This is a genomic window from uncultured Schumannella sp., assembly GCF_905479755.1.
Classification (GTDB): domain Bacteria; phylum Actinomycetota; class Actinomycetes; order Actinomycetales; family Microbacteriaceae; genus DCRR01.
On the sequence record NZ_CAJQNT010000007.1, the window covers coordinates 1 to 57,671 of the forward strand.

The 57,671-nt window shown below is 69.8% G+C and carries 50 protein-coding genes, 2 tRNA genes, 1 pseudogene and 1 other annotated feature (1 of these 54 running past the window's edge); of the genes and pseudogenes, 28 read left to right on the forward strand and 25 right to left on the reverse strand.

Annotation, left to right across the window (positions count from 1 at the left end):
* Positions 1 to 48 precede the first annotated feature (48 nt).
* Together QZ258_RS02095 and QZ258_RS02100 are read right to left on the reverse strand one after the other, a co-directional pair.
* The gene (locus QZ258_RS02095; protein ID WP_294178710.1) at positions 49 to 2,736 is read right to left on the reverse strand and encodes a molybdopterin-dependent oxidoreductase; all 2,688 of its coding nucleotides are present in this window, start codon (positions 2,734 to 2,736) and stop codon (positions 49 to 51) included.
* A 2-nt stretch (positions 2,737 to 2,738) separates the two neighbouring features.
* Complete coding sequence (locus QZ258_RS02100; protein ID WP_294178580.1) at positions 2,739 to 3,581, reverse strand: FAD binding domain-containing protein; 843 nt, start codon at positions 3,579 to 3,581, stop codon at positions 2,739 to 2,741.
* A 56-nt stretch (positions 3,582 to 3,637) separates the two neighbouring features.
* Here QZ258_RS02100 and QZ258_RS02105 point away from each other — a divergent pair, with 56 nt between their 5' ends.
* Positions 3,638 to 4,162 carry a hypothetical protein gene (locus tag QZ258_RS02105; RefSeq protein ID WP_294178582.1) on the forward strand — a complete coding sequence of 175 codons (525 nt, stop codon included), beginning with the start codon at positions 3,638 to 3,640 and terminating at the stop codon, positions 4,160 to 4,162.
* Positions 4,159 to 4,461: a hypothetical protein gene (locus QZ258_RS02110; RefSeq protein ID WP_294178584.1), complete on the forward strand. Its 303-nt coding sequence runs from the start codon at positions 4,159 to 4,161 to the stop codon at positions 4,459 to 4,461. The genes QZ258_RS02105 and QZ258_RS02110 overlap by 4 nt, the downstream gene beginning before the upstream one ends.
* On the opposite strand, the gene QZ258_RS02115 is transcribed toward QZ258_RS02110, so the two are convergent.
* On the reverse strand, positions 4,458 to 7,265 hold the full coding sequence (locus tag QZ258_RS02115; protein ID WP_294178586.1) for an FAD-binding and (Fe-S)-binding domain-containing protein: 2,808 nt from the start codon (positions 7,263 to 7,265) through the stop codon (positions 4,458 to 4,460). The two genes, QZ258_RS02110 and QZ258_RS02115, sit on opposite strands and share 4 nt — an antisense overlap.
* A gap of 49 nt (positions 7,266 to 7,314) precedes the next feature.
* Between QZ258_RS02115 and QZ258_RS02120 the strand changes: the two genes are divergently transcribed.
* From QZ258_RS02120 to QZ258_RS02155, 8 genes are all read left to right on the forward strand, one after another.
* A complete protein-coding gene (locus QZ258_RS02120) occupies positions 7,315 to 7,965 on the forward strand; it encodes a GntR family transcriptional regulator (RefSeq protein ID WP_294178588.1) in 651 nt (216 codons plus the stop codon).
* 76 nt (positions 7,966 to 8,041) lie between these two features.
* A complete protein-coding gene (locus QZ258_RS02125; RefSeq protein WP_294178590.1) occupies positions 8,042 to 9,313 on the forward strand; it encodes a RuBisCO large subunit C-terminal-like domain-containing protein in 1,272 nt (423 codons plus the stop codon).
* On the forward strand, positions 9,313 to 10,548 hold the full coding sequence (locus QZ258_RS02130; RefSeq protein WP_294178592.1) for a four-carbon acid sugar kinase family protein: 1,236 nt from the start codon (positions 9,313 to 9,315) through the stop codon (positions 10,546 to 10,548). The genes QZ258_RS02125 and QZ258_RS02130 overlap by 1 nt, the downstream gene beginning before the upstream one ends.
* 13 nt (positions 10,549 to 10,561) lie before the next feature.
* On the forward strand, positions 10,562 to 12,556 hold the full coding sequence (locus QZ258_RS02135; RefSeq protein ID WP_294178593.1) for a glycoside hydrolase family 127 protein: 1,995 nt from the start codon (positions 10,562 to 10,564) through the stop codon (positions 12,554 to 12,556).
* Positions 12,557 to 12,586: 30 nt separating this feature from the next.
* A complete protein-coding gene (locus tag QZ258_RS02140) occupies positions 12,587 to 13,237 on the forward strand; it encodes an aspartate/glutamate racemase family protein (protein ID WP_294178595.1) in 651 nt (216 codons plus the stop codon).
* 8 nt (positions 13,238 to 13,245) lie between these two features.
* Positions 13,246 to 14,214: a sugar-binding transcriptional regulator gene (locus QZ258_RS02145; protein ID WP_294178597.1), complete on the forward strand. Its 969-nt coding sequence runs from the start codon at positions 13,246 to 13,248 to the stop codon at positions 14,212 to 14,214.
* A 117-nt stretch (positions 14,215 to 14,331) separates the two neighbouring features.
* Positions 14,332 to 15,924 carry a phosphoglycerate dehydrogenase gene (gene serA / locus QZ258_RS02150; protein ID WP_294178599.1) on the forward strand — a complete coding sequence of 531 codons (1,593 nt, stop codon included), beginning with the start codon at positions 14,332 to 14,334 and terminating at the stop codon, positions 15,922 to 15,924.
* Positions 15,925 to 16,086: 162 nt separating this feature from the next.
* Positions 16,087 to 17,106 (forward strand): hypothetical protein, encoded by a 1,020-nt coding sequence (locus QZ258_RS02155; RefSeq protein ID WP_294178601.1) that lies wholly within the window; start codon positions 16,087 to 16,089, stop codon positions 17,104 to 17,106.
* Positions 17,107 to 17,129: 23 nt separating this feature from the next.
* On the opposite strand, the gene QZ258_RS02160 is transcribed toward QZ258_RS02155, so the two are convergent.
* Positions 17,130 to 17,354: a DUF6458 family protein gene (locus QZ258_RS02160; protein ID WP_294178603.1), complete on the reverse strand. Its 225-nt coding sequence runs from the start codon at positions 17,352 to 17,354 to the stop codon at positions 17,130 to 17,132.
* 214 nt (positions 17,355 to 17,568) lie between these two features.
* On the opposite strand from QZ258_RS02160, the gene QZ258_RS02165 reads away from it, so the two are divergent.
* Genes QZ258_RS02165 through gltX form a run of 5 tightly spaced genes read left to right on the forward strand, consistent with a single transcriptional unit; the run spans position 17,569 to position 23,370 of the window.
* Positions 17,569 to 18,621: a 3-isopropylmalate dehydrogenase gene (locus tag QZ258_RS02165; RefSeq protein WP_294178605.1), complete on the forward strand. Its 1,053-nt coding sequence runs from the start codon at positions 17,569 to 17,571 to the stop codon at positions 18,619 to 18,621.
* Between the two features lie 55 nt (positions 18,622 to 18,676).
* Complete coding sequence (locus tag QZ258_RS02170) at positions 18,677 to 19,795, forward strand: branched-chain amino acid aminotransferase (protein WP_294178607.1); 1,119 nt, start codon at positions 18,677 to 18,679, stop codon at positions 19,793 to 19,795.
* Between the two features lie 7 nt (positions 19,796 to 19,802).
* Positions 19,803 to 20,591: a fumarylacetoacetate hydrolase family protein gene (locus QZ258_RS02175; protein ID WP_294178609.1), complete on the forward strand. Its 789-nt coding sequence runs from the start codon at positions 19,803 to 19,805 to the stop codon at positions 20,589 to 20,591.
* On the forward strand, positions 20,588 to 21,844 hold the full coding sequence (locus QZ258_RS02180) for an MFS transporter (protein WP_294178613.1): 1,257 nt from the start codon (positions 20,588 to 20,590) through the stop codon (positions 21,842 to 21,844). The genes QZ258_RS02175 and QZ258_RS02180 overlap by 4 nt, the downstream gene beginning before the upstream one ends.
* 11 nt (positions 21,845 to 21,855) lie before the next feature.
* Positions 21,856 to 23,370: a glutamate--tRNA ligase gene (gltX, locus tag QZ258_RS02185; RefSeq protein WP_294178615.1), complete on the forward strand. Its 1,515-nt coding sequence runs from the start codon at positions 21,856 to 21,858 to the stop codon at positions 23,368 to 23,370.
* A gap of 7 nt (positions 23,371 to 23,377) precedes the next feature.
* Here gltX and QZ258_RS02190 read toward each other — a convergent pair whose 3' ends face one another.
* From QZ258_RS02190 to QZ258_RS02210, 5 genes are all read right to left on the reverse strand, one after another.
* A complete protein-coding gene (locus QZ258_RS02190) occupies positions 23,378 to 24,286 on the reverse strand; it encodes a cytochrome b/b6 domain-containing protein (RefSeq protein ID WP_294178617.1) in 909 nt (302 codons plus the stop codon).
* Positions 24,287 to 24,315: 29 nt separating this feature from the next.
* Complete coding sequence (locus QZ258_RS02195) at positions 24,316 to 24,735, reverse strand: pyridoxamine 5'-phosphate oxidase family protein (protein ID WP_294178619.1); 420 nt, start codon at positions 24,733 to 24,735, stop codon at positions 24,316 to 24,318.
* Positions 24,732 to 25,190: a BON domain-containing protein gene (locus tag QZ258_RS02200; protein WP_294178623.1), complete on the reverse strand. Its 459-nt coding sequence runs from the start codon at positions 25,188 to 25,190 to the stop codon at positions 24,732 to 24,734. The genes QZ258_RS02195 and QZ258_RS02200 overlap by 4 nt, the downstream gene beginning before the upstream one ends.
* A 66-nt stretch (positions 25,191 to 25,256) precedes the next feature.
* Complete coding sequence (locus QZ258_RS02205) at positions 25,257 to 25,886, reverse strand: response regulator transcription factor (RefSeq protein WP_294178625.1); 630 nt, start codon at positions 25,884 to 25,886, stop codon at positions 25,257 to 25,259.
* Complete coding sequence (locus QZ258_RS02210) at positions 25,883 to 27,622, reverse strand: GAF domain-containing protein (protein ID WP_294178627.1); 1,740 nt, start codon at positions 27,620 to 27,622, stop codon at positions 25,883 to 25,885. The genes QZ258_RS02205 and QZ258_RS02210 overlap by 4 nt, the downstream gene beginning before the upstream one ends.
* 94 nt (positions 27,623 to 27,716) lie before the next feature.
* Between QZ258_RS02210 and QZ258_RS02215 the strand changes: the two genes are divergently transcribed.
* On the forward strand, positions 27,717 to 28,607 hold the full coding sequence (locus QZ258_RS02215; protein ID WP_294178628.1) for a universal stress protein: 891 nt from the start codon (positions 27,717 to 27,719) through the stop codon (positions 28,605 to 28,607).
* Entirely contained in the window at positions 28,604 to 28,801 is a 198-nt protein-coding gene (locus tag QZ258_RS02220) for a hypothetical protein (RefSeq protein WP_294178630.1), read from the forward strand. The genes QZ258_RS02215 and QZ258_RS02220 overlap by 4 nt, the downstream gene beginning before the upstream one ends.
* 794 nt (positions 28,802 to 29,595) lie before the next feature.
* Here QZ258_RS02220 and QZ258_RS02225 read toward each other — a convergent pair.
* From QZ258_RS02225 to QZ258_RS02255, 7 genes are all read right to left on the reverse strand, one after another.
* Positions 29,596 to 30,717 carry an acetate/propionate family kinase gene (locus QZ258_RS02225; RefSeq protein WP_294178631.1) on the reverse strand — a complete coding sequence of 374 codons (1,122 nt, stop codon included), beginning with the start codon at positions 30,715 to 30,717 and terminating at the stop codon, positions 29,596 to 29,598.
* Entirely contained in the window at positions 30,714 to 32,819 is a 2,106-nt protein-coding gene (gene pta / locus QZ258_RS02230) for a phosphate acetyltransferase (RefSeq protein ID WP_294178632.1), read from the reverse strand. Before pta ends, QZ258_RS02225 begins: the two co-directional genes overlap by 4 nt.
* Positions 32,820 to 32,837: 18 nt before the next feature.
* Positions 32,838 to 35,354, reverse strand: coding sequence for an FAD-dependent oxidoreductase (locus QZ258_RS02235; RefSeq protein WP_294178634.1), 2,517 nt, complete (start codon positions 35,352 to 35,354; stop codon positions 32,838 to 32,840).
* Between the two features lie 133 nt (positions 35,355 to 35,487).
* Positions 35,488 to 36,204, reverse strand: a complete 717-nt coding sequence (locus QZ258_RS02240; RefSeq protein ID WP_294178636.1) for a CAP domain-containing protein — start codon at positions 36,202 to 36,204, stop codon at positions 35,488 to 35,490.
* Positions 36,205 to 36,268: 64 nt separating this feature from the next.
* A complete protein-coding gene (locus tag QZ258_RS02245) occupies positions 36,269 to 37,225 on the reverse strand; it encodes an IS481 family transposase (protein ID WP_294178637.1) in 957 nt (318 codons plus the stop codon).
* A 94-nt stretch (positions 37,226 to 37,319) separates the two neighbouring features.
* The gene (locus tag QZ258_RS02250; protein WP_294178639.1) at positions 37,320 to 38,087 is read right to left on the reverse strand and encodes a M56 family metallopeptidase; all 768 of its coding nucleotides are present in this window, start codon (positions 38,085 to 38,087) and stop codon (positions 37,320 to 37,322) included.
* 5 nt (positions 38,088 to 38,092) lie between these two features.
* Complete coding sequence (locus QZ258_RS02255) at positions 38,093 to 38,455, reverse strand: BlaI/MecI/CopY family transcriptional regulator (RefSeq protein ID WP_294178642.1); 363 nt, start codon at positions 38,453 to 38,455, stop codon at positions 38,093 to 38,095.
* Between the two features lie 169 nt (positions 38,456 to 38,624).
* Here QZ258_RS02255 and QZ258_RS02260 point away from each other — a divergent pair, with 169 nt between their 5' ends.
* From QZ258_RS02260 to QZ258_RS02280, 5 genes are all read left to right on the forward strand, one after another.
* Positions 38,625 to 40,199, forward strand: a complete 1,575-nt coding sequence (locus QZ258_RS02260) for a cytochrome ubiquinol oxidase subunit I (RefSeq protein WP_294178644.1) — start codon at positions 38,625 to 38,627, stop codon at positions 40,197 to 40,199.
* 22 nt (positions 40,200 to 40,221) lie between these two features.
* On the forward strand, positions 40,222 to 41,268 hold the full coding sequence (gene cydB, locus QZ258_RS02265; protein ID WP_294178646.1) for a cytochrome d ubiquinol oxidase subunit II: 1,047 nt from the start codon (positions 40,222 to 40,224) through the stop codon (positions 41,266 to 41,268).
* A 5-nt stretch (positions 41,269 to 41,273) separates the two neighbouring features.
* Positions 41,274 to 44,732, forward strand: a complete 3,459-nt coding sequence (gene cydC, locus QZ258_RS02270) for a thiol reductant ABC exporter subunit CydC (RefSeq protein ID WP_294178712.1) — start codon at positions 41,274 to 41,276, stop codon at positions 44,730 to 44,732.
* Positions 44,733 to 44,765: 33 nt separating this feature from the next.
* A tRNA-Gln gene (locus QZ258_RS02275) sits at positions 44,766 to 44,837 on the forward strand.
* A 141-nt stretch (positions 44,838 to 44,978) separates the two neighbouring features.
* Positions 44,979 to 45,815: a sulfite exporter TauE/SafE family protein gene (locus QZ258_RS02280; RefSeq protein ID WP_294178648.1), complete on the forward strand. Its 837-nt coding sequence runs from the start codon at positions 44,979 to 44,981 to the stop codon at positions 45,813 to 45,815.
* A 21-nt stretch (positions 45,816 to 45,836) separates the two neighbouring features.
* On the opposite strand, the gene QZ258_RS02285 is transcribed toward QZ258_RS02280, so the two are convergent.
* Complete coding sequence (locus tag QZ258_RS02285; RefSeq protein WP_294178650.1) at positions 45,837 to 46,469, reverse strand: MBL fold metallo-hydrolase; 633 nt, start codon at positions 46,467 to 46,469, stop codon at positions 45,837 to 45,839.
* A gap of 34 nt (positions 46,470 to 46,503) precedes the next feature.
* On the opposite strand from QZ258_RS02285, the gene QZ258_RS02290 reads away from it, so the two are divergent.
* From QZ258_RS02290 to QZ258_RS02310, 5 genes are all read left to right on the forward strand, one after another.
* Entirely contained in the window at positions 46,504 to 47,472 is a 969-nt protein-coding gene (locus tag QZ258_RS02290) for an acetylxylan esterase (RefSeq protein WP_294178652.1), read from the forward strand.
* 54 nt (positions 47,473 to 47,526) lie between these two features.
* Positions 47,527 to 47,808: a metal-sensitive transcriptional regulator gene (locus QZ258_RS02295; RefSeq protein WP_294178654.1), complete on the forward strand. Its 282-nt coding sequence runs from the start codon at positions 47,527 to 47,529 to the stop codon at positions 47,806 to 47,808.
* 133 nt (positions 47,809 to 47,941) lie between these two features.
* Positions 47,942 to 49,981: a heavy metal translocating P-type ATPase gene (locus tag QZ258_RS02300; RefSeq protein ID WP_294178656.1), complete on the forward strand. Its 2,040-nt coding sequence runs from the start codon at positions 47,942 to 47,944 to the stop codon at positions 49,979 to 49,981.
* A 157-nt stretch (positions 49,982 to 50,138) separates the two neighbouring features.
* On the forward strand, positions 50,139 to 51,062 hold the full coding sequence (locus tag QZ258_RS02305) for a diacylglycerol kinase family protein (protein ID WP_294178658.1): 924 nt from the start codon (positions 50,139 to 50,141) through the stop codon (positions 51,060 to 51,062).
* A gap of 52 nt (positions 51,063 to 51,114) precedes the next feature.
* Positions 51,115 to 51,190, forward strand: a tRNA-Glu gene (locus tag QZ258_RS02310).
* 204 nt (positions 51,191 to 51,394) lie between these two features.
* Here QZ258_RS02310 and QZ258_RS02315 read toward each other — a convergent pair.
* The 3 genes and pseudogenes from QZ258_RS02315 to QZ258_RS12375 all read right to left on the reverse strand — a co-directional run.
* Positions 51,395 to 51,973, reverse strand: a complete 579-nt coding sequence (locus tag QZ258_RS02315; protein WP_294178660.1) for a site-specific integrase — start codon at positions 51,971 to 51,973, stop codon at positions 51,395 to 51,397.
* On the reverse strand, positions 51,937 to 52,206 hold the full coding sequence (locus tag QZ258_RS02320; RefSeq protein ID WP_294178661.1) for a hypothetical protein: 270 nt from the start codon (positions 52,204 to 52,206) through the stop codon (positions 51,937 to 51,939). The genes QZ258_RS02315 and QZ258_RS02320 overlap by 37 nt, the downstream gene beginning before the upstream one ends.
* A 33-nt stretch (positions 52,207 to 52,239) precedes the next feature.
* Positions 52,240 to 52,314, reverse strand: a pseudogene (locus QZ258_RS12375) (hypothetical protein); the annotation flags it as partial.
* 66 nt (positions 52,315 to 52,380) lie between these two features.
* On the opposite strand from QZ258_RS12375, the gene QZ258_RS02325 reads away from it, so the two are divergent.
* A protein-coding gene (locus QZ258_RS02325; RefSeq protein ID WP_294178715.1) for an IS3 family transposase occupies positions 52,381 to 53,618 on the forward strand; the annotation gives its coding sequence in 2 pieces (ribosomal slippage) (positions 52,381 to 52,666 and positions 52,666 to 53,618; 1,239 coding nt in all).
* Positions 52,653 to 52,756: a sequence feature (AL1L pseudoknot), on the forward strand. (Overlaps the previous gene by 104 nt.)
* Before the next feature lie 65 nt (positions 53,619 to 53,683).
* Here the strand turns inward: QZ258_RS02325 and QZ258_RS02330 are convergent.
* The 5 genes in view from QZ258_RS02330 to QZ258_RS02350 are tightly spaced (at most 36 nt apart) and all read right to left on the reverse strand, a layout consistent with a single transcriptional unit that may run on beyond the window.
* On the reverse strand, positions 53,684 to 54,406 hold the full coding sequence (locus QZ258_RS02330) for a cytochrome c biogenesis CcdA family protein (protein ID WP_294178663.1): 723 nt from the start codon (positions 54,404 to 54,406) through the stop codon (positions 53,684 to 53,686).
* A 24-nt stretch (positions 54,407 to 54,430) separates the two neighbouring features.
* Positions 54,431 to 55,090, reverse strand: a complete 660-nt coding sequence (locus QZ258_RS02335; RefSeq protein WP_294178665.1) for a DUF3105 domain-containing protein — start codon at positions 55,088 to 55,090, stop codon at positions 54,431 to 54,433.
* Complete coding sequence (locus QZ258_RS02340; RefSeq protein ID WP_294178667.1) at positions 55,087 to 55,356, reverse strand: hypothetical protein; 270 nt, start codon at positions 55,354 to 55,356, stop codon at positions 55,087 to 55,089. The genes QZ258_RS02335 and QZ258_RS02340 overlap by 4 nt, the downstream gene beginning before the upstream one ends.
* A 36-nt stretch (positions 55,357 to 55,392) precedes the next feature.
* Complete coding sequence (gene ccsB, locus QZ258_RS02345) at positions 55,393 to 56,337, reverse strand: c-type cytochrome biogenesis protein CcsB (protein ID WP_294178669.1); 945 nt, start codon at positions 56,335 to 56,337, stop codon at positions 55,393 to 55,395.
* A protein-coding gene (locus tag QZ258_RS02350; RefSeq protein WP_294178671.1) for a cytochrome c biogenesis protein ResB crosses the window boundary here: on the reverse strand, positions 56,334 to 57,671 show its 3' portion. Its footprint extends 315 nt past the window's final position; 1,338 of the gene's 1,653 nt are visible here — the last part of the coding sequence; its start codon lies beyond the right edge, outside the window; it ends in the stop codon at positions 56,334 to 56,336. The genes ccsB and QZ258_RS02350 overlap by 4 nt, the downstream gene beginning before the upstream one ends.

Genomic DNA, 57,671 nt, shown 5'->3' on the forward strand with positions numbered 1-57,671 from the left:
GGCGCGGGGGCGCGCGGCCGCGGGCGGGGCGCGCGGGCTCGCCGCGCGCTACGCGCCACCCGCGGAGAGCCGCCAGACGCGGTCGCGCGACATCGGGATCTCGTGCGGGCGCACGCCGAGCGCATCCCGGATCGCGTTGGCGACGGCGGGGGCGACCGGGTTGTACGGCGCCTCCGACATCGACTTGGCGCCGAGCGGCCCGAGCTCGGAGTGCGTGTCGGCGAACAGCACCTCGGTGTGCGGCAGGTCGGCGAACTGCGGGATGTGGTAGTTCCGGAACACGTCGGTCGTGATCCGTCCTTCCTCCAGCATGACCTCCTCGTACAGCGCCGAACCGTAGGCCTGCGCGGCCCCGCCCTCGATCTGTCCGCGCAGCTGCTCGGGGTTCAGCACGGTGCCGGCATCCGCGGCCTGAACGGAGCGCAGGATGCGCACCTCGCCACTCGCCGGGTCGACCGCCACGCGCACGCCGTGCACGTTGAACGCCACGGTGCGCGGCGTGCCGTCGTGGGTCGCGGTGGCGACGCGCTCCCCGCCCGCGGCGAGCTGCTCCGCCAGCGCGGTCGCGGCCGCGAACACGGCCTTGCCGGCGACGACGACCCCGGTGGAGCCGTACGCCCCGGTGTCGTGTCGCGCGCCCGGTGTCGCCGTGTCGGACTGCCGGATGCGCACCTGCTCGGGCCGCGCACCGAGCGCCGTGGCGGCAAGTTGCGCATGCACGGTGGTGGTGCCGTTGCCGAACTCGGCGGTGCCGACCTCGACCTCGAAGAGCGCACCGTCGGGTTGTTCGCCGTCGAGCGCGCGCACGGTCGCCTCGGCGAAGTGTCCGCGCGGGGGGATGGTGGCGATCATGGCGAGGGCGACGCCGTTGCCGATCCGCCAGTCGCGTCCGGGCTCGAGCGCGCGCATGCCGCGGCCGAGTTGGCCAAGCGCCGGCCCGTCCTGATCGAGCGCCGCCTCCACGAGGTCGAGGCACTGGCGAAGCCCATCGGCGCCGTCGTAGGCGACATCGCCCGCGTCTTCTTCGATGGTGCGGATCGGATCACCGGGGCGCACCCCGTTGATGCGGCGCAGGTCGAACGGCGACATGCCGAGCTGGTGCGCGAGCTCGTCCATCGCCGACTCGATGGCGAAGATCACCTGGCCGAGGCCGTAGCCGCGGAAGGCGCCCGACGGCGGGTTGTTGGTGTACACGGAGTGGGCATCCACCCGCACGTTGTCGCAGCGGTAGGTCGCCACCGATTCGTGCACCGAGTGGAACATGACGCCGACGCCGTGGTTGCCGTACGCGCCGGTGTCCATGACCTGGTCGATGGCGAGGGCGGTGAGCGTGCCGTCGCGGCGTGCGCCGAGGGTGACGCCGACGCGCATCGGATGCCGCCCCGGCGCGATCCGGAACTCGTCGGTGCGCGTGAACTCGTATTGCACCGCGCGGCCGGTCTTCAGCACGGCGAGGGTGACGAGGTCTTCGGTGATGAGCTCCTGCTTGCCGCCGAATCCGCCGCCGACGCGGGTGGCGAACACACGCACCTTGTCACGGTCGAGGTCGAAGATGCGGGCGACTTCGTCGCGCACGAGGAATGGCACCTGGGTGGATGTGCGCAGCACGAGCGTTCCGGTGCGGTCTAGCCAGCCGCGCGTCGCGTGCGTTTCGAGCGCGGCGTGCGACACGCGCGAGGTGGTGAAGCGGTCGGAGACGGTGACGTCGGCCTCGGCGAGGGCGGCCGCGACGTCGCCGCGCTCGCCGTGCACTTCCGCGACGGTGTTGCGGGCGGAGTCGGCGATCCGGGAGGAGGCGGGCTTGTCGGCGTGCAGCAGCGGGGCGCCGGGCGAACGGGCGAGCTCCGGGTCGAAGACGGCGGGCAGCAGTTCGTAGCCGACGTCGACCAGGTCGAGCGCGCGCGTCGCGATGGCCACCGTGTCGGCGACGACGGCCGCGACCCGCTGGCCGTAGTGGCGCACGACGGGGTCGAGCAGGAGCGTGTCGTCGGGGTCGTCGGTGCGCGCCTCGTGGCGGCCGGTCGAGAACAGCACGCCGGGGGAGTCCTCGTGGGTGAGCACGGCGTGCACTCCGTCGAGGGCGAGCGCGCGACTCGCGTCGATCGACACGATGCGCGCGTGCGCGTGCGGCGAACCGAGCACCGCGAGGTGGAGCAGTCCGGTGGTCGTGGTGGAGTGATCCGCCGGGTCGGCGGTCTCGCCGATCGGCGAGTCGAGCGTGTACGCCTCGCGACCGTTGACGACGCGGCGCGCGGCGGGCGGCGAGACGGAGCGCCCCGCGGCGGACCCGCTGACGACGGTCTCGGTGTTGGCGGTGCCGCAGATGGCGTCTTCGATCGCGCGGTAGCCGGTGCAACGGCACAAGTTTCCCTTGAGCGCGTTCGGCAGATCGGCCCGCTGCTCCTCGGTGAGCGCGGAGGCGGTGACAACGAGCCCCGCGGTGCAGAACCCGCACTGGAACCCGCCGGCGGCGACGAAGGCCTCCTGAACGGGATGCGGGTGCTCGGGGGTGCCGAGTCCGGCCGCGGTGGTGACGGTCTTGCCATCAACCCGATGCGCCGGGGTGATGCACGAGTGCACGGGCGTGCCGTCGACGAGCACGCTGCACGCGCCGCAGTCGCCCGCGTCGCAGCCTTTCTTGACGGCGAAGACTTCGGCCTCGCGCAACAGGGTGCGCAGCACCTGCCCGGGCTGCGGCTCCAACTCGCGCTCGTGGCCATCGACGACGACACGGATGCTCACGGCTGCTCCTCCGTCGCCAGCTCCAGGCGCAACTCTTCCGCCATCGCCAGGGTGCGGGCGCGCCGCCAGTCGGGTGCGCCGTGCGCGTCGTCGTACCAGCCGTCGCCCGCCGCGACGCTCGCCTCGATCGCCGCACGCAGTTCGTCGGCGGTGGGCAGCGCGGCGAACCACACGCGGTGCGGGCGGGTGGTGGCGGCGGTGACGGTGGCGACGAAGCTGCCGGCGGCATCCCGCCTCGCGATCACGATCGCGCCGGAGCGTCCGAGCGGGGCGAGCGCGGCGCGGCGGAAGCCGACCCGAGCGCGGAGCGCGTGCGCGGGCAGGTCGATGCGGCGCAGCACCTCGCCCGAGCCGAGCGCGGTCGTGCGCACGCCGGTGACGAGCTCACTGACCGGCAGGCGGCGCTCGCCGCCGTCGGCCTGCCAGATGAGCGCCTCACCGTCGAGCGCGGCGGTCAGGCTCGTCATGGCGCCCGCGGGGAGTGCCATGCAGACGTTGCCGCCGACGGTGGCGGCGTTCCAGATTTTCCACGAGGCAACGAGCGACTCGGCGGCCCGGCGAAACAGCGACGCCACCCCGGGGCCCCACACGGGGTCGGTCGGATGCGCGAGCAGCTGGGCGATCGTGCAGGTGGCAGCGATCTGCAGTCCGCCCGACGCGTCGGCCTCGAGCGGGGTCCAGCCGAGCGTCATCAGGTCGATGAGTTCTTCGAGGCCGGGCTGCGGTTCCGAGTACAGCCAGGTGCCGCCCGCGAGCGGGCGAACGTGCTCGTTCACGCGCACATCGTCGCGCGTGCGGGCGGCGCGCAGCGCGCGCACCTCGATCAGGTCCATGTTCATACAGTCAACATCACGTGTGTGTCGGATATGTAACGCGGGACCGTGACAATGGGACGGTGAGCACACGCGATTCGGCCCCCGGCGAGGGCCCCGACAATCCGGACGACGAGGCCCTCAGCTGGGCGGGCGACGAGGACCGCGGCGGGGTTGCCCCACGCCGTGCCCGCGCCGGCGCCGCGGATCTCGCTCGCGACGACGCCTCGGCGAGTCCGACGGGGGAGGTGACGGCGGATGCCGACGCCGAGAGCGCGGCGCTCGCCGTTTCCGAGGTGCCCACCCCCGGCTCCGCGGCGCGCACGGCGGCGACCGCCGTGTTCGCGGTGCTCTATCTCGCCATCGTGCTCGGCTGGGTGCTCTCGGTGCAGTCCACGTCATCCGGTTCGACCGAGCTGTTCGTCGATGTGACGTGGCAGTTCGGGGAGTTCTTGGCCTTGGCCTCGGGCATGCTCTGGTTCGGGGCGGTGCTGACGCTCACCCGAACCCGCCCCACCTTCGTGCGTGTCGGGTGGTGGGCGCTCGGGACGGCGATCCTGGTGCCGTGGCCGCTCGTGCTCGTCGTGATCGCGGAGGCCTCCGCATGATCGCGATCGTCCTGATTTTCGCCGCCCTGTTCGGGCTCGCCGAGTTCGCCGCGATCTCGAACCTGCTGGTGCTTCCGGCCTACTACGACCTGCTGGGCATCGGCGAGGCGACGCCGTGGCCGCTGCTCGTCGGGGGCGTGATCATTCCACCGCTGTTCTTCGGCGGAGCGTTCGTGCTGGGGCGGCACTGCGTGCTGTTCGACCGCGCGCTGATCCTCGCCGTGGCGCTCGCGGCGACCCACGCGCTCGCGCTGAGTTCCGTCGCCGTCGCGAACGCGATCCAGCCCGCGATCGGCTAGGGGCGCGTCACCTGCTCGACGAGTTCCAGCACGTGACGGTAGGTCCGTCCGGTCGCGCGCGTCATGCCGACCTCGCAGGTGCGGTTTGCCGAGACGTGCGCATCCGCGTCCACGGTGCGCACTTCGGCGGCTTCGCGCTCGGTGGCGGAGGCGGTGAGCTCGGGATGCAGCATGCCGCGGTCTCCCGCGAACGCGCAGCATCCCCAGTCGAGTGGCTGGATCACGTCGTCGGCGGCGAAGGCGGCGAGAGCTTCGAGGTCGCCGTCGGCGCCGAGAGCAGCAGTCGAACACGTGCGGTGCACGACCACGCGGCCCACGCGCCGCGGTTCGGGCAGCCGGTCGAGCAACTGACGCGCGAACGTGGTCGCATCGATGAAGCGCAGCGGAGTGCCGAGCTCACCTGCCGCGCGGCGGAGGGTCTCGAGGCCTTCGGTGCAGCTGGCGGCGTCGCAGACGATCGGCAGGCGCCCGCGGTCGCTCGCGGCGAGCAGCGCCGGAATCGCACGGTCGGCCATCGCATGATGGCCGTCGACGAATCCCTTCGACTTCCACGGCGTGCCGCAGCACAGCGAGGCGAGCCCGTCGGGAATCGTCAGGCCGACGTGGGCGCGCCTGGCGAGGCGGATAAGGGCGTCGGTCGCCCCGATTCCGTCGCCTTCGGGGCCGAACATCTCGCCGACGCAGGCCGCGAAGAACACCGCCTCCGGCTCGCCCGGGGTCGCCTCGAGCCGCCGACGCGCGGGACCGCCCTGGGGCAGACCGCCGTCGTAGGCGGGTACGACGTCGTGGCCGAGTAGCGCGCGACCAGCCGAGGTGGCCACCGAGACCAATGGTGCGGGCAGAGACTTGGCGAGGGACAGCGCGGTCGATCCCACGCGGGTGGTCAGGGCCCATCCGCGCTCCGCCGCGGACCAGCCGGCGTTCAGCAGGGGGGAGCGCGACTCAGCGCGGAGGCGGCGCACGAGGTCGCCCGTGTTGATGTCGACCGGGCAGGCGATCGCGCAGAGCCCGTCGACGGCGCAGGTGTCGACGCCGTCGTACTCGTAGTCGTCCGTGAGCTCAGCGACCAGCGTGTGATCGCCCGCGGCCTCGGCGGTCGCGATGTCGCGCCGCAACGCGATGCGCTGACGTGGGGTGAGTGTGAGGTCTTTGCTCGGACAGGTCGGTTCGCAATAGCCACACTCGACGCAGCGATCGACTTCCGCTTCGACCGTGGGAACGAGTTTGAGGTTGTCGAGGTAGGAGCGCGGCTCGTCGGAGAGCACCACCCCGGGGTTGAGCACGCCGGTGGGATCGAAGAGCCGCTTGATCTCGCGCATGATCGCGTAGAGCTCGTCGCCGTACTGTCGACGCACGAAGGGGGCCATGATGCGACCGGTGCCGTGCTCCGCCTTGAGGGAGCCGCCGTGTCCGAGCACGAGTTCGACCATGTCTTCGGTGAAGCGTTCGTAGCGCGCCAGTGACGCGGCGTCGTCGAAACGTTCGTTGAGAAGGAAGTGGATGTTGCCGTCTTTCGCGTGGCCGAAGATGACCGAGCCTTCATAGCCGTGCAGCTCGAACAGCTCGATGAGGCGCTCGCAGGTCGGCAGCAGTCGCTCGACGGGCACCACGATGTCCTCCAGCAGGGCGGTGGTTCCCGAGGGTCGGGCGCCCGCGACCGCGGTGTAGAGCCCTTTTCGAACGTGCCAGAGCGCGGCGCGCTCAGTGGGATCGGACGTGAGTGCGGGTTCCGCGGCGAGGGGGAGCGAGGCAAGCAGCGGCGCGGCGGCGGCGACCGCCTCGTCGAGCGACTCGCGGGTGGCGGCGTGGAACTCGACCAGGAGAGCAGCGTGATTCTCGAGAACGAGGTCCGCGATCGCGGCCGGGGCGTCGGATGCGTGTTGGGCGACGCGAAGTGACGCGGCATCCATCAGCTCGATCGTCGCCATGCCCGCCCGCACGAGCGCCGGGAGCGCCGCGGTGGCGTCGTGGAGGGTGGGGAAGACAAGCAGGCCCGTGGCGATCTGGGGCTGCGTCTCGATCGTGTCGAACACGGCCTCGGCGACGAATCCGAGTGTGCCTTCGCTGCCCACGATCAGGTGGCTCAGGATGTCGAGCGGCTCGTCGAAGTCGAGCAGGGCGTTGACGCTGTAGCCCATCGTGTTCTTCATCGAGAAGAGATGGCGCACGCGCTCGACGTCGACGGGGGAGCGTCGTAGCCGGTCTCGCAGCGTCCGCAGGCCGTCGTGTAGCTCGGGTTCGGTGTTTCGCAGCACCTCGCGCGCGTTCGGATCGGCGGTGTCGAGCACGGTTCCGCTCGGCAGCACGACGGTCATCGAGCGAAGCGTCTGGTAGGTGTTCTGGGTGACTCCGCAGGCCATACCGCTCGAATTGTTGGCGATCACCCCGCCGATCGTGCACGCAATCTCGCTCGCGGGATCCGGGCCGAGGCGGTAGCCGTGGCGGCTGAGGTGCGCGTTGACCTGCCGCACGGTGGCGCCGGGCTCGACCCGGACTCGGCGACCACCGTCTTCGACCTGGATGCGTCGGAACGCGTTTCGGGTGTCGACGAGCACGCTGTCGGTGACTCCTTGGCCGGAGAGGCTGGTTCCGCCGGAGCGGAAGGTGACGGTGTGACCGGTGTGCTGTGCGGCGGCGAGGACATGCGCGACTCCGGCGGCGTCGGATGGCACGACGACGGTGCGCGGAACGAGCAGGTAGTGCGAGGCATCGTGCGCACGCGCATAGCGGTCGATCGCACGCTCGGCCACCGCGATGTCGGTTCCGAGCCATTCGGAGGTCTGGGCGCTGGCAGGCGATGACATGGCACTCCTTCGGGCACGGTCCAAATTGTCAGACAAGTATACTGAGTGCATGTCCACGCGCGTGCAGGTGACCGGGATCGTCGACGCCGTTGCGGCCGAATTGCGCGCGCTGGTTCTGGCGGGGGAGCTCGTGCCCGGTCGTGCCGTGACCGAGGCGATCGTCGCGGAGCGCTTCTCGGTGGCGAGGCCGAGCGCCAAGGCGGCGATCGAGAAGCTTGTCGCGGAGGGGCTGCTCGAGCGCTCGGCGCATCGCAGTGCTCGGGTGCCGAAGCTCGACGCCGAGGCGGTCCTTGACGTGTATGCGACCCGACGGCGCATCGAGAGCAGTGCGCTGCGCGAGTTGGCGACGCGTCGGCTCGCGCCCACGGCGGCGCGGGCGGCCAACGCCGAGATCGCCGCCCTGGCAACCCGCGCTCCCGAGCTGATCGTCGATCCCGACATGCGTTTTCACGCCGCGATCGTCGACGCACTGGCGAGCCCGCGCACCAGCCGGGCCTACTCCTCGCTGCTCGGTGAGGTGCGGTTGTGCATGGCGCAGGTCCAGGGGCAGCGGCTGATCTCGGTCGAGCTGATCCACCGTGAGCATGCCGAGGTGCTCGACGCCCTGGAGGCGGGAGACGAGAATCGAGCGATCGAGGTGCTCTCGGCGCATCTGGGGCGGGCCAGCGAGCGATTGGCCGAGGCGGCCCGCATCCGGTAATGTGCATGTACATGCGCTGATGCATGAATACCCAGATTGGGTTGGGCCTCGAAAACGCCCGCGCGAAAGGACTCCGGTGAACGAGAACGTTCGGGCCGTCTACGAGATCGAGACGGCGCTGCCTCTGGAACAGGTGGCGGCCGTGATGGCATCCGAGCAGTCCTCGGGAACCTTCGTCGCGATCGCGCGCGAAACCGCCGAGCTGAAGGCCCGTCATGCGGCCCAGGTGGCCGAGGTCGTCGAGCTGCCGCCGTCTGGTCGCCCGCCGCTGCCGGGAGCGTCCGGCGATTGGAGCGCCGCGCGCCGCGCGCGTGTCACGATCGACTTCCCGCTGCGCAACTTCGGCCCCTCCATCCCGAACCTGCTGGCGGCCGTTGCCGGCAACCTCTACGAGATCCGCGAGGCGGGTGCGCTCAAGCTCATCGACCTCGAGCTACCCGACGCGTTCGCCCAGGCCTACCCGGGGCCCGCCTTCGGCGTCGCCGGCACGCGCCGTCTCGCCCAGCGCGCCACCGGACCGGTGATCGGGACCATCGTCAAGCCGAGCGTGGGGCTCAGCGGCGAGCAGCTCGCCCAGTTGGTCACTGAGCTCGCCGAGGCGGGCATTGACTTCATCAAAGACGACGAGCTGCAGGGAGACCCCGAGCATCTGCCCTTCGCCGAGAGGGTGCACGTCGTCATGGATGCGCTGCACCGCGTCGCCGACCGCACCGGCAAGCTCCCGATGTACGCCTTCAACCTGACCGGTGAGATCGACGATCTCAAGCGTCGCCACGACCTGGTGCGCGACGCGGGCGGCACCTGCGTGATGGCGGTGATTCCGTCCATCGGACTCGCCGGGCTTGCCCACCTGCGACGACACAGCGAGCTCCCGATTCACGGCCATCGCGCGGGCTTCGGCGGCTACTCCCGCTCGCCGCAAACCGGCATCGGCTTCCGTGCCTTTCAGGCTCTCGCCCGGCTCGCGGGGGCGGACCACCTGCACACTAATGGGGTGGCGAATAAGTTCTACGAGTCCGACAGCGAGGTCCTCGACTCCATCCGCGCGGTCCGCGCGCCGCTGCTCGGCGGCTACGAGATGCTGCCGGTGCTCTCGTCCGGCCAGTCGGCGGGGCTGGCCCACGCGACCTATGCCGCCACGGGAACCGATGACCTGCTCGTGCTGGCCGGCGGCGGAATCCACGGCCACCCCGATGGATCCGGTGCCGGCGTGCGCGCCATGCGCGAGGCGTGGGACGCTGCGCTCTCGGGAGAGCCGCTGGATTCGCGCGCCGCGATCGTACCCGAGCTCGCAGCGGCCGTCGCGACCTTCGGCCGGCTCGACGCGGCGGTGAGCGAGGCCGACTGATGCCACGATTCGGGTTCTATGGCGACGACTTCACCGGCTCGGTGGATTCCTTGCTGCAGTTCCGACGCGCGGGACTCGATGGGGTGCTGGTCACCGACCCCGACGCCGCGCTGCCCGACCCGATCCCCGACGTTGTGGGGATCGCCGGAATCGCCCGGTCTCTTCCGACCGGGTCGATCGACGCCGAGGTGCGGAGCCCGCTGGAGCGGCTCCGCAACCTCGGCGCTGACGTCGTGCAGTACAAGGCCTGCTCCACGGCCGACTCCTCCGCGACGGTCGGAAGCCGCGGCCGCGTCGTGGAGATCGGGCGCGAAGTCTTCGGCGCCCATCCGGTGCCCGTGTCGTTCGCGCAGCCCGACTTCGGGCGCTACACCGTGTTCGCGCACCACTTCGCCCGCGACGGCGACGAGATCTTCCGGCTCGATCGTCAGCCGACGATGCGAAACCACCCCGTGACGCCCGCCACCGAATCCGACCTGCGCGTGCATCTGCGTGCGCAGACCGAGCTGCCGATCGGCGCCGTGAGCTGGACCGACTACGACGACCCGGCCGCGCTGTCCGCGGCGCTCGCGGGCGAGCTGGCCGCGGTCGTCCTCGATGCCTTGACGGATGCGCACCTGGACCAGGTGGCGGAGGCGATTCTCGCCGCGGGCGATGCGCCGCGCTTCGTTCTCGGCTCCGGTGGAATCAGCGGCGCGCTCGGACGCGCCGCCCCCGTCGAGAAGCGCCTGCCCGCGCTGCCGACGACCGTGTCGCCCTCGCCCGACCCTGTGCTCGTCCTCAGCGGCAGTGCCTCGACTCGAACGCGACTCCAGCTCGAGGTCACGGGCTGGCCGGTGCTGGATCTGTTCGCGGACGACGTGGAGGCGCGCGCCACCGCGGTGCTGCGCGACGGCGGTGATGTCATCGTCAGTTCCACGCTCGACCCGCAACGCCAGGTCGCCAGTAGCGAGGTCGAGAGACGGCTCGCCACCGTCGGCGATTCCTGCCTGCGCTCCGCGCGCGTCGGCCGGATGGTCGTCTGCGGCGGAGACACCTCGAGCAACGTGCTGCGGCGACTTGGCGTCACGCGGCTGGCGATTCTCGCCCAGCCCTGGGGGAATGCACCTCTCCTTCGCGGCGGCAGCGATGAGGCGCACCTCGACGGACTCGAACTCGTCCTCAAGGGCGGGCAGGTCGGACACCCCGAACTGCTCGCCGACGTCAAGACCGGAACTCCGCTCGCCGCGGCCTGACCCAGAAAGCACCATGCTCACCGACACCAGCGTCAGTCCCCACGCCGTGATGACCTCGCTCCCCGCCGGGGCCGCGACCATCGCGGGCGACAGCGCACTTGCCCTGCTGCGGGCGCGCGGCCTCGCTACCACGATCCCCACCATGGGCGACATCCTCTTCGACGCGGAACGCGGGCACGCCTACGAGAATTTCCGGGTCGCCTCCGGCGACCGCGAGGGAACGCACGTCGGTGCCGGATTTGTTGACGGGGACTTCTACAAGTGGCTCGAGGCCGCCAGCGTCGCCGCGTCGCTGGATCCAGACAGCCCGCTCGCCGAATCGCTTCGCGTCGCCGCGGAAGCGATCGCGGAAGCCCAGGAGGCCGACGGATACCTCCAGACCAAGACCCGGATCGCGCAGTCCGAAGGCATCGACCGGGCTCGCTTCGAGCGACCGATGGACTTCGAGACCTACAACACCGGTCACCTGATGACACTCGCGGCCATCCACTACCGCGTTCACGGCGACGACAGCTTCCTGCGAATCGCGCGCCGGGTAGCCGACTACCTGATCCGCGTGGCCGACGAGAACCCGGAGTGGCTCTCGCACTGCAACATCTGTCCCGCCCACTACATGGGCGCGGTCGAGCTGTATCGCACGACCCGCGAGGAGAAGTACCTGCGCCTGGCGGGTCGGCTGCTCGACCTGCACGGCGGCAAGGGGGCCGACGGCACGGATGACAACCAGGACGTGATCCCGGTCCGCGAGCAGCGGCAAGCGGTCGGCCACGCCGTCCGGGCGAACTACCTGTACGCCGGAATGGCCGACTACGCACTGGAAACCGGCGATCCGGAGATCCGGACCGCGCTCGACAGCATCTGGAACGATCTGGTCGGTTCGAAGCTTGCCGTCACCGGCGGCGTCGGTGCCCTCTACGACGGGGCCTCGCCCGATGCGGGGCTCAACTACTGGACCATCACGCGCACCCACCAGGCCTACGGTCGCCCGTACCAGCTGCCGATGGTGACCGCTTACAACGAGTCGTGCGCCTCGCTCGGCTTCGTGTTCTGGGCCTGGCGGATGCTCGCTCTGACGGGGGACTCGCGTTACGCGGACGAAATCGAGCGGGTCCTCTTCAACGCGCTTCCGGCGATGATCGGCACCGATGCCGAGACGTACTTCTACACCAACCCGCTGCGTCAGGTGCGCGATCTGCCGTTCCCGATGCGCCGTCCGGGCGACCCCGCGGGATCGCAACCGCCGCCCTCCCACGAACGGCACCGGCAGGCCTTCATGAAGGGCAGCTTCTGCTGCCCGCCGAACATCGCGCGGGTGCTCGCCGAGCTGCCCTACTACGGCTACTCCGAGGACGGGCGCGATGTCTGGGTGCACCAGTTCGTGCCCGGCAGCGCCCGCGTGCGAATCGGCGGGGTCGCCGCGACGCTCGAGCAGGCGACGTCCTACCCCGCCGAGGGGACCGTCACGATTCGCGTGCGCAGCGACGCCCCGGCGCGGGGCGCACTTCGCGTCCGCATCCCCGGCTGGGCGGGGCGCGCGCGCGTCACGGTCGCCGGCGAGGAGGTGTCGCGCGTGGAGAGCGGATACGCCGTGATCGAGCGCGAGTGGAGCGACGACGTCGTCTCCATCGAGTTCGACATCGCCCCGCGCCTGCTGGCCGCGCATCCGCTGGTTGAAGAAGCCACCGGGCAGGTCTGCGTCGTGCGCGGGCCGGTCGTCTACGCGCTCGAGTCCGCTGACCTCCCGGCGCACGTCAGTGTCACCTCGGTGGCCCTGCCGCACGATGTCGAGTGGACCCTCGAAGGCGGCGAGGGGGAGTTCGCGGGTCACACGATGCTGCGGGGGACCGCGGCGCAGCTTCCCGTGCCCGCGCCGACGCCCGACGTTTCGCTGTACGCCGAGTTCGACGCCACCGAGCCGAGTCCGCTCGAGGTCCGACTGGTGCCCTACGCCATGTGGGGCAACCGGGGCCCCGGCGAGATGACCGTCTGGATGCCCGTCCTGCGCTGAGCGGGACGCAACGAGAAGAGAGACGCACACATGACCCGCATCGCCATGATCCACACCGGAGCCGTTGTCATTCCGACGTTCTCCGCGCTCGCCACCGAGCACCTCCCCGGCGTCGAGGTCCAGCACCTCCTCGATTCGACGATCGTCGGCGATCTGGGCGGCGGCGCCGACCATGACCAGATCGCCCAACGGCTCTCGGCGCTCGGCCGGGCGGCCAAGGCTTCCGGGGCCGACGCGGTCGTCTTCACCTGTTCCTCGATCTCGGGCTACGCGTCCGAGGTCGCCGACGCGGTCGGATTGCCGGTGCTGCGCATCGATGAGGCGATGGCGGATGACGCGGTCGCCGCCGGTGCGAGGATCGGCGTCGTGGCCACCCTCGAGACCACGCTGCGGCCGACCGCCGCGCTGCTGCGGGAGCGAGCCGACCTCGCCCGACGCGAGGTGGAGCTGGTCGAGGTCGTGGTGACTGGTGCATTCGACGCGGTGGTCGCGGGCGATCGTGCCCGACACGACGAACTAGTCGGCGCGTCGCTCGTCGAACTCGCCGCGCGCACCGACGTGATCGTGCTCGCCCAGGCGTCGATGGCATCCGCCGCCGCGAGCGTCGACGTGGCGGTTCCCGTGCTCACGAGTCCCGAACGGGGTGTTCGTCGCGTCGCGGACGCGGTCCGTGCTCGATAATCGCTGATGTGAATGATCGAATCTCGGGTGCCCCCGGCGGCAAGATGGCGCTGCTCGTCAAAGCCGCTCGGATGTACCACGAGGAGGGCATCCTGCAGCCGGAGATCGCGGATCGGCTCGGGGTGTCGCAATCCCGGGTCTCTCGGCTGCTGAAGGAGGCCCAGCGGCTCGGCGTGGTGCGCACGGTCGTCATCTCGCCACCGGGGTTGCACGTCGAACTCGAACGGGCGGTTCGTGAGCATCTTCGGCTGCGCGACGTCGTCGTTGCCGAGTCAGCCTCGGATGATGATGCGGTCGTGCTGTCGGCGATCGGTGCGGCGGCGGCGGCGTACCTCGAGGAGACGGTGCGTTCGCACGAGCGCATTGGGATCTCGTCACGCTCGGCTTCGCTGATGGCCGTGGTCGAGACGCTGTCGCCGACAACCGGCCGGGCCGAGACGGTCGTGCAGACTCTCGGAGCCGTCGGAAACCCGGCGATGCGGGCCCAGGCAACGCGTCTCGCCGATCGCCTCGCCGAGCTGACGGGCGCCGCAGCGATCTACCTTCCCTCACCCGGCGTCGTCACGAGCGGGGTGGTGCGTGACGGTCTGCTCTCGGATCCCGCGCTGGCTGAGGCTGTCGACGCGTGGGGGGAGCTGACCCTGCTGCTCACCGGAATCGGCGCGCTGCGATCTTCGCCGATGCGCACCTCGTGGGGAAGTGCCATCTCGAACGACGATCTGGCGCGCCTGGATGGGCTTCACGCCGTGGGTGACGTCTGTTTGAACTTCTTCGATGCCGACGGCAATGTGGTCGACGGCGGGCTGCGTGACCGCGTCGTCGGGATCGGCCCCGAACAACTTCGCGCGGTGCCCCGGCGCGTCGGGGTGGCGGGTGGCGGGCTCAAGGACGACGCGATCCGTGCGGCGGCGATCGGGGGCTGGATCGATGTCCTGATCACCGACCAGCACACCGCCCGTCGACTCCTGGAGCTCTAGCGCGGGATGCGGGCGCGCGGCGCGTTGCGCGTCCACTAAACTCGGTACCGCCGCGCCCGCCATCGCCGAGGCGCACTCTTGCGGCCATCGGGCCGCCGAACCCCGAGGAACGACCACGTGGCCAAGCCGATCGTCCTGATCGCCGAAGAACTTTCTCCCGCAACCGTCGAGGCCCTGGGCCCCGATTTCGAGATCCGCTCCGTCGACGGCACCGACCGTCCGGCGCTGCTCTCGGCGCTCGCCGAGGCGCACGCGATCCTGATCCGCTCGGCGACCCAGGTCGACGCCGAGGCGATCGCGGCCGCACCGCGTCTCAAGGTGGTCGCCCGCGCCGGCGTCGGGCTCGACAACGTCGACATCAAGGCGGCGACCGAGGCGGGCGTCATGGTCGTGAACGCGCCGACGTCGAACATCATCAGCGCCGCCGAGCTCACGGTCGGTCACATCCTGAGCCTTGCCCGCCACATCCCGGCCGCGCACGCGAGCCTGGCCGCGGGGGAGTGGAAGCGCTCCAAGTACACGGGCACCGAGCTCTACGAGAAGACGGTCGGCATCATCGGCCTCGGCCGGATCGGCGCGCTGATCGCCGCCCGTCTCCAGGCCTTCGGTGTCGAGATCGTCGCCTACGACCCCTACGTCACGGCCGCGCGCGCGCAGCAGCTGGGGGTGCGCCTGGTCGAGCTCGATGAGCTCATCTCGATGGCCGACTTCGTCACGATCCACATGCCGAAGACGCCGGAGACCACCGGCATGATCGGTGAGGCGCAGCTCAAGGCGATGAAGCCGACGGCCTACGTCGTCAACGTCGCGCGCGGCGGCCTGATTGATGAGGCCGCGCTCGCGCAGGCGCTGCGCGACGGTGAGATCGCGGGGGCCGGCATCGACGTGTTCACGAGCGAGCCGCCGACCGACGACCTGCTCACGAGCGCCCCGAACATCGTCGTCACCCCGCACCTGGGCGCCTCGACCGCCGAGGCGCAGGAGAAGGCCGGCGTCTCGGTCGCCAAGAGCGTGCGGCTGGCGCTGAGCGGCGAGCTTGTTCCGGATGCGGTCAACGTCGCCGGCGGTGTCATCGACCCGCTCGTGCGCCCGGGCATCCCTCTGATGGAGAAGCTCGGTCAGGTCTTCGCGGGCCTCGCCGACGACCCGCTCGCCTCGATCGACGTCGAGGTTCGTGGCGAGATCGCGGAGCTCGAGGTCGGCGTGCTCAAGCTCGCCGCGCTCAAGGGTGTCTTCACCAACGCCGTCACGGAGCATGTCAGCTACGTCAACGCGCCGCTGCTGGCCGAGCAGCGCGGGATCGCCGTGCGGCTCATCACCGACGCCGTGAGCGAGGAGTACCGCAATGTGCTCACGATTCGCGGCGCGACGAGTGATGGCACGCAGCTCTCGGTGAGCGGGACGCTCACCGGCACGAAGCAGATCGAGAAGATCGTCGAGATCAACGGCTACGACGTCGAGGTTCCGCTCGCCGAGCACTTCGTCGTGATGCTCTACACCGACCGGCCGGGAATCGTGGCGGTCTACGGGCAGCAGTTCGGCGACGCGGGCATCAACATCGCCGGCATGCAGATCGCGCGCCACCGCGCGGGCGGTCAGGCGCTGAGCGTGTTGACGATTGATTCCCCGGCCCCGGAGGGGCTCTTGGAGTCGGTGCGCGAGGCCATCGACGCGACGCTCCTGCGCGAGATCGACGTCGTCGCCGACTGAGGTGGGGGGTCGTCGCGCGCCCGGTGTTCCCCCTCGGGGTGAACAGGTCTGTCGATTGTGACGAATTCTCTGGTGGGTTAGCGTGAGCTGACCCGAGCAGTCCTCAACCCGATTTCGCGGCTGCTCGCGGTGCTCTCGTCACCCTTCCCCCGGAGGATTCCGATGCTCACTGCTGAGCCGTCCACCCGTCCCCTGACCTCGCGGCGCCGCCTCGTCACGGCCGCGCTTGCGGTTGCCGCGCTGGCGGTGCTCGCCGCGCCGCTTCCGGCGCACGCCACCACGAGCGACGCCTACGACTCGATTCCCGACACGCTCGCGCCCTCGTACGTCAGCCTGGGGTATCAGGCGACGCAGACGGCGGAGCTCGGCGACCTCGTGGAGCTCGCCGGCACGGACCGAGACCTCGAGACGATCACCGTCGTCTTGGTCAACTGGGCCTGTGAGACCGGGTCCGGCGTCGGATGCGTGACAACGCCGGGGGCGAGCTTCAGCCACCCGATCACCGTGAACGTCTACGAGGAGGGCACCGCGATGCTCCCCGGCGCGCTCCTGGCCACGGTGACGCAGGATGTCGACGTCCTCTACCGACCGTCCGCGAGCCCGAGCGAGTGCAGCGACGGGCGCTGGTTCGACGCCGCCTCGGGGAGCTGCTCCAACGGCTTCGCGTTCGCGGTCCCCTTCGACTTCTCGGCTCTCGGCGTGACACTGCCGGATCGGGTCGTCGTCTCGGTCGCCTACAGCACCCAGTCGTACGGCGCGGCGCCGCTCGGCAGCGGCGGGCCCTACAACTCGTTGAACGTGGGTCTCGCGACGGTCGCGCCGCTCGCCGGCACCGACGTCGACCCGGCGACCGTCTTCTGGAACACGCTCAAGGCCGACTGGTACGGCGACGCGGGGGCCGCCGGTGTCGGCATCCTGCGCAACGACGGCGGAGGGTTGGGCGGGAGCTACGCGCTGCTGCTGACCATCAGCGCCTCGACGCCCGACGAGGAGCAGCCGACCGAGGAGCTCCCGACGCTGCCGCTCGAGGACGGGGAGGCCTCCCCGGCCGAGCTCGCGGCGACGGGTACCACCGAGTCGCTCATCGCCGCCGCGGTGCTCGGCGCGGGCGCGGTGCTTGCCGGCGCGGTCGCTCTCGCGGTGCTGGCGATGCGGCGCTCAGCTCGGCACCGCACGCGCTGATCCGGCGTCACGCCGCCGCCGCCTTAGTGGTCGACGTGGTCGGCGTGGTCGCGGTGGGTGGTCTCCTCGTGGACGACCGTCGACCGGCGGGTCGAGAACAGCACGATTCCGATGATCGTGGTGAGCGCCCCGGCGCCCATCAGCAGGTACCCCACGAGCGTGAGGTCGATCCAGTCGAGACCGACGTTGAGTGCGAAAGCCAAAATGGCTCCCAGCACGAACAAAAAGATTCCAAATCCGATACTCAAGGTGTTTCCCTTTCCTCGATGTGGAGGCAGCCTCGTGGGCCCCGGCACTCTTTCGACGTTATCGGCGGGTTGGTGCCCACCACCTGGACGGCCGCACCTGCTCGAGGACGCGGCTAGGCTGGGAGGGCTGGATTCCCCCGGAATGCTGGGCGATGTCGCCTGTTCTGGGAGCTTTCCGGGAGATACCTGAACATCCCTGAGTTTTGGAGTTTGAGTGACCCGCACCCTGGACCTGGCCGTGATCGCTGGCGATGGCATCGGCCCCGAGGTCATGGCCGAGGCGGTGCGTGTGCTCACCGCCGCCGTCGGCGACGAGGCGGCGGTGTCGACGACCCCGTACCCGTTCAGCGCGACGCACTATCTGGAGACCGGTCGCATCCTCGAGACCGAGGATCTCGAGTCGCTCGCGCAGCACGACGCGATCCTCTTGGGCGCCGTCGGCGGCGACCCGCGCGATCCGCGACTGGCGGGCGGGATCATCGAGCGGGGACTGCTGCTCAAGCTCCGGTTCGCCTTCGACCACTACGTCAACCTGCGCCCCTCGCGGCTGCTTCCCGGCATCGTGAGCCCGCTCGCCAACCCGGGGGAGGTCGACTTCGTCGTCGTCCGCGAAGGCACTGAGGGACCGTATGTCGGCAACGGCGGCGCCATCCGCGTCGGCACGGATGCCGAGATCGCCAACGAGGTGAGCGTCAACACCGCGTACGGCATCGACCGCGTCGTGCGCTTCGCCTTCGCCCAGGCCGAGAAGCGCCGCAAGAAGCTCACCCTCGTGCACAAGACCAACGTGCTCACGTTCTCCGGTTCGCTGTGGGCGCGCACGGTCGAGCGTCACGCGGCCAATCATCCGGACGTGGCCTGGGACTACCTCCACGTGGATGCGGCGACCATCTTCCTGGTGACCGACCCTGCTAGATTTGACGTCATCGTCACCGACAATCTCTTCGGTGACATCCTCACCGATCTGGCCGGCGCCATCAGCGGCGGCATCGGACTGGCAGCCTCGGGAAACATCAACCCCGACGGCACCTTCCCCTCGATGTTCGAGCCCGTGCACGGGTCGGCTCCCGACATCGCAGGACAGCAGAAGGCCGATCCCACGGCGGCCATCCTGTCGACGGCTCTGCTGCTCGACCACCTCGGACTCGAGGCGGCGGCGCGCCGGGTCGAGACGGCGGTCGCCGCGGACGTCGCAACGCGCGGGACGACGCCCCGTCGCACCGACGAGATCGGCGCCGCCATTGCCGCGGCGGTGAGCGCGCCCTAGCGGTCGCCTCGCCCCCGGCGCAGACTAGTTCCACTCCGACAGATCGGCCAGCGACATGCAACTTCTCCCGATGGCGAACCAGGACCTCCTGTTCCAGGTGACCCCGAATCCCTCAGCTCTTCCCGCCGCCGAGCGCGAGGAGATCCTCGCCAACCCCGGGTTCGGGCAGAAGTTCACCGACCACATGGTCGACATCTGCTGGTCGGAACGCGGCGGCTGGCACCGTCCGCGGGTGCAGGCCTACGGCCCGATCCAACTCGACCCCGCGGCCGCGGTGCTGCACTACGCGCAGGAGATCTTCGAAGGCCTCAAGGCCTACCGGCATGCCGACGGCTCGATCTGGTCGTTCCGCCCGGAGAAGAACGCCGAACGCCTGCAGCGCTCGGCCCGCCGCATGGCGCTGCCGGAACTGCCGACCGAGTACTTTCTCGACTCGCTGCGTCAGCTCATCGCGATCGACGGCTCCTGGGTGCCCTCGGCGCCCGAGACGAGCCTGTACCTGCGGCCCTTCATGTTCGCCAAGGAGGCGTTCCTCGGCGTGCGTCCGGCGAAGAAGGTGAACTATTACCTGATCGCGAGCCCGGCGGGCGCGTACTTCCACGGCGGTGTCGCACCGGTGTCGATCTGGTTGTCGACCACCTACGCCCGCGCGGGCAAGGGCGGAACGGGCGCGGCCAAGACCGGCGGCAACTACGCCTCGTCGCTCATCGCGCAGCAGGAGGCCTACGACCAGGGCTGCCAGCAGGTGCTGTTCCTGGACTCCGCCGAAGAGAAGTACCTGGAAGAGCTCGGCGGCATGAACGTCGTGCTGGTCTATCGCGACGGCACGCTCGTCACGCCGCAGAGCGAGTCGATCCTCGAGGGAATCACGCGCGACTCGATCCTGCAGCTCGCCGAAGACGCCGGCCACCGGGTGGAGCGCCGCCAGGTCTCGATCGACGAGTGGCGCGAGGGTGCCGCCTCCGGCGAGATCGTCGAGGCCTTCGCCTGCGGCACGGCCGCCGTGCTGACCCCGATCGGCACGCTCAAGGCCGCCGACTTCACGATCGAGATGCCGACGCCGGAAGACGGCGTGGCGCTGTCGCTGCGCCGGGCGCTCACCGACATTCAGTACGGTCGCGCCGAAGACCGTCACGGCTGGATGATGCGCCTCGACGCGGACGCGTCCGAGTAGGCCCGGGATGAAGGTCGCACGGTTCAGTTCAGCGGGGGAGGACCCCCGGTACGGCATCGTCGATGACGAGGAGCTCGTGGTCCTGGCGGGCGACCCGATGTTCGCCGGATTCCAGCCGACCGGCGAGCGCGTGGCTCTCGCGGATGCGCGGCTGCTCGCCCCGGTCATCCCGCGCTCGAAGGTCGTCTGCGTCGGGCTCAACTACGCCGCCCACCGCGGTGACATGGCGAACATCGATGCGCCCGAGAACCCGCTCATCTTCCTGAAGCCGAACACCGCCGTGATCGGCCCCGGCGACGCGATCAAGATCCCGCCGGTCGAGGGACGCATCACGCACGAGAGCGAGCTCGTGATCGTCATCGGGCGCATCGCCAAGCAGGTGCGCGAAGAGGACTGGGCCGACTACGTCTTCGGCTACACCGTCGGCAACGACGTGTCGGCGCGCGACCAGATGTTCGCCGACGGACAGTGGGCGCGCGCCAAGGGCTACGACACCTTCGCCCCGATCGGCCCCTGGATCGAGACCGAACTCGACCCCTCGAACCTGGAGATCAACAGTTGGGTCGACGGGGAGCCGCGCCGTCATGGCAACACCTCCGAGCTCCTGCACTCCATCCCGAAGCTCATCGCCTACATCTCGGATGTCTGGACGCTGCTTCCGGGAGACATCATCATGACCGGGACGCCGTCGGGTCTCGGCGGTTTTGTTGCCGGACAGACAGTCGAGATCGAGATCGAGGGCATCGGGCGTCTGACGAACCCGGCCGAGGCGCGCGACGCCGCTCCGGGCGCATGACCGGTCCGGCCGGTGGCGCGCCGCTGCTGAGCGATGACGAGGTGAGACGTGCGCACGGCCGCACGCGCGCCGTGCTCGTATCGGGACAGGTGCTCGCCGGCATCGGCATGGGGTCGACGCTGTCCGCGGGGGCGCTCCTGGTGACGGAGGTGAGCGGGTCCGCCGCCTGGTCGGGCATGGCCGCGACCATGACGACGGTGGGCGCCGCACTCGCGTCGGTGCCGCTCGCTCGACTCGCGCGTCGCTCCGGGCGGTCACCGGCGCTCGCGACCGGCGCCCTCACCGCGGCGCTCGGCGCCGTCGCCGGCATCCTCGCCGCCGTGCTGGTGTCGCTCCCGCTCCTGCTTGTCGCGCTGGCGCTCATCGGCGTCGGCACCGCGGTCAACCTGCAATCGCGCTTCGCGGCGACGGATCTCTCCGAGCCCCGGCATCGCGGACGCGATCTGGCGATCGTTGTCTGGGCGACCACGGTCGGCGCGATCGCGGGGCCGAACCTGATCGCGCCCGCCGATGCGGTCGGAGTCGCCCTCGGGCTCCCCGAGCTCTCGGGCCCGTTCCTGTTCACGCTGACCGCGCAGGCGCTCGCGAGCATCATGTACCTCGTCGCACTGCGGCCCGACCCGCTGAAGATGGCCGAGCGGCTACGCCTCGAGCGACCGGTCTCGGCCGTCATCGAGAACGTCGCCGACGCGAACGGCGTGCGTACCGGGCTCATCGCGCTCGCTCTCAGCCACGCGACGATGGTCGCGGTCATGTCGATGACACCGGTGCACTTGGTGGCCCACGGCGCGACGCTCGTCGTCGTCGGGGTCACGATCAGCCTTCACATCGCCGGAATGTACGCGCTCGCGCCGCTGTTCGGCATTCTGTCGGACCGGCTCGGTCGTGGCCCCACGATCGCGCTCGGTCAGGCGATGCTGCTGGCGAGTCTCTTGACGACGGCGCTCGGCGCCGAATCGCACGAGGCGGTCGTTGTTGGGCTGATCCTGCTCGGACTCGGCTGGAGCGCGGCGACGGTCGCGGCCTCGGCGCTCGTCTCGGAGTCGGCTCCGGCCGAGCGGCGCACGATCATTCAGGGGCGCTCGGATCTGCTGATGAGCGCAACGGGGGCCGTCGGCGGGGCGCTCGCCGGGCCCGTGCTCGCGCTCGTCGGCTACGCGGGTCTCGCGCTCAGCGCGCTGCTGCTCGTCGTGGTGGTGCTCGTGGCGCTGAGCTGGCGGGCGGTTCGCCGCGGAACGGTCACGCGCAACTAGACTCGACCCCGATGTCGCTCCCGTTCTCTGCCGCCTCGGGCTCCGAGGTTCGCGTTCGTTTCTGCCCCTCGCCCACCGGCACGCCGCACGTCGGCCTGGTGCGCACCGCCCTGTTCAACTGGGCCTACGCCCGCCACACCGGCGGAAAAATGGTGTTCCGCATCGAAGACACCGATGCGGCCCGCGACAGCGAAGAGAGCTATCTGCAGCTGCTGGATGCGATGCGCTGGCTGGGCCTGGACTGGGACGAGGGCGTCGAGACCGGCGGGCCGCACGCGCCGTATCGCCAGTCGCAGCGCGGCGAGATCTACCAGGGCCTCATCGAGAAGCTCAAGGACGCCGGCTACCTCTACGAGAGCTTCGTCACCCCGGAGGAGATGGAGGCGCGCAACGTCGCCCGTGGCCGCGACCCCAAGCAGGGCTACGACAACTTCGAGCGCGACCTCACCGAAGACGAGCGCGCCGCGTACCGCGCAGAGGGTCGCCAGCCGGCGCTGCGTCTGCGGGTGCCCGACGACGAGCTGAGCTTCGACGACCTCGTGCGCGGGGAGATCACCTTCCCCGCGGGCAGCTTCACCGACTTCGTGGTCGTACGCCCCAACGGGGCACCGCTCTACACCTTCGTGAACCCCGTCGACGACGCGTTGATGGGCGTCACGCACGTCCTGCGCGGCGAGGACCTGCTCTCGAGCACGCCGCGTCAGATCGCCCTCTACGCGGCGCTCATCGCGATCGGCGTCACCGACGTCGTGCCGCGCTTCGGTCACCTGCCCTACGTCATGGGGGAGGGCAACAAGAAGCTCAGCAAGCGCGACCCCGAGTCGAACCTGTTCCTGCACCGCGACCGCGGATTCGTTCCCGAGGGGCTGCTCAACTACCTGTCCCTGCTCGGCTGGTCGATTGCCGCCGACCGCGACGTGTTCACGCGCGACGAGCTCGTGGCCGCCTTCGACGTGGAAAGCGTCAACCCGAACCCGGCTCGGTTCGACCTCAAGAAGGCCGAATCGATCAACGGCGACCACATCCGGCTGCTCGACGGTGACGACTTCGCCGCGCGGATCGTGCCGTACCTCGGGGAGCTGGTGAGCGATCCGCTGACCCCGACGGAGCAGGCGATCCTGCGCGAGGCCGCCCCGCTCGTGCAGGAGCGCATCAACCTGCTCGGCGAAGCGCACGGCATGCTCGCCTTCCTGTTCACGCCCGACGACGAGATCGAGTTCGAAGCCGACGCGCTGCCGAAGCCGAACGCGATCGACGAGGCGCGTCTCGTGCTGGATGCGGCCGAGGCCGCGCTTCAGCCCCTCACCGAGTTCGGCCGTGTCGAGATCGAGGCGGCGCTGCGCGCGGCGCTCACCGACCCGGTCGAGGACGGCGGGGCGGGCCTCAAGCCGCGCGTCGCCTTCGGGGCGCTGCGGACGGCCGTGAGCGGACGTCGGGTCAGCCCGCCGCTGTTCGAGTCGATGGAGATCCTGGGCAAGGCCTCCACGCTCGCCCGCCTGGAGCGGCTGCGCACGCACCTGGCGTAACGGCGTCCTAACGGACGGTGCCGCCGAGCAGCGCGATCTTCTTCTGCACGGGAACGCGCAGCAGCACCCAGGCCGCGAGCATCACGACGAGCGAGCCCGCGAAGACGAGCGCGCCGACCCACGAGTCATCGGTGCGACCGGCGTACATCGTGTTGAGGTTGCGCAGCGCGCCCGTCGTGAGCACGAGTCCGACGTGCACGACCGTGAAGGCGATGAAGTAGACGAGCACCCCGAAGTGCAGTGAGCGCGCGAGCTTCTCGGTGAGAAGGCGGTTGATGCGCCACTCGTGCTTCCACACCGGCGACAGCCGCAGCCCGGTGAGCAGCGCGAGCGGACCGGCGAGGAACACGGTCGCGAAGTAGCTCAGCAGCTGCAGGGCGTTGTAATGCACCCAGCCCTCGTGCGCCGGCCAGTCGAGCGAGAGGTACTGCACGCCCGCGGTCACCGCGTTCGGGATGACGTCCCAGCCGAGCGGGACCACCCGCACCCACTGCCCGCTCGCGAACAGCAGCACGACGTACACGACGCCATTGACGACCCACAGCGTGTCAACGACCAGGTGCCACCAGACGTGAATGCTCAACCGGCGCGGGGCGCCCTTCGTGCGGAGCATCCCCTCGTTCCGGCGCGTCACGAACGCGGGCGGGCGCTGCTTGCCGCGAATCAACAGCGCCGAGCGCACGATGAACAGCAGGAAGAACGAGTTCAGGAAATGCTGCCAGCCAAGCCACGCGGGTAACCCCACGGGGGAGCCCGCCGGCAGCTCCGTCGTGCCCGGGAAGCTCGCGGCGAACTCGACCCACTCGGGGGTCTCGCGCAGCCAGCGTGCCGCCACGATCGCGAGAGCCAACAGCACGAGCGCCGCGGGAATGATCCAGACGAGCGGAAACCAGCGTCGCTCGCGAAGTCGTGTCACGCTCCTACGCTAGCGGCCCCGACCGGTGTTCATTCGCGGGTCGGCTCCGGCCCGCGCACGAAGGCGCGACCGCTCACCGTCTCCGGACGGATGCGCACCCAGCGGTACTTGAGCGTTGGGATCCACGGCTGCAGCCCCAACTGTTCTGCCGCGTCCATCTCGGACTGCACCTCCACCCGCTCGGCGCGCCCCTTGACCACGACGCTCACCGCATCGGCGTCGCTGACCCGATCGATCTCCAGCGCGACGTGATCGTTGATGCTGAGCTCCAGCAGTTTCGTGCCCGGGGCGGTGCGAAGGTAGATCACGTCGTCGTCATCGACGACGAAGTTGATCGGAAAGATGTCGATCTCGCCGCCGACGCACAGCGCCAGACGCCCGAGCGCCGCCGTGCGGAGCTCGGTCCAGCATTCGGCGGACTCGAGTTCGCGAACCGGGTCGTCGGTCATGGTGTTCCTCCTGGGACTCGCAACTGGTTGTGAACGAAATGCACCCCGCGGATGCGTTCCACGCGGTGGCGCAGGCGCTGCAACGCGGCGCGGTCGGGGACCTCGCCGCTCAGGGTGACGACGTGCTGTTCGACCGACGCGGTGACATCGGCCGCCGCCACCGGTTCGCGCGCCAGCGCCCAGCGCACCGAACGAGCGATGGCGTCATCGCTGCGCCGCCAGCCGGTCGCAACCGGGGCGACGTCCAGCTCGTCGACGACGTTCTCGACGCCGTCCGCCGCGCAGGCGAGCTCCCGTGCCAGAACGCGCGCCGAGTGCGTCCGCACCGCGCCGCGAAGGTGCACCACGCTGTCCTCGATGACCACGCGGATGCGGGTGGCATCCAGATCCGGACAGGACTTCAGAGCGTTCCGGACGTGGGCGGCCCGTTCGTGCTGTCGCCGTTTCGTCACCATCGCCGGTCCTTCCGTTCTCGCCAGTGTGCGCCCGGCGAGCGGAAGATGCGAGGGCCGAAAGTCCCGCTACGGTTCGATGTCGCGCTTGACCGCGTAGACCGCGGCCTGCGTGCGCCGTTCGAGGCCGAGCTTGGCCAACAGCCCCGAGACGTAGTTCTTGACCGTTTTCTCGGCCAGTTCGAGTCGCTCGCCGATCTGGCGATTGGTCAGGCCCGCGCCGATCAGATCGAGCACCTGCCGCTCGCGCAGCGTCAGCTCGGGGCCGCCCTGCGCCTCGGCCGGCGCCAGCCGGGACACGACGCGCTCGGAAACCGAGCGGGTGATGAGGCTTCCGCCTGCCGCCACGAGACGGATTCCGTCGATGAGGTTCTTGCCGCGGATGTCCTTCAAGACGTAGCCGGCCGCTCCGGCGAGCACCGCCGCCTCGCTCGCCTCATCGTCGTCGTAGGCGGTGAGCATGAGGCACGCAATGTCGGGGTGCGCCGATCGGATCGCACGGCAGACGTCGACGCCGGAACCATCCGGCAAACGCACATCCAGCACCACCACGTCGGGCCGGGTGGCGCTCACCCGGCCGAGCGTCTGGCGTGCGGTGCCGCACTCGCCGACGACCTCCAGGTCGCGTTCGGCATCCACGATGTCGGCGATGCCGCGGCGCACCAGCTCGTGGTCGTCAACCAGAAACACTCGAATCACGCGGTCACTCCGTTCGGGCTCGTCGACAACGGTACCGACCAGGTGGCGATCGTGCCGTGCGGGGTGGCGTCACCCAGCTCGAACGCGCCACCGCGTTGCTGCGCGCGCACCCCGAGGTTGTCGAGACCGCTGCGGCGCGTGACGTCGCCGAGCCCTCGGCCGTCATCCTCGACGCGGAGCGTGAGGGCCTCGTCGGTGACCCGGAGGTCGAGCGCGCAGGTGGACGCCTGGGCGTGCCGGACGACATTGCTGAGCAGTTCGCGCGCGACCGCAATGACGTCGTCCGCCAGCTCGTCGGCGACCAGCAGATCCACCGCGCCGCCGAAGGTGAGTCGTGGGGCCGACTCGAGGCTCTCGGTCACCTCACCGACCAGGTCGAGCACGCGGTGCCGCAGCGACGGCGTGCGCGAGGCGGTGCGGGTGCGCAGCGTGAACACGGCGGTGCGGATCTCCGAGATCGCGTCGTCGATCGCCTCCACCTGGCGCTCCAGGATGGCCCGCTCCGGGCCGCCCGCCGAGGCGGCGACGCTCTGCAGCGTGAGACCGGTCGCGAACAGCTGCTGGATCACATGATCGTGCAGGTCGCGCGCGATCCGGTTGCGATCCTCGATGAGTTCGAGCTTGCGGGAGTCGGCCTGCATGCGGGCGAGCTCCAGCGCGACGCTCGCCTGCGTGGCGAACTCGGACGCCATCTCCAGATCCGCCTCGGTGAAACGCAACGCCCCGCGCGCGCGGCACAGGGTCAAAACTCCGAGCGGATGCCCGGACGCGGCAAGCGGAACCGCGATCACCGGACCGACCTCGACCGCACCGCCGAACATGACCCCATCGTCGCTGTCATCGGTCGCGATGGCGCGTTCGCTCTCGATCGCCCGCGCCGAGATCGACCCGGCGGCCGGGAACCGCGTGGCGGTCAGCGCCTCCGATCCGTCACCGCGCGCCGTGTCTACCAGGAAGGTCTCGCCGTCGTCACTCGGCACGACCACCGAGACCAGATCGGCATCGACGAGCGAGGCGACGCGGTCGACAACGACGTGCAGCATGTTCTCGGAGCTGCCGGACAACAGCGCTGCACTGACCTCGGCGAGCGCGGCGCTCCAGCGCTGACGGCGACGCGTCTCGCCGAACAGGCGCGCGTTCTCGATCGCGATGCCCGCGGTCGCGGCGAGCGCCGTCACGAGCTCCTGGTCTTCCGCGCTGAACGGGCCGCTCGCGCGGTTGGTGAGATACAGGTTGCCGAACACCTCGTCGCGCACGCGGATCGGGACACCGAGGAAGGAGTCCATCGGCGGGTGGTGCGACGGGAACCCCGCCGAACGCGGGTCGCTGTGCAGATCCTCGAGGCGGATCGGTGCTCCCGTATCGATCACGGCGCCGAGGAGGCCGTGACCTTCGGGAAGATGCCCGATCGCGTCGGCATCCGATTCCGACATTCCGACGTGGATGAACTGCTCGAGGGACCCGTCGGGGGCGATGACGCCGAGCGCGCCGTAGCGGGCGTCGACGAGGGCGACGGCGACCTCCGCGATGCGCCGCAGCACCTGCGAGAGTTCGAGCTCCTCGACGACGATCGTGGTGGCGGCGAGCAGGTGTTGCAGGCGTCCCTCGGTATCGAGAACGCGCTGCGCGTGCTCGAGCATTTCCCCGATCGAGCGCTCCAATTCGGAGCGCGGGGCATCCGGAAAGCCGAGACTTCCGGGTGCGGGCACGGGGCGTGACTTCTGGTCATCCGGCACGCCGCGAGTTTATCGCCGCGCGTGGGACCTTCGGCACTACTCGTCCACCGCCGGGTGGCGTGGAATCGACGGAGATCACAGGAGTGAGGCTGACATGACGGATTTCGGGCCCCGAGGGCGCATCGTCGTCGGGATCGACGGCACGGCACCGAGCGAGGCCGCACTGCGCTGGGCGGTGCGGCGCGCCGAACGCGACGCGCGCGAACTCGTGCTCGCCCACGTCGTCGATGACGACTTCGGCGAGATGGGTTCGACCTTCGGCGCGGAGGCGCGGAACGCGGCCCGCGAGCTGATCGACCGCACCGCCAGTGAGGTCGCGGCGGAGCATCCGCACCTGACCGTGTCGACCGCGTTGACCGACGGCAGCGTCGCGTGGGCGCTCGCGCACGCGGTGGGTCCCGCCGACCTTCTCGTGATCGGCACGCACAAGACCGGCTATCTGCACGGGCGCGTGCTCGGCTCGCGCAGTGTTCAGATTGCGACGGCGGCCCCGTGCGATGTCGCCGTGATTCCCGACGTCGAGCTTCGCTTCCGCCGCGGCGTGGTCGCGGGAATCGACCGTGCGGCGACCGCCGAGTCGGTCGCGCGTTCCGCCGCGTTCGAGGCCGCGGGCCTGGGTGACGAGGTGCTGTTCCTGCACGCGACCCCCCGGATGCCCGGGGCCCCGGTCGAGTCCGCCCGCGTGGGCACGGTGCACAACGACGTCGTCACCACGGCGGTGCGGGCCGCGCGGACCGTTCAACCGCAACTGGAGATCCGCGCTCGCATCGCGCACCGTGACCCCGCCGAGGTGCTCCTCGATGCGGCGCGGGACCGTGCGCTGCTCGTGCTCGGCCCGGGATCCCTGGAGCCCACGCGCTCGCCGATCGGCTCGGTGCTGCACGATGTGCTTCTCAACGTCAACGCGCCGGTGCTGATCGCGCGCACCGGATCCGGCCCCGCCGTCGTCGACGCGGGAGCCCACATCGGGGCAACCACACTGTGACCGAGCGCTTTTCTTCGAACGAGTACTCCGGACTTCCCGGCTGGCTTCCCGGGGCGGCGGATGCGGCCAACGCTCCCGGCCCGCGCGAAGTTCCGGTGCGCGTGTGGCGCCGGCTCAAGGCGCACACGGCGAGCAACCTGCAGCGGATGCAACCGCCGATCGACCGCGTCGAGCCGCCCGAGTTCTTCGACTAGTTCCCGTGCCGGTGCCCGTGCCGGTGCCGGTGCCCGCTCCCGCTCCCGCTCCCGCTCATCCCTCCTGCACTCCCCGCGAGCGGTGCGAAACGTGGGGTGTGCGCGCCCGGGATGGCACTTTTGGCACCGCTCGCGGGGTGTAGCGGGGCGTAGCGCGGTGTAGCGGCGCGTAGTTGCGCGCGGGTGCAGTGCAGCGCGGCGCGGTGCAGTGCGCGGGGGTGAGGCCGGGCGCGGGTGCAGTGCGCGGGCGTGTAGCGCGGGCGCGGCGGGGTGCACTGCGCCCCGCGCAACTTCCTGCCGGCTCCCTCCTGGCCAATCCCTCCTGCCCGCTCCCTCCTGCACTCCCCGCGAGCGGTGCGAAACGTGGGGTGTGCGCGCCCGGGATGGCACTTTTGGCACCGCTCGCGGGGTGTAGTGGGGCGTAGCGCGGTGTAGCGGGGCGAAGTTGCGCGCGGGGGTGCAGTGCTGCAGCGCGGGGGTGTAGCGCGCGCGGGCGTGCAGCGCGCGGGCGTGTAGCGCGCGGGCGTGTAGCGCGGGCGCGGCGGGTGCAGTGCGCCCCGCGCAACTTCCTGCCCCATCCCCCCCGGTCCTCCCCGCGAGCGGTGCGATACGTGGGGTGTGCGCGCCCGGGATGGCACTTTTGGCACCGCTCGCGGGGTGTAGTGGGGCGTAGCGCGGTGTAGCGGGGCGTAGTTGCGCGCGCGGGTGCAGTGCAGCGCGGGGTGCAGCGCGCGGATGTAGCGCGGGCGCGGCGGGGCGCGGGGTGGTGCGGCGGCGGGCGCGGCGGGGCGGCGCTACGCGACGAAGGCTGCCGACTGCTCGGCGATCTCGCGTTCCTCGTCGGTTGGCACCACGAGCACCGCGACCGGCGCGTCGTCGGGCGAGATGCGCCGGGCGCCGCGCGCGCCCGACTCGTTGAGTGCGTCGTCGACGTAGAGCCCCAGGAAGCCGAGCCGTTCGACGGCGCGGCGGCGCAGCTCGGCATCGTTCTCGCCGACACCCGCCGTGAACACGAGCGCGTCGATCCCGCCGAGTTGCGCGGCGTAGGCGCCGATGTAGTGCCGCAACCGGTGCACGACGATGTCGAGCGTCGCGCGCGCCGCCTCGTCGCCCGCATCCGCTGCGGCGTGCACATCGCGCATGTCGGCGTGGCCGGAGAGCCCCAAGAGCCCGCTCTCGCGATTCAGGAGCGTGTAGAGTTCGGCGATCGTGAAGCCCTCCGTGCGCGCCAGGTGGACGAGCACGGCGGGATCGATGTCGCCCGAGCGCGTGCCCATCACGAGTCCTTGCAGCGGCGTCATCCCCATCGAGGTATCGACCGAGCGGCCACCGGAGATCGCGGCCGCCGAGGCGCCGTTGCCGAGGTGCAAGACGACCATGCGTAGCTCGCCGAGCGGGCGGTCGAGGAAGGTCGCGGCCTGCCGGGACACGATCTGGTACGAGGTGCCGTGGAAGCCGTAGCGGCGCACCCCGGCGCGCGCGGCGAGCTCGCGGTCGATCGCGTACTCGCGCGCTTCGACCGGCAGGGTGGCGTGGAATGCCGTGTCGAACACCGCGACGTGCGGCACATCGGGGAAGGCGGCCCGCGCCCCGCGGATGCCGAGCAGCGCGGGCGGGTTGTGCAGCGGCGCGAGCACCGCGAGGCGCTCGATCGCCGCCTCCACCTCGTCGTCGATGAGCGCGGGGCCGTCGAAGATCGCGCCGCCGTGCACGACGCGGTGTCCGATGACATCCACCGGGACATCGCCGAGCTCCTCGCGGATGCGTCGCAGCGCCTCGCCGTGATCGGCGACCCCAGAGCCGGGAACGCCGATGCGCTCGATCATGCCGGAGGCGCGGACCTCGCCGGTCGGCAGTTCGAGCAGTCGGTACTTGATCGACGAGGATCCGGTGTTCACAACGAAGACGTGGGTCACGCGTCGGGCTCGCTTCCCTGCTGGGCCTGGATCGCAGTGATCGCGATCGTGTTGACGATGTCGCGCACCAACGCGCCCCGCGAGAGGTCGTTGATGGGCTTGTTCAGTCCCTGGAGGACCGGGCCGATGGCGAGCGCGCCGGCGCTGCGCTGCACGGCTTTGTAGGTGTTGTTGCCGGTGTTGAGATCGGGGAACACGAACACGGTCGCGCGCCCGGCGACGTCCGAGCCGGGCATTTTGGAGGCGCCGACGGTCGGGTCGGCGGCGGCGTCGTACTGGATCGGCCCCGCCACCGGCAGCTGCGGCTCCCGTTCGCGCACGAGCGCCGTGGCGGCACGCACACGGTCGACCTCGGCGCCCGATCCTGATTCGCCGGTCGAGTAGCTGAGCATGGCGACGCGCGGGTCGATGCCGAAGGTGCGCGCGGTGTGCGCCGCCGAGATGGCGATGTCGGCGAGTTGTTCGGTGGTCGGCTCGGGAATCACGGCGCAGTCGCCGTAGACGAGCACGCGGTCGGCGAGCGCCATCAGGAACACGCTCGAAACGACCGAGACGCCGGGGGCGGTCTTGACGAACTCGAAGGCGGGGCGAATGGTGTGCGCGGTGGTGTGGGCGGCGCCCGAGACCATGCCGTCGGCGAGCCCCAGGTGCACCATCATCGTGCCGAAGTACGAGACGTCGGTCATGGTGTCGCGCGCCTGTTCGAGCGCGATGCCCTTGTGGGCGCGCAGGCGGGTGTATTCGAGCGCGAAGTTCTCGTGCAGTTCGGGGTCGCTCGTCGAGATGATCGCGGTGTCGCCGAGGTCGACCCCGAGTTCGGCGGCGCGGGCGCGGACGGCCCGCTCGTCGCCGAGGATCGTGAGCCGGGCGATTCCGCGCGCCACGACGATGCCGGCGGCGCGCAGGATGCGGTCGTCGCCTCCCTCGGGAAGGACGATGTGGCGCTGTTTGGCGCGGGCGCGTTCCAGCAGCGAGTACTCGAACCTCACCGGGGTCATCACCGCCGCGGGCGCGAGGCTCAGCGCCGCGACGAGCGCCTCGGAGTCGACGTGGTCGTCGAACAGGGCGAGTGCGCGCGCGTACTTCTGCGGCGAGTCGGCGGCGAGTCGGCTGTGCGCGTTGGTGATCCGCAGCGCCGTGTCGTAGGTGCCGAGCGCGGTGCGGGCGATCGGGAGCGGCGAGTCCAGGCCGGCCAGTAGCGTCTCGATCGAGGCGGCGACCGGGAACCCGCCGTTCAGGACGACGCCCGACAGCGACGGGAAGGTCTCCGACATGTGCGCGACGACCGCGCCCACCAGGACGTCGGAGCGGTCACCGGGGACCACGATGACGGCGCCCTCGAGGAGTCTCGGAAGCACGTTCTCGAGCGTCATCCCCGCGACGACAACGTCGAGCACGGGACGGTCGAGGAGTTCGGCATCGCCGCGCAGCAGTTCGGCTTCGGCCGCATCCAGAACGGTCCGCAACAGCGGAGAGACGAGTTCGTGGTCTTCGGGGATCGCCCAGGTCGGCAGGTCGTGGTTGCGCGTCGAGCGCCGCACGGCGGCCACCACCTCGTCGAGGTGGTCCGGGTCGGCCCGATTCACGATGATCGCGAGCACGTCGGCGTGCTCGGAGTGCAGCTCGCCGGCAGCGATCGCGGCCACCTCGGCGATGTCTTCGGGCGAGCGCGCCTCATCGCTGTCGGCCCGACGGCCGCCCACCACGAGCAGCACGCTGGCGGCCAGGTTGGCGGCGATCCGGCCGTTGACGCCCAGCTCCGTGGGCGTCCCGACGTCGGTGTAATCGGATCCGAGGATCACGACGGCGTCGCAGCGTTCCTCGATGCGCGCGAAACGCTCCACGATCCGCGCGAGGGCCGCATCCGGGTCGTCGTGCACCGCGGCGTAGGTGGTGCCGATGCACTCCTCGTAGTGAAGATCCGCGCTCGCATGTTCGAGAAGCATCTCGAGGATGTAGTCGGGCTCGGTCGTGGAACGCGCGATGGGGCGGAACACCCCGACGCGCTCGACGCTGCGCTGGAGCGTCGTGACCAGGCCCACGGCGACGGTCGACTTGCCGGTGCCGCCTTCGGCGGAGCTCAGGTAGATCCGAGTAGCCACGGTGCCCACGCTACGCGACTAAATGAACAGCGTCGTGGTGGACTCGGCCGCCTCACCGAGGAAGGTAGCGACGCCGCCCAGTTCGACGTCGTCGATGAGGTCGGACTCGGCGATGCCGAGCAGGTCCATCGTCATTGTGCAGCCGATCAGGCGCGCGCCGCCCGCCTGCGCCGAGGCGATCAGCTCGGGCAGCGAGGCGACGCCGTTCTTCTTCATGACCTGCTTGATCATCGCCGTGCCGGCGCCCATCATGTGCATCTGCGAGAGGGTGAGCTTGTCGGCTCCGCGCGGCATCATCGCGCCGAACATCTTGTCCATTGCGCTGCGTTCGCGCTTCGGCGGGTCGTCGCGGCGCAGCGCGTTGAGGCCCCAGAAGGTGAAGAACATCGACACCTCTTCGCCCATCGCCACCGCGCCGTTGGCGATGATGAACGCGGCGATGATCTTGTCGAGGTCGCCCGAGAACACGACGAACGAGAGCTTCGGGGTCGTCGGCGCGACCACGGCGCCCTGCCCGAAGGCCGAGGGCGCGGCACCACCCTTGCGGATGGTGGCGACGTAGCCGGGGCCTTCCGGGGTGATGCTGACGAGTTCGTGGCCGTTGCGGCGCACCCAGGCGGGTGCGTCGAGCGCGAAACCCGGGTCCGAGACGTGGACGACGACCTCGTCACCGGCGTTCAGCTCCTTGACCTTGTCGGCGAGCTTCATGATCGGGCCGGGGCAGGCGAGGCCCGAGCAGTCGAGGTCGACCGAGATGCCGCTGCCCTCGGCGACGATCTTCGCCTGCGCGACGGCCGCCTTCAGTTCGGCGGATTCGGCGTAGGCCATGAGCGCCGGCGTCGGCTCGGCCGTGTCGGGGGCCAGCTCATGCCACGAGCGGAAGGTCTCCGAGCCGCCGGAGAGCGTCTTGACGTCGGTGAAGCCGCGCTGCACGAGCGAGCGGTGGGCCAGATAACTGCGGAAGCCGACCGCGCAGTACAGGCGCAGCGGTGTCGCGCGATCCCAATCTTTCGAGGCCTCCCGAATCGTGGCGAGGGGCACGTTCTCGGCGCCCGGCAGGTGCCAGATGGAGAACTCCTCCTCGGTGCGCACGTCGATCACGCGCGCTCCCTCGACGGCGGCCGGGTACTCCTGCGCGTACCAGAGGTCGAAGTCGCCGAGGAGCACGTTGCTCGCGACGAATCCCGCCATGTTGACCGGGTCTTTCGCCGAGCCGAACGGGGGAGCGTAGGCCAGTTCGAGCTCTTGCAGATCCCAGACGGTGAGACCTGCCCGCAGGGCGGTGGCGAAGACATCCAGGCGCTTGTCGACGCCGTCGAACCCGGCGACCTGTGCACCGAGGATGCGGCCGTCGGCGGGCGAGAACAGCAACTTCATGTTCATCATCGCCGTGCCCGGGTAGTACCCGGCGTGGCCGGAGGGGTGCACATGCACGGCGCGGTAGTCGACGCCCTCGGCGATCAGTTGGCGTTCGGTCGCACCGGTGCCCCCGGCCACCATGTCGAACACTTTGACGATCGAGGTGCCCTGAGTGGACGTGTACTCGGTGTCGCGCCCGCAGATGTTCTCGGCCGCGACGCGCGCCTCGCGGTTGGCGGGCCCGGCGAGCGGCGCGAGAAAGCTGCCCGGCAGCACGGTGTGCGGCGTCTCGACGCTGTCGCCGGCGGCCCAGATGTGCGGGTCGGAGGTCCGCATGTGGGTGTCGACGGTGATGCCGCCGTGCGCGCCGAGTTCGAGTCCCGCATCCACCGCCAGTCGCGTGGACGGCCGGACGCCCGCCGAGAGGATGACGAGGTCGGCGGGCAGGAACACCGAACTGTTCAGCTCGACCGTGAGGGAGCCGTTCGGGTTCGGGGTGAAGGCGGCGGCCGCGGTCTTCAGGTGGAGTCCGATGCCGCGGCTGCGAGCGTGGCGCTCGAGCGGCACCGAGATCTCGTGATCGAGCGGCGGGAGGATCTGGTCGGCCATCTCGACGACCTCGACGCTCGCGCCGCGGTGAATCAGGTTCTCGGCCATCTCCAGGCCGATGTAGCCGGCGCCGATGACGACGCAGCGCACCGGTCCGCGCTCGCCCGCCTCGGCGGCGGCGAGAGCGGCGTCGAGCTGCGCCTTGATCTGATCCATGTCGCCGATGCGGCGCAGCACGTGGATGCCCGGCAGATCGATCCCGGGAAGCGGCGGGCGGAGCGGTTCGGCGCCGACGCACAGCGCGAGGGCGTCGTAGCTCTCGGTGTACTCGCGGCCGGTCTCGAGCTCGCGCACGGTGACGGTCTTGGCGGCGCGGTCGATCGAGGTCACGTCGCTGGCGATCCGCACATCGATGTCGAGCGACTCGCGCAGGCTCTCCGGCGTCTGCAGCAGCAGTCGGTCGCGATCGGTGATGACCTCGCCGATGTGGTACGGCAGACCGCAGTTGGCGAACGAGACGTGGTGGCCCCGTTCGAGCACGATGATCTCGGCGTTCTCGTCCAGGCGACGCGCGCGGGCGGCGACGGATGCTCCGGCGGCGACGCCGCCGACAACGACCAGCTTCACGATGTTCCTCCACACCTCGGGAGTCGGAACTCGCGCGTGTCGCGAGTCGACTCCTGCCAGTCAAGAGGGCGAGCAGGCGCGCGGACAGTGCCGAAGGTCCCTCAGGGGCAGCGCCGAGTCGTGCGGTCGGGCCTCAACACGGAGTGCCGAAGACTTCGGCCCAGTACACCCGGCCGTCGCTCCCGGTCGCCTTGGCGAGACCCATCTGGGTGTTGTCGCTCAGGATGTTGGCGAGGTGGCCGGGGGAGCCCACCCAGCCGTTGTGGACCGCGGCGCCGGAGGTGTAGCCCGCCGCGACGTTCTCGGCGACGGCGCACCAGCGGTAGCCCGCCGCGGTCACGCGCGCGCCGAGTCCGCCCCCGCCGTCGTGCGTCATCTGCTGGTTGCTCGCCTGATACACGGCCTGGGCCCCGGCGGCGGCCGACAGTTTCGCGTTGATCGTGAGCGGCGGCAGCCCCTCCTCGGCGCGCGTCGCGTTCACGAGTGACAACACGCTGTTCTGGTCGGAGTAGTCGGCGGTCGGGCCCGCGGGGCTCGGTGCCGCGGGGCTCGAGGGTTCGCTCGCCCCGCTCGCCTCGCTCGCCTCGGGAGCGGAGTCCGGTGATGACGACGCGCCACCGGAGTCGTCGGTCGCCTCGGCGTCGTCCTCCAGGGCGGCGAGGATCGCGTCGCGGGCGGGACCGTCGCTCGCCACCCGAGGGGCCGCGGCGAACGGCAACCCGCTCGCGCTGCCGGTGTCGGTCTGGGGTGGGGTGTCGGCCCCCGCGCCGGCGAGCAGGTAGATGCCTCCGACGACCAGCACGCTCGCGCCGACCGCGGTGGCGGCGGAGAGCAGGACGCGACGCAACATGGGGTCTGTCTAACACGGGTCTTCTGCGAGTTCCGTGACATCGCGGCCTCGCGCGGGGCGTGACCTAGCTGTAGTTCCCCGTGACGTTGTGAACGCGTTGGGCTGGGGTTAGGCCGCCGATTCCAGTGTGGGGTCGATGGTGATTGTAGTGATGCAGCCAGCGGGGATATTCGTCTGCGCGGGCTTCGTCGCTTGAGTAGCTGCTGGCGTAGGCCCATTCGGCGGCGAGGGTGCGGTTGAAGCGTTCGACCTTCCCGTTCGTCTGGGGGCGATAGGGCCTGGTCCAGAGGTGCTTGACACCTGCCAGAGCGTCGGCGAAGGCATAGGAGCGATAGCAGGATCCGTTGTCGGTCATCACGGCGGTGACGGTGATGCCGGCATCGGCGAAGAACTCGTTGGCGCGGACCCAGAAACCGGCGGCGGTCTCCTTCTTCTCATCGGGCAAGATCTCGGAATAGGCCAGCCGCGAGAAGTCATCGACGGCGTGGTGCAGGAACGAGTAGCCGCGGCCGCGGTGCGTTGACGGGGCGGCAGCTCTGCCCAGGACTCGGTGACCGCCGCCGTCGGGGATGCGCCCTTGTTTCTTGATGTCGACGTGGACAAGTTCTCCTGGTGCTGCGCGTTCGAACCGGATCGGGCGAGAGCGTCGAACCGGCAACCCGGTGCCCTGATCGAGGTGGTGCAGTAGCGGCATCGAATACCGTTCCAGCACCCGGCCGACTGTCGATCGCGGAACCCCGAGGTGATAGCCGATGCGATGTGGACCCCAACGGCGCACGAACCGCAACGCGACAATCCTGTGCTCAAGCCGCCGTGAGCTGCGCTGCGGCGACGTCTTCGGCCTCGACGACCGGTCCGTCATCGGCAACCCGGCCCGATATCTCGCCGCCCACTTCGACGCAGTCGCGGGCGAGCATTGAAACCGCTCCGCAGCTCTCCGGGCGGACCACCCCCGCTCAACAATCAGTTTGGCAAGACGAAGTCGCCCCTCCGGGGCGAAGGGCGCATTAGCGTGAGTCACGAAGACCTCCGGTTGGCGACGTGTGTGTGGTAACCCACATCGTCCCGGAGGTCTTCGCTAACTCAAACGATCACAACGTCCCGAGGAACTACACCTAGCTGATCAGGCGGCGCACACGGTCGGCCGAGCGTCCGGAGCGCCGGCGGCTCTCGAGGTCGATGATGCCGTCGCCGCGCGCATCCGCGACGGTGAGGATCGCGCGTGCCAGCACCTCGTCGCTCGTCGACTGGCGGGCGCGGTTGTCGGCGAGGATCTCGACGAGCACGGCGACCTCGGCTTCGGCGCGCACGGCGATCGGGAACCAGGGCAGGGCGCTGCGCCAGGCGCGGAAGGCGAGCAGCAGCAGGTCGTGGCGCTGTTCGACGTGGGCGCGCTCGTGGGCGATGACCGCCGACAGTTCGTCGGGGCTGAGCCTGTCGAGCAGTCCTTGCGAGAGCACGGTGAGCGAGCCGACCCCGCGGGGCAAGCAGTAGGCGACCGGTGCGGCGTCGTCGAGCACGCGCGTCTGGGCGCGCGTCGGGTGCGGGGAGGTCAGCAGATCGAGCAGCGCGTGGTGACGCCGGCGCTGCCGGGCGACGATCACGATGGTGGCCACGAGGTGCCCGAGCAGATAGCCGGCGAGCACGAGTGCCGCGCCGAACGCGATTCCGGCGCCGAGCCGTGAGGCGGGAAGGATGCCGTAGCCGAGTGCGGCGAAGGCGCCGATCATCGACAACCCGCCGGCGAGACCGATCGCCTGCCAGAGCAGGAGGGCCCGCACGGGGGCGCGGCTCGGCCACGCGGCGCGGGCGAGCGCGATCGGGACGGGCACCGCGAGCGCGAGGGCAAGCAGCGCGAGGGCGAGGGCGAGCGCTCCGAACATGGAGCTCAGCCGTTGCCTGCCAGGAGCCGGCGGAGGACCGCGGCGTCGTCATCGGACACCCCGCCGATGAAGCGTTCGAGCACCGCGCCACGGTCGGCGGCGTCGCCCAGTACTTCGTGCATCAGTTCGGCGACGTGGTCGGCGCGGGAGGCGGTCGCGGTGTAGCGGTGCGGGCGGGCCGAGCGGTCGCTCGCCACGAATCCCTTTTTCTCGAGCCGCGAGAGCACGGTGAGGATCGTCGTCGCGGCGAGCGGGCGGCCCGAGTGCCCCGCGTCGAGGCGCTCGAGGATGTCGTACGCGGTGACGGGAACCGGGGAGGCCCACACCGCATCCATCACGGATCGTTCGAGTTGACCGAGGCTCGCCATACAAACATTCTACGCCCCGTCGAACTACTTCTACGGCTCGTAGAAAAACAGGTATCCTAGATCCCGGAACCAGACGGGACCTTCGGCCCTACGGCAGCGCTTCGAGGAACGCGACTCTGGCTCAGGGTCGTGAGGCGCGACCCGTCGTACGAGAAGGAGCAGGCCCCACGTGGATCCCCTAGACATCGCCCGCTGGCAATTCGGAATCACGACGGTCTACCACTTCCTGATGGTGCCGCTGACGATCGGCCTCGGGGCGACCGTCGCGATCATGCACACCGCGTGGGTGCGCACCGACAACCCGCAGTACCTCCGCATGACGAAGTTCTGGGGCAAGCTCTACCTGATCAACTTCATCGTGGGCGTCGCCACCGGCATCGTGCAGGAGTTCCAGTTCGGCATGGCCTGGAGTGAATACTCCCGCTTCGTCGGCGACGTCTTCGGGGCGCCGCTCGCGATGGAAGGCCTGCTCGCCTTCTTCGTCGAATCGACCTTCCTCGGCCTCTGGATCTTCGGCTGGGGCCGCCTGCCCAAGAAACTCCACCTCGCGACGCTCTGGGTCGCCGTCATCGGATCGTGGCTCTCCGCGTACTTCATCATCGCGGCGAACTCGTGGATGCAGCACCCGGTCGGCGTCGAACTGATCGACGGGCGCCCCGTGCTCGTCGACATCTGGGCCGTCCTCGGCAACAACACCGCCGTCGCCGCCTACACGCACACGATCGCGGGCTCGGTCGCCGTCGCCGGCGGATTCCTGCTCGGCATTGCCTGGTACCAGCTCTGGCAGCGCCGCAAAGACGGGATCGACACCGTGGATGCCACCGGCCGCGTCGTCGTCGGCGAGGCGCCCGAGATCCCGGGTCGCGATCGCGCCGACCACAAGGTCTGGCTCAACTCGCTCCGCCTCGGGGCGCTCGTCGCCATCATCGGCTTCGGTGCCGTCGCCATCAGCGGCGACCTGCAGGCGAAGCTCATGTACGAGCAGCAGCCGATGAAGATGGCCGCCGCCGAAGGCGCGTGCCACACCGGCACCAGCTTCTCGATCCTCACCCTCGGCGACGTCGGCGCGACCGACTGCTCGAGCGTCACGACGCTCATCGAGGTTCCCGGGGTGCTGTCGTTCTTGGCCAAGGGCGACTTCGTCACCGACATGCCCGGTATCACCGACCTGCTGCCCTACTACCAGGAGCAGTACGGCGCCACGCTCGCCGACGATGGCCTCTACGGCGACCGCGCCGGCAGTGAGATCCAGTACGTTCCGCTGCTCTGGGTCACCTACTGGGGCTTCCGCATGATGATCGGCTTCGGTGCGATCTCCGCCTTCGCCGCCGCCGTCGCACTGTGGCTCACGCGCAAGGGAACCGTGCCGCGCTCGCCGTGGATCATGCGCCTCGCGGTGCTCGGCATCCTCGCGCCGTTCGCCGCCAACTCGGCGGGTTGGATCTTCACCGAGCTCGGCCGTCAGCCCTTCGTGGTGGCGCCGAACCCCGACCCGAGCGGCATCGACGGGGTCTTCATGTTCACGGCCGCGGCCGTCTCACCGGGCGTGACCGCGGGAGAGTTGCTGTTCTCCACCGTCTCGCTCACGCTCGTCTACGCCGTGCTGCTCGCCGTCGAGGTGTGGCTGCTCGTGAAGTACGTGCGCGGAGGGGTGGCGTCCGCAATGCCGGAACTGGCGCCCCACGACGATCCCGACGATCCGGATTCGGGCAACCGCTCCGACGTCCTCTCCTTCGCCTACTGACCCGGAATCGGAAGACACTGACATGGATGTTCTGCCCACCGTCTGGTTCATCGCCATTGCCGCTCTCTGGATCGGCTACCTGCTGCTCGAAGGGTTCGACCTCGGCGTCGGCATGCACATGCTCATCGGCGTGCGCGGCACCGCCGCCGAGAAGGACCGCCAGCGCCGGGTCATGCTCAACACGATCGGCCCGGTCTGGGACGGCAACGAGGTCTGGCTGCTGACCGCCGGGGCCGCGACCTTCGCCGCGTTCCCGCTTTGGTACGCCTCGCTGTTCTCGACGCTCTACCTGCCGCTCACGCTCGTGCTTCTCGGTCTGATCTTCCGCGCCGTCGCGATCGAGTTCCGCGGCAAGCACCACACGGCCCGCTGGGCGAGGACCTGGGATTGGGCGATCGGTCTCGGCTCCTTCGTGAGCGCCTTCGGAATCGGTGCGGGCCTCGCCCTCACCACGACGGGACTTCCGATCGACGCCAACGGCGACCGCGTCGGCGGACCGTTCGTCTTCCTCACCCCGATCGCCGTGCTCGGCGGTCTGGCCGTCATCGGGTTCGCGCTCGTGCACGCCGCCACCTTCCTCGCGCTGAAGAGCGACGGCCCGGTGCGCGTCCGCGCCGGTCGCTTCGTGAGTGGGTGGGGCATCCTGGCGCTCATTCCGATCGTCGGCTGGGTGCTCGTCGTGCAGTTCCAGAGCGGAGGCGTGGCGTCGTGGACGCTCGTCGCGGTCGCCGTCGTGGCGGTGCTGCTCGGATACGTGGCGGCGCGCGCCGGGCGCGAAGGGCGGGCGTTCCTCGGGATCGCGGTCTTCCTGGTCGCCGGGGCGGCTTCCATTTTCACCGCGGCCTATCCGGTGGTCTTGCCTTCGACGATCGACACCGCGTTCAGCCTGACCATCTCGAACGCCTCCAGCGGTGACTACACGCTCGGCGTGATGACCGTCGTGACCGCGGCGGCGCTCCCCGTCGTGCTCGTCTACCAGGCCTGGAGCTACTGGGTGTTCCGCAAGCGCATCTCGGGCGAGCACATCCCCGCGGTGCACGAAATCCTTCCGGCGGTGCGCCAGCCGTGAGCCGGATGCGCGCGCGACTCGCACAGCTGACCGCGCGGCTCGACGAGGCAGGTCTGGGCGTTGGGGGTCCCGGCCCGCTCGTCGGGTTGACGGTGCTCGCCGTGCTGCGCGCGGTCGCGCTCGTCGTGATCGCCGAGTCGATCGCGATCGGGGTGACCGCTCTCGCCGACGGCACGGAGGCCTGGCGCTCGGCCGCGAGCTTCGGGGCCGCCGCCGTGCTCGCGCGGGCAGCGCTCGGCTGGGCCGCGCAGACCGTCGCGGCGCGGCTCGCGATCCGGTCCACTCAGCGGCTGCGCCGCGACGTGGTCGAGCGCGCGCTCGAGGCGCCGGGGGAGGCGAGCGGCGGCACCGTCGTGCTCGCCACCAGCGGTCTCGACGAGTTGGATGCGTACTACCGGCAGGTGGTGCCCGCGGCCGTGTCGGCAGCGGTCGTGCCGCTTGTGATCGGGCTGCGCATCCTCGGAACTGACTGGCTGAGCGCCCTCATCGTCGCGCTCACGCTGCCGCTCGTGCCGCTGTTCATGGCGCTCATCGGCATGCACACCCGCGACCAGGTCGATCGCGCGACCGGCGCGCTCGAGCGGCTCGGCGACCACCTCGTCGAACTCGCCCGCGGCCTGCCGGTGCTCGTCGGGCTGGGCCGGGTCGCCGAGCAGACGCGCGCCCTCGCCCGCATTCAAGACGACTACCGTGAGCGCACGCTCGCGACCCTGCGCGTCGCGTTCCTCTCAGCGCTCGCGCTCGAACTGATCGGCACCATCTCGGTCGCGCTCGTCGCGGTCGCGATCGGCTTGCGGTTGGTCGAAGGGCAGCTCGGCCTCGAGGTCGGGCTTGCCGTGCTGATTCTCGCGCCCGAGGTCTACGCGGCCGTCCGCGAGGTCGGGGTCGCCTTCCACGCCGCGCAGGGCGGCCTCGGTGCCCTCCGCCGTGCGCGCGAGGTGGTGCGTCAGCCCGCGGTCGCCGGGTGGCGGCGCGTCGACGACCGTCTCCCGGCCGCCCACGTTGACGCCCTCCGCGTGCGCTACGCGGGGCGCGAGGATGCGGCCGTCTCGGACCTCACCGCCGACTTCGCGCCGGGAACCATCACGGCGCTCACTGGCCCGAGCGGCGCCGGCAAGTCGACCGTGCTCGCGGCCCTCGTCGGCGCGCTGAGCGCCGACGCCGAGGTGCAGGGCACCGTGCGCGTGCCGCGCGGGCCCATCGCGTACGCGGCGCAGTCCCCGCGGCTCGTCGCCGCGTCGCCGCGCGACGAACTCGCCCTCACCAGCGCCTCGGCGCAGGAGATCGAGCGGATGCTCGCGGTGCTGGATCTGAGCGCGGTGGAGGGGAGGCATCCGGCTCTCCTCAGCCCGGGGGAGCGGCGCCGTGTCGCCGTCGCGCGCGCGCTGCTGCTCGCGCCCGCGGCCGCCCTCGTCGTGCTCGACGAGCCGACCGCGCACCTGGATGCGGCGCACGCCGAACTGGTGCGCCTGGAGATCCGGCGGCTGCGCACGGCGGCCCCGATCGTGCTCGTCTCGCACGAGCCCGAAACGGTCGCCCTCGCCGACATCCGAATCCCGATCGCGCCGTCCGCCGTGGCCGACCCGCCCGCAGTGGTTCGCTTCTCCGGAGAATTTGCGGATGCCGGTCCCGCTGCCCCCGTGGTTTCGGCGCACCGCGCCGAAACCTCCGGAGAAACGACACACTCGGAGCCGAGTTCGGCAAGCGCAGCGCAGACCGAACCCGCCCGGATGCCGATCCTCGCCCGCGCCGCCCTCGCGATCCTGCTGGGCCTGGCCGCGACCGGCTTCGGGATGGCACTGTCGGCGGTCTCGGGATGGCTCATCGTGCGTGCGAGTGAGCAGCCCGACCTCATGTACCTCTTGGTCGCGATCGTCGGGGTGCGGTTCTTCGGCATCGGGCGCGCGGTCGCGCGTTACACCGAGCGGCTCGTCACCCACGACGCCGTGTTCCGTGCCAGCGACGCGCTGCGCTTGCGGGTGTGGCACGCGATCGCGGCCCGCGGGGCGGCCTCGGCGCGACTTCGGGAGGGCGGCACCGCCGTCGACTACCTCGTCACCCTCGTGCACGAGGTGCGCGACCTCGCTCCGCGCGTGATCTCCCCGCTCCTCATCGGCGTGCTCAGCGTCGTCGGGGTCGTCATCACCACCGCGTTCGTGCTGCCCGAGTTGACGTTCGTGGTCGCCGCGACGCTCGTCGCCGGGGTCGGGATCGCCGTGCTCGTGACCGCGCTCGCCGACCGCCGCGGAGCCGGTCCGCGGCTCGAGGCGCGCACGGCGCACACCGCCGCGCTCGCCGCGTTGCTGCGCGGCGCCGACGAGGTGCGCGCCGCCGGGATCGCTCCCGCGGCTCTCGCCGAACTCGACCGGCTCGCCGAGCGTTCCTCGCAACTCGCGCGCCGGGCCGCCCGCGCGGAGGGGGCGGGTGCCGCGGTCGCGGTCGTCGCCCTCGTCGGTCTTGCCGTCATGGTCCCGACGATCGCGGCGCCGCTCGTCGCCGCGGGCGCCACGAGCGCGCCCACGGTCGCCGTGATCGCCCTGCTTGCGCTCGCGACCCTCGACCCTGCGCTCGCCCTCGTCGAGGCGACCCGGCTGTCGCCGCGGCTGAGTGCGTCCTGGCGTCGCCTGTCGGCGCTGCGAGTTCCCATGGAGGCGCCGGCACCTGCCGCCACGCCGGCCACCGCACGCACGTCGGTACCCGCCGCCGCGCCCGCGGCCGATGCACCGCACCCCGCGGTCGCGCCGCGCGGCCTCACGCTCACCTCGTTGGCGGCCCGCTGGCCCGGCACCGATTCCCTCGTGTTCGACGGCATCACCGCCCAGGTCGGGCGCGGCGAGTGGCTCCAGGTGAGCGGCCCGTCGGGGGCTGGTAAGTCCACGCTGCTGACGGTGCTTCTCGGCGGGCTGAGTCCGGCATCCGGTGCGGTCAGCCTCGACGGCGCGCCACTGGTCGCGCCCGGTGACGCCGACGCGGAGGGGCGCCGCCAGGTCGCCTGGTGCCCGCAGGACGCGCTGCTGTTCTCCTCCACCGTTCGGGCGAACCTGCGGATCGCCCGCCCACGCGGCCACGAGCCGAACGACGCGGACATTCGCGAGACGCTCGAGCGCGTCGGTCTCGGTCGCCTGCTCGCGAGCATGCCCGCCGGTCTCGACACGCGGGTCGGTTCGGGCGGTGCGGCTCTCTCGGGCGGCGAACGCCAGCGGCTCGCGGTCGCGCGGGCGCTCTTGACCGATGCCGAGGTGGTGCTGCTCGACGAGCCGACCGCCCACCTGGATGCCGAAGGCGCCGCCGCGCTCATGGCAGACCTGCGGCGCGCGACCTCCGATCGCATCGTGGTGCTCGTCTCGCACCGGGCCGCAGATGCCGCTGCGGGCGACGCACGCATCCTCCTCGGCGACGCGTCGAGCGGCGTCCCGGTCGAGCCGACGTCTCCTCGATTCGAACCCCTCGCGACGGTACGGTAGAGTAACTCGTCGGCCCCGCTTCGGTGAGGCCATTGGGGTATGGTGTAATTGGCAACACGGCTGATTCTGGTTCAGTTGTTCTTGGTTCGAGTCCAGGTACCCCAGCAGTTTCTGCACAAGTCTCGCCCCGTTCGCGGGGCTTTTCTTTTGCGCGGCCGCGCCCGGGATCACGCGGTCGGGCCTGCCTCCATTCGCCCCTAGGGTGAAAGCACTCTTTTGTTTTCTTCAACCCCGCAGGATGCCTTCATGACGACCGATTCCGCCACCCCCTCTCCCGTGCGCCGCTATCTGGCGCTCGCCCTGGTCGGGGTGATCGGCGGCGTGCTGTCGGGCGCGTTCGGCGTCGGTGGTGGCATCGTGATGGTGCCGTTGCTCATCTGGCTGGTGAGGTTCGACCAGCGGCACGCGGCCGCGACCTCGCTCGTCGCGATCCTGCCGACGGCGATCGCGGGCGCCTCGACCTACCTGGTGCAGGGCGAGGTGAACGTCATCGCCGGTCTGCTGATCGCCGCGGGCGGCATCGTCGGCTCGATCATCGGCACGCGCCTGCTCAAGCGGCTGCCGCTCGGCTGGTTGCGCTGGCTGTTCATCGCTCTGCTGGTGGTCGTCGCGGTGCAGACGATTCTCGAGCCGCCGTCGCGCGGCGTCGACCTGGAGCTCACCACGTGGACGATCGTCGGCCTCGTCGGGCTCGGCCTCGCCATGGGAATCGCCGCGGGCCTCTTCGGCATCGGCGGTGGCGTCGTCGCCGTGCCCGTCTTGATCGCCCTGTTCGGGATGGGTGACCTGGTCGCGAAGGGGACCTCGCTACTGGCCATGATCCCGACCGCGACCACGGGGTCGATTGCGAACATCCGCAACCGACTCGTGCGACTCTCGGACGGGCTGATCGTCGGCGTCTTCGCGACCGGCGCGAGCTTCGGCGGCGTCGCCCTCGCGTTCTGGATGGAGCCGCGGATCGCCGCGATCCTGTTCGCACTGCTCGTGCTGTTCACCTCGGTGCAGCTGTCGATCCGCGCGATCAAGGCGCACCGCGCCGCCCGCAAGGACAAGCCCGACACCGACGGTCCCGCTGCCAGCTAGCCGGACGCGGGATCGCAGGCGTTACAGTTCGGCGGATTCCCCGGCCTCGAGCACGAAGAACTCGCCGCCGCGCTCGGTCGTCGCCCGCTCCAGGCGCGGGCGGTGGACGCCGAATCCCGCGACCGACAGCGTCATTTCGTGGATCGGGAACACCCGCTTCGCGCCGACCGCGAGCACGTAGTCCATCGCCTCGCCGATCTTCAGCCACGGGGCCCCGATCGGTGCCGCGAGAGTGCCGACCGGCACCTCGGGCACGGTGTAGGAGTCGCCGGGGTGGAACAGTTCGTCGTTGACGAGCACGCCCAGGTTGTCGACGACCGGGATCGACGAGTGGATGACGTTGTGCCGCCCGCCGAAGAACTGCAGCGTGAACGCGCCGACCTCGACGCGCTGACCGGCCGTCATCACCTCGATCTCGAACTCGCTTGCCGCGCCCGCGACGCCCTGCGGGCCGAAGATGCGGGCATCCGGTGCGTCGTCGAGGATCCGGCGCAGTTGCTCGGGCGTCCAGTGGTCGGCGTGTTCGTGCGTGATGACGATCGCGACGGTGCCGTGGAAGTCGGGTGGCGTCAGGAAGGAGCCCGGGTCGATCACCAGCAGGTCGTCGGCGCGTTCAATCACGAGGGTGGAGTGTTCGTACTTCGTCAGCTTCACACGGCGAGCGTACTCGCGCCGCTATCGTGGCGATGTGTTTGTTGACCTTCCCGAAGCCCAGCTGCGTGAATATCAGAGCTCGCAGGTAGACCCCGCCGATTTCGACGAGTTCTGGTCTCGCACGATCGCCGAGGCCCGCGCCGCGGGTGGCGAAGTCACACTGACCCCGGTCGACACGGGACTGGTGACCGTTGACGTGTTCGATGTGACCTTCCCCGGGTTCGCCGGGGAACCGGTCAAGGGCTGGTTGCGCCTGCCCGCGCAGCGCAGCGGTCCGCTTCCCACGGTCGTCGAGTACGTCGGATACGGCGGGGGGCGCGGGCGCCCCACCGAGAACCTGTTGTACGCCTCGGCGGGCTTCGCCCACTTCCACATGGACACGCGCGGCCAGGGCTCGACCTGGTCGCCCGGCGCGACCGCCGACTCGGCCGCGAGCGGTCCGCAGATCCCCGGCTTCATGTCGCGCGGCGTCGACTCTCGAGAGACCTACTACTACCGGCGTGTCTTCACGGATGCGGTGCGCGCGGTGGACGCCGCGCGCTCGCTCGACGTGGTGGACTCGTCGCGCGTCGCGGTGGTGGGTGGCAGCCAGGGCGGCGGCATCAGCTTGGCCGTGGCCGGCCTCGTCGAGGGTCTCGTGGCGGCCGTGCCGAGCGTCCCGTTCCTCTGCGACTTCCCGCGCGCCCTGACGATCCACGATTCGGAGCCGTATCACGAGCTCGTGCGCTACCTGCGCACGCACCGCGAGAAGGTCGGGCAGGTCTTCGAGACCCTCTCGTACTTCGACGGGGTGAACTTCGCCACGCGCGCGAGCGTGCCGGCCTGGTTCTCGGTGGCGCTCATGGACGAGACTTGCAAGCCTTCGACGGTATTCGGTGCATTCAACGCCTACGCGGGCCCCAAACAGATCGACGTCTGGCCGTTCAACGGTCACGAGGGCGGCGGGCCGGACGCCCTCGCCCGCACGGTGACGTTGCTGCACGGCGTCTTCGGCACCGCCTGAGTGTTCGCTGGCAGCTGCCAGCGACTAGTACCCCCTAGGGGTATCATCGGTCGGGTGATCGAGGACATCAAGAAGCGCGCCCTGCACCGGACCAAGATCCTGCAGGGGCAGTTGCGCGGCGTCCAAAAGATGATCGAGAACGAGGATTACTGCGTCGACATCATCACGCAGTCCCTCGCGATCCAGAGTTCGCTGCGCAGTCTCAACAAGCTCCTCGTCGAAAACCACCTGCGCACGCACGTCGGCGAGATGTTCGACGCCGGGGCCGAATCGCGCGACGCGGCCGTTGCCGAACTGCTGACGGTCTTCGAACTGCAGAACAACCGAGGGAACTGAGATGGCACGCGACACCGCCACGCACGACCACGAGCATCACGACCACGAGCATCACGAGCACGACCATCACGGCGCGCGTGACGACCGAAGCCCGGGACGGGCTTCGGCGCTGGCGTCGCATCATGGGCCAGAAATGGCCCATGATCATCGCTCCAGCGCGCACGACCACGGCGCTCACGACCACAGCGCCCACGACCCGGCGCGGTTCAAGAAGCTGTTCTGGATCTCGCTGGTTCTGACCATCCCGACGCTCGTCTTCTCGACCGGTCTCCAAGACATCCTGGGCCTGTCGGGGCCGCGGTTCCCCGGCAGCCAGTTCATTCCCGCCGCCTTTGGCCTGGCGATCTTCGTCATCGGCGGGCGCATCTTCCTGCAGGGTGCCTGGCACGAGCTGCGCGCCAAGTCGCCCGGCATGATGACGCTCATCTCGCTCGCACTCGTCGTCGCCTTCGGCTACTCGGCCGCGGTCACGCTCGGCTTCGAGGGTATGGACTTCTGGTGGGAGCTGTCGACCCTGGTCGTCATCATGCTGCTCGGCCACTGGATCGAGATGAGCGCCGTGATGGGCGCCCAGAACGCGCTCGGCGAGCTCGCCAAGCTCGTGCCCGACACCGCCGAGCGGGTGCGCGACGCCGATCACGCCGCACCGGATGCCGAAACCGAGAGCGTGCCGACCGCCGAGCTGCGGGTCGGCGACCTGCTGATCGTGCGGCCGGGTGAACGCGTCCCCGCCGACGGTGAAATCGTCGACGGCGAGGCCGAGCTCGACGAATCCCTGCTCACCGGCGAGTCCGCCGCCGTGGCGAAGCAGACCGGCGATCAGGTGGTCGGCGGCAGCGTCGTCGCGGGCGGCGCCCTCGTCGTCAGGGTGACCAAGCTCGGCGACGACACCGCGCTCGCCGGCATCATGCGCCTGGTCTCGGACGCGCAGTCCAGCAAATCCGGGCAGCAGCTGCTCGCCGACCGTGCCGCGGCGCTGCTGTTCTACGTCGCGGTGGGCGCCGCCGTCATCACCCTCGTCGCCTGGTACCTGCTGATGCCGGACGACCCGGCGTTCGTCATCAACCGCGTCGTCACGGTGCTCGTGATCGCGTGCCCGCACGCGCTCGGGCTCGCGATCCCGCTCGTCGCCCAGCTGTCGACCGCGATGGGTGCCAAGCGGGGCATCCTGATCCGCGAACGTGCCGCGCTCGAGACCGCGCGCGAGATCGATGTCGTGCTCTTCGACAAGACGGGCACGCTGACGCGCGGCGAGCTCGCGCTCTCGCGCTGGGTGCCGTCGCCCGGGCAGGAGGAGGAAGAGATCCTCCGGCTGGCGGCGGCCGTCGAATCGCGCTCCGAGCATCCGATCGCCCGGGCGATCGTCGCCGCGGCGAAGAAGCGCAAGCTGAAGCTCGGCCGGCCCAAGGGCTTCAAGGCGCTCGCGGGCCGCGGCGCGAGCGCCATCGTCGACGGACGCGAGCTGCGCGTCGTGAGCGGCCGCCAGGTCACCGGCGCCGGTCTTCGGCTCGAGAACGGGCTTGTGAACGAGTCGCGCGAGCTTGCCGCGAAGGGCCACACGCTCGTCTACCTCGTCGAGGGCGAGGAGGTGCTGGGCATCTTCGCGCTCGCGGACGCGGTGCGCGACGAGTCGGCCGAGGCCGTGAAGCTGCTTACTCAGCGCGGCATCCGCGTCGCCATGATGACCGGGGATTCGCACGCCGTCGCCGACTGGGTGGCCGCGCAGCTCGGAATCACGGAGGTGTACGCCGAGGTCCTGCCGGACCAGAAGGCGGCGACCGTGGCGCGCATCCAGAACGGCGGGATGCACCGCGTCGCGATGGTCGGCGACGGCGTCAACGACGCTCCCGCGCTCGCGACCGCGGATCTCGGCATCGCGATCGGCGCGGGCACCGATGTGGCGATCGAGTCGGCCGGCATCGTGCTCGCCTCGAGCGACCCGCGCGGAGTGGTCGACGCGATCACGCTGAGTCGGGCGACCTATCGCAAGATGCTGCAGAACCTCGGCTGGGCGACCGGCTACAACGTGGTCGGGCTGCCGCTCGCGGCGGGCGTGCTCGCCGGGGTCGGGTTCCTCATGCCGCCCGCGGTGGGCGCGATCGTGATGAGCGTCTCGACGATCGTGGTGGCGCTCAACGCGCAGCTGCTCCGCTTCGTGCGCTTCGCCCGCTGACGCGCGCTCCACGCCCGCGCTCCCGCGCATCCGCCCGCCCAGTGTGTCGTTTCTCCGGAGAATCTGGTCACACGGGGGTGCTCGCCCCCGCCAAGTCGGGCGCGGCGCGCCAAACCTCCGGAAAAGCGACACACTCGGGGACTGCCATACTCGGGGGATGTCGACGATGCGGGCCCAGCACCTCGTCGTCGCCATCAATCCCTCGGCCTCATTCGGGTCGACGCGGGATGTCGGCCCGGCCGTCGTGCAGACCCTGCGGGCGCTCGGCCACACCGTCACGGCCCTCACCGAGCCGGATGCGGAATCACTGATCGCCTCCGCCCGCGCCGCGGTCGCGACCGGCCCCGACGCGCTCATCGTCGTCGGCGGCGACGGGATGGTGAACCTCGGCGCGAACCTGGTGGCGGGCACCGAGGTGCCGCTCGGCGTCATCCCCTCAGGCACCGGCAACGATATGTCGCGTGGCCTCGGGATTCCCCTCGACAACGCGGAGCAGGCGCTCGAGGCGCTCGCCGCCGCGCTGCAACGGCCCGCGCGCGTGATCGACGCCGTCCGCGTGCGCTGGGCGGACTCCGAGGCGCAGGCCGCGGGGGAGCGCTGGTTCGCCGGCTCGATGAGCGCCGGCTTCGACGCCATCGTCAACGAACGCGCCAACTCGATGCGTCACCCCAAGGGCCCCAGCCGATACATCCTGGCCCTGCTGGTCGAACTCACCCGGCTCACCCCGATCCGCTACCGGGTGACCCTCGACGATGAGGTGCTCGACCTCGAGGCGCTCATGGTCTCGATCGGCAACAACGTCTCCCTCGGCGGGGGAATGAAGATCACCCCCGAGGCGCAACTCGACGACGGGCTGCTCGACATCATGATCGTGACGCCGCTGTCGCGGTTCGCATTTTTGCGCATCTTCCCGCGCGTGTTTGCGGGCACGCATGTCACCGATTCGCGCGTCATCATGCGGCGGGCGACGCGCATCCGCATCGAGGCTGACGGCATCGTGACCTACGGGGATGGTGAGCGTTTCGCACCTCTGCCGGTCGACATCGAGGTGGTGCCGGGGGCGCTCAGAGTGCTTGCCTGAACCGATTTGGGAAAGCCGCGGATGCTGTGGCATACTCGTACGGTTGTCGTCCGGCCCCATCGTATAGCGGCCTAGTACGCCGCCCTCTCACGGCGGTAACGCGGGTTCGAATCCCGCTGGGGTCACCACCTCAAAACCCCTGGTCAAGCCAGGGGTTTTGTGTTTCGCGGGATTGCCTGAGCTGGGTCGAAGTCGGCTCGTGGCAACATTTTGGCAACATCGACCTGAGGTGCGGCCAGCGGAGAAGCCGGTGGCGGTCCGGTTCGTAGGTCTTCGCGGCAAGCGAGGGCGTGGCGGCGCGGCGGGGCTCGGAGCGTTCGACGCTGAACGCGTTAGAGGCCGAAGCTTGCGCTGGAGGGTGCGGGGGGCGGAGGGAGCAGGTGCTCGTGGGCCGGGTGTGCTCGGTCGGCGAGTAGCCCGGCGATCGAGGTCTGCATGGCGACGCGGTCCAGCGATGCGCCGACAGCGTCGAGGTCCTCGTCGAAGAGGTCTGCGTATACGTCGAGGGTCACCGCGGCGGAGGCGTGCCCGAGGATTCGCTGCACCGCTTTGATGTTGGCGCCCGCTGAGACGGCGAGGCTGGCGGCCGTGTGGCGCAGTTCGTGCGGCGTGAGCCCTTTGAGTCCGATGGCCGCTGCAGCGGGGTCGAACCAGCCGACGCGGAAGACGTGGTTGCGCAGCCAGGTTCTGGTCCGGATGCCGTAGAAGGCCGGCTCGTCGGGTTGGCGTCCGGTGATCTGGCTGGCGAGCGGATCGCAGAGGAAATGGGGGATCGGGATGGAGCGCTGCTCATAGTCTTTGGGCGCCTCGATGCGTTGGTAGCCACGGTCGGCGACGACTGTTTGTCGGATCGTCAGCCGGCGTCGATCGAGGTCTATGTCGCGTGTTCGGAGGCCGGAGAGTTCCCCCATCGCAGACCGCAATAGGCGAGTACGAGGACGGCGAGGTGATAGCCGTGCTGGAACCCGTCGGAGGTTTCGCCGACCGCCCGCGCCAGCGAAGCGACCTGCTCGTGGGTTAGGTAGCGTCGGGCGGTCTCGACGACCTTCGGCAGTTTCAGCCGCTGTGCGGGATTCGATGGAAGCCGGCTGTCTTCCACCGCGAATCGCAGCGCGCCGGAGAGTACGTTGACGATTTTCCGCACCGTGGCCGGCGATCCAGGGAGGCCAGACGCCCACTCCTGCACGCGCAGTCGGGTGAGGTTACCGATGCGGATCCGTCCGAGTTTGGGTGCGATGTGCTTGTCGATGATGTGTGCAACTCGGCTTCGTGATTCGGCCTGGGTTTAGTGCCGTCCTCTGATCCAGGATGGAACCTGATGCCGAAGAAGTTTGAACCAGAAATGAAGTCGCGTGCGCTGCGGATGTTCGCCGAGGCGCTGCCCGACCATACGAGCAAGACCGAGGCCGCGAAGCACGTAGGCGGGTTGCTGGGGATCAGCCCCGAGACGCTACGAACCTGGGCTCGCCGCGAGGAGATCGACGCGGGCACCGCCCCGGGAATCACCTCGGAGGCCGAGATCGAGATTCGACGGCTGAAACGCGAGAACGCGGAGCTGCGCAAAGCCAACGAGATCCTCAAGGCCGCGAGCGTGTTTTTCGCCAAGGAGCTCGACCACCCCACGACGAGATGATCGCCTTCATCGACCAGATGAGAGATCGCTTCGGGGTCGAGCTCCTCTGCCGAGTGCTCCGGCCGGCAGTGAGTGGGTTCCTCTCCGCCCGCGGCTATCGCGCCGCGAAAGCACGCATGCCCTCGGCGCGTCAGTTGCGAGAGGAGCTTCTCGTGCCAGAAATTGCCCGGCTGCATGCGGAGAACTACGGCGTCTATGGGCGCCGGAAGATGCATGCGCTGATGCGCCGGCAGGGTTGGCAAGTGGGCCGGGATCAGACCGCACGGCTCATGAAACTGGCCGGAGTTCAGGGCGTGCGACGGTCCAAGAGGACATTCACCACGAAGTCGGATCCCACGACGGTGAAGCCCGGCGACCTGGTGAACCGGCAGTTCACCGCGCTGGCCCCGCGCAGGCTCTGGGTGGCCGACGTGACGTATGTCGCGACGTGGAGCGGGTTCGCCTATGTCGCGTTCGTCACCGACGTGTTCTCGCGCCGCATCGTGGGCTGGCGGGTCGCCTCGACTCTGAAGGCTGACGTGCTGCCGTTGCAAGCACTCGATATGGCCGCCTGGGATGCCGGAGGTGATTCGGCCGGGCTCGTGCATCACGCCGATCACGGCTCAAACTATCTGGCCGTGGTCTATACGGATCGAATCGTCGAGCTCGGCGCGAAGCCCTCCACGGGCAGTGTCGGAGATAGCTACGACAATGCTCTGGCCGAGGCGGTGAACGGACTGTTCAAGACCGAGCTGATTCGACACCGCGGGCCCTGGCGCACGGTCGAGCAAGTCGAGCTAGCGACGTTGGAATGGGTGTGGTGGTGGAACAACTCTCGCCTCCACGGCGAGCTCGACTACCGCACCCCGGTCGAGATCGAGCAGGCCTACTACGCTGACCAAGAATCACCCCTGCTGGCGCCCGCCGGACAGGAAACCGGATAGGCACGAAACCCAGGCCGAATCAATCAGTGGCCAGCGCGGGCGTCTGGGATGGGCGATAGTCGGCGTCATATGGGTAACACGGTTCCGCCGATGAGGTTCTGAAGGGAGTAGAGAATCGCAGTCCAGACGCCGGTGACCATCAGCACGCCGATCGCCACCATAGTCAGACCGCCGGCAATGTTGATCGCCCGGATGTGACGGCGAAGGAACGCGACTGCCGTGGTCGCCCAGCCGAGGCCGGCGGCCACGACCAGGAAGGGGAGGCCGAGTCCGATGGAGTAGACGGCGGTGAGGAGCGCGCCGCGCGAGGCGGAGCCGGTGCCGATGCTCAATGCGGAGATCGCGGCCAAGGTCGGACCCAGACAAGGGGTCCAGCCGAGTCCTAACACGACCCCGAGCAGCGGAGCGCCGGCGAGCCCGGTACGTGGGGTGATCGGCAGCTTGGCGGTGCGTTGGAAGAGGCGAAATGCGCCGATGAACACCAACCCCATGAGGATGACGACCCCGCCGAGAATCCGCGTGAGTGGATCCTGCCAGCGGATCAGCCAGCCGCCTATCGACCCGAACGCGGCGCCGTAGGCGACGAAAACCAGGGCGAATCCGAGGATGAACAGGCTGACGCCGATGACCGGTCGCCAGCGTGAGCCGCCCCCCGACGATCCCGTGACGTAGCCGAGGTACCCGGGGACCAGGGGAAGCACGCACGGTGAGGCGAAAGACACCAACCCTGCGAGCAACGCGAGCGGGACCGCGAGCCAGAGCTGACCGCTTCCGATCACCTCAGCCATGGGTTGCCTGCATGCGTATCGAGATCATCCGTCGACTCCGCCGGTACACGATGCGCCGGGTTCCGGAGCGTTCTCGGCCTGCCAGTACTCCTCGATGAACTCCTGGATTCGAGAGTCATCAGCGCTCTCGAGCTCTAGCTGGACGTTCCATCCGCTGAGCACGATCGGCACGGTGAGTTCATCGTACGGCGAGAGGATCACATGGGTGGTCGGCAACTTGGAACGAAGCACGCCCAGTTGACCCGCGTCCAGCGAGGGGTCGTAGGTCGCCCAGATCGCGCCATGCTCAAGTGAGTGGACCGCGTTCTCCTCCGGGACGGGCTGGTTATAGACGCCGCAGTTCAACCAAGTCGGACTGTGGTCCCCACCCGCAGGCGGCGTCTCGCTGTAGGTGACCGGTGTCTCGACGTGAATGGCGGCGTTCTCGAAGGTCGACACCCCCTCGATCACGGCTCCCGACCCTCCGGCCTCGTAACTCGGCGGTTTCGGAATCAGGATCGCGGGCAGGACGATGGCCGCTACGACAGCGAGCACCCCGACCGGTATCGAGATCGCGGCGATCCGCCGGTTGCGGCGGCTCCGCTGCTGCTGTCGACGGAACTTCGCGAGCTTCTCCTCGCGCTTGGCCGCCCGGCGCTGCTTGACCGTGAGGTTGATGCTGCTCGAAGTCGGGACCTGATTCATCGGATCGGCTTGGATGGCCGCTTCCGGCCGGCCATGATCGCTCCGGCCACCAGAAGCAGAACACCCGTGGGGTATCCGGCCGCGAGATCGAGCCAACCTGGGGGTTGCCCGGGCCCGAATGCCTCGAGATGGGCCAGCCAATGAGTCGCGGCGACGATGGCCCCGACGATCATGAGGACTTGTCCGATGCGCACGAGTCGGCGATGAATCCTCCAACTGCGTTCGAACTCGTTCGGTGTGCTTTCAGCTACTTCCTTGGTGACCACTGGGGTTTCCCTTTCTTCGGTTGGTGATTGGGGGCGTCACAGGCCGGAGTAGGAGTGCAGGCCGGTGAAGAAGACGTTGACGATTCCGAAGTTGAAGAGCACTGCCGCGAAGCCGGCGATGGACAGCCATGCGGCGCGGTTGCCCTCCCATCCGCGGGTGGCTTTCGCGTGGACGTAGGCGGCGTATACGACCCAGATGACGAAGGTCCATACCTCCTTGACGTCCCAGCCCCAGTAGCGCCCCCAGGCTCGTCCCGCCCAGATCGCGCCGGCCATCAGGGTGAATGTCCAGAGCGTGAACCCGACGATCGTCAGCCGGTAAGCGAGGCGGTCGAGATATTCCGCCGCGGGGATCGCTTCCAACAGCCTCGCGGAGCGGAAGGTGAGGGCGCTTCGCTTCTCATGGCGGGCTTTGACGAGCTGGATGATGCTCAGTACGGCCGCGATTCCGAAAAATGCTGTCGCCAGGAGGGCGACCAGCACGTGGATGACGAGCCAGGCGGATTCCAATGCCGGCGGCAAGGGGATCACGGGCACGTAGAACGCCACCGTCGCGACCCCGAGGAGGAGGATCACGAGTCCGACGACCACCGGGCCGAGAACGACGACGCGGGTGCGGCGGGACACCACGAGGAACACCGCAATGATGAAGGCTGTTCCGGTGAGGGAGAACTCGAACATATTGGCCCAGGGCACCCGTTCGCCCGCGACGCCTCGGGCAACGACCGCCGCAAGATGCAGAACCCAGCCGAGCAAGGTGAGGGCGTAGCCGACTTTCGTCGCGCGACCGGCGCGTGCCATTTCCGGTTGGGCTTCTTCACCATGTTGAATGACGGTCGCCCCTCCGACGCTCACCAGTTGTTTGCTCACGTTGGTGGCGCGTCCGGCGAGCGCGAAGACGTAACTGAGGAACGCAGCGACGTAGACGGCGATCGCCGAATAGGTCAGGACGAGCGAGATCGGGTCGAGCTGGGAGGTCATGCGGGTTCCTTTGGTGTCGTCGGGGTCAGGCGGTCGGAGACGCGTCGGGCGAGGCTCTCGACAGCCGGGAGTAGCCGCGGATCGTCGCCCCGAGCGAGGCCGCCGTACTCCAAGTGAATGTCGCCACGGAGCTGCGTCGCTCGGATCCAGATCCGTCGCCGGGAGACGAAGAGCGACAGGCCCAAGCCGACGAGGGCGGCGATCGAAGTAGCCAGAGCCGGAATCTGTGTGGGGTCGTGGGCGATATCGAACGAGGCGAATCGAGGGATCTCCTCGAGCTCGACGGTGCCGAGCCCGCCCGGCAAGTCGGCCCGTGAGCCTGGTGTGAGTTCGAGAGCCGACACGCCCGACTCGCCGCCCGCGACTTCCGTCATGGCGGAGGTGTCGAGCTGGTAGACCGATTTGGGGTTCCCAGCGTCCAACCCCAGGTCGCCGACGTAGACGTTGAGGGTGAGCACAGGAAAGACGAGGTCGGGGTAGCTCGAGTACGAAGCGCCCGAAGAGGTGGTGGCTCGGGTCGGGTAGAAGAACCCGATCATGCCGACTTGCCGGGTGAGTCCGTCGGGAACCTTCACGACTCCGAGACTCGTGAGGTTGGAATCCTGCGGCAGGAACGGCACCGTGTCGCTGAAGACAACGGTCCCACTCGGGTCGCGGACAGTGATGAGCGGCGCGTACCCGTTGCCCAGCAGGTAGACCTCCGATCCCGCCACCGACAGCGGGCTGTTCACCTCGATCGTCGCGCTCTTGCGCGAGTCGCTGCCCTGACCATCGATCGTGACATCCGCGATGAAGGAACTGGCAAGACCAAGGGCGTTGACGTTGTCGGTGACGTAGCTGACCGTGAAACGGTCGAGCGTCAGAGAGAAGGGGGCAAGAGAATCGTCCGAGACGAACCGCCCCGCGTCGAAGCTGTCGAACGCCAACCGGGAATTGACGAAGGTCTGCCCCTCCACGAGGACGCGCTGACCGATGTACTTGAAGCCTCCGCCGATCGCGACCGTGACGAGCATCCCCATCAACGCGAGGTGAAAAACGAGATTGCCTGTCTCGCGGAGGTACCCGCGTTCCGCCGCCAGGCTGAGTCGACCCTGCCCCTCGTCGACTCGGACCACGCGGTAACGCGAGGAGCGGAGTTCGCGTTCTGCCTCCTCGATCGCCCGCGCCACGGTCGCGTCGTCGACGACGTCCACCCGATGCGCCGGAAGCCGGCCGAGGTTCTTCGGGGTCAGCGGTGGCGCCGACCGGATCGCAGTCAGATGATGACGGATTCGCGGCACGAGGCATCCGATGAGCGAGAGAAAGAGAAGCAGGTAGATGGCGGAGAACCACAC

Bases quoted from the DNA above. Each gene is read 5' to 3' on its own strand.
- QZ258_RS02175 (WP_294178609.1), top strand. From the start codon at position 19,803: ATGAAGGTCGCACGGTTCAGTTCAGCGGGGGAGGACCCCCGGTACGGC.
- QZ258_RS02180 (WP_294178613.1), top strand. From the start codon at position 20,588: ATGACCGGTCCGGCCGGTGGCGCGCCGCTGCTGAGCGATGACGAGGTG.
- QZ258_RS02240 (WP_294178636.1), bottom strand. From the start codon at position 36,204: ATGTTGCGTCGCGTCCTGCTCTCCGCCGCCACCGCGGTCGGCGCGAGC.
- QZ258_RS02200 (WP_294178623.1), bottom strand. From the start codon at position 25,190: ATGGTGACGAAACGGCGACAGCACGAACGGGCCGCCCACGTCCGGAAC.
- cydB (WP_294178646.1), top strand. From the start codon at position 40,222: ATGGATGTTCTGCCCACCGTCTGGTTCATCGCCATTGCCGCTCTCTGG.
- QZ258_RS02135 (WP_294178593.1), top strand. From the start codon at position 10,562: ATGCTCACCGACACCAGCGTCAGTCCCCACGCCGTGATGACCTCGCTC.
- QZ258_RS02330 (WP_294178663.1), bottom strand. From the start codon at position 54,406: ATGGCTGAGGTGATCGGAAGCGGTCAGCTCTGGCTCGCGGTCCCGCTC.
- QZ258_RS02130 (WP_294178592.1), top strand. From the start codon at position 9,313: ATGCCACGATTCGGGTTCTATGGCGACGACTTCACCGGCTCGGTGGAT.
- QZ258_RS02335 (WP_294178665.1), bottom strand. From the start codon at position 55,090: ATGAATCAGGTCCCGACTTCGAGCAGCATCAACCTCACGGTCAAGCAG.
- QZ258_RS02315 (WP_294178660.1), bottom strand. From the start codon at position 51,973: ATGGGGGAACTCTCCGGCCTCCGAACACGCGACATAGACCTCGATCGA.
- ccsB (WP_294178669.1), bottom strand. From the start codon at position 56,337: ATGACCTCCCAGCTCGACCCGATCTCGCTCGTCCTGACCTATTCGGCG.
- QZ258_RS02140 (WP_294178595.1), top strand. From the start codon at position 12,587: ATGACCCGCATCGCCATGATCCACACCGGAGCCGTTGTCATTCCGACG.
- QZ258_RS02100 (WP_294178580.1), bottom strand. From the start codon at position 3,581: ATGAACATGGACCTGATCGAGGTGCGCGCGCTGCGCGCCGCCCGCACG.
- cydC (WP_294178712.1), top strand. From the start codon at position 41,274: ATGCGCGCGCGACTCGCACAGCTGACCGCGCGGCTCGACGAGGCAGGT.
- QZ258_RS02170 (WP_294178607.1), top strand. From the start codon at position 18,677: ATGCAACTTCTCCCGATGGCGAACCAGGACCTCCTGTTCCAGGTGACC.
- gltX (WP_294178615.1), top strand. From the start codon at position 21,856: ATGTCGCTCCCGTTCTCTGCCGCCTCGGGCTCCGAGGTTCGCGTTCGT.
- QZ258_RS02195 (WP_294178619.1), bottom strand. From the start codon at position 24,735: ATGACCGACGACCCGGTTCGCGAACTCGAGTCCGCCGAATGCTGGACC.
- QZ258_RS02215 (WP_294178628.1), top strand. From the start codon at position 27,717: ATGACGGATTTCGGGCCCCGAGGGCGCATCGTCGTCGGGATCGACGGC.
- QZ258_RS02155 (WP_294178601.1), top strand. From the start codon at position 16,087: ATGCTCACTGCTGAGCCGTCCACCCGTCCCCTGACCTCGCGGCGCCGC.
- QZ258_RS02115 (WP_294178586.1), bottom strand. From the start codon at position 7,265: ATGTCATCGCCTGCCAGCGCCCAGACCTCCGAATGGCTCGGAACCGAC.
- QZ258_RS02120 (WP_294178588.1), top strand. From the start codon at position 7,315: ATGTCCACGCGCGTGCAGGTGACCGGGATCGTCGACGCCGTTGCGGCC.
- QZ258_RS02110 (WP_294178584.1), top strand. From the start codon at position 4,159: ATGATCGCGATCGTCCTGATTTTCGCCGCCCTGTTCGGGCTCGCCGAG.
- QZ258_RS02305 (WP_294178658.1), top strand. From the start codon at position 50,139: ATGTCGACGATGCGGGCCCAGCACCTCGTCGTCGCCATCAATCCCTCG.
- QZ258_RS02250 (WP_294178639.1), bottom strand. From the start codon at position 38,087: ATGTTCGGAGCGCTCGCCCTCGCCCTCGCGCTGCTTGCCCTCGCGCTC.
- QZ258_RS02255 (WP_294178642.1), bottom strand. From the start codon at position 38,455: ATGGCGAGCCTCGGTCAACTCGAACGATCCGTGATGGATGCGGTGTGG.
- QZ258_RS02300 (WP_294178656.1), top strand. From the start codon at position 47,942: ATGGCCCATGATCATCGCTCCAGCGCGCACGACCACGGCGCTCACGAC.
- QZ258_RS02280 (WP_294178648.1), top strand. From the start codon at position 44,979: ATGACGACCGATTCCGCCACCCCCTCTCCCGTGCGCCGCTATCTGGCG.